Source organism: Paenibacillus barengoltzii G22 (assembly GCF_000403375.2).
GTDB lineage: Bacteria > Bacillota > Bacilli > Paenibacillales > Paenibacillaceae > Fontibacillus > Fontibacillus barengoltzii.
In genome coordinates this window covers 521,586-579,256 of record NZ_KE159654.1, presented here as the reverse complement: position 1 = coordinate 579,256, position 57,671 = coordinate 521,586, and the positions used below count along the sequence as shown (strand labels likewise).

General features: G+C 44.8%; 48 protein-coding genes, 2 other RNA genes and 1 pseudogene (2 of these 51 cut by a window edge). 39 read left to right on the top strand and 12 right to left on the bottom strand.

Annotated features, from left to right (window positions below):
* On the top strand, positions 1-427 hold the 3' portion of the coding sequence (locus C812_RS17375) for a sugar transferase (protein ID WP_016313973.1). 995 nt of this gene lie to the left of the window's left edge; 427 of the gene's 1,422 nt are visible here — the last part of the coding sequence; the start codon falls outside the window, past its left edge; the stop codon is at positions 425-427.
* On the opposite strand, the gene C812_RS17370 is transcribed toward C812_RS17375, so the two are convergent.
* Together C812_RS17370 and C812_RS17365 are read right to left on the bottom strand one after the other, a co-directional pair.
* A complete protein-coding gene (locus C812_RS17370; protein ID WP_016313972.1) occupies positions 424-1,782 on the bottom strand; it encodes a right-handed parallel beta-helix repeat-containing protein in 1,359 nt (452 codons plus the stop codon). The genes C812_RS17375 and C812_RS17370 overlap by 4 nt on opposite strands.
* Positions 1,779-2,783, bottom strand: a complete 1,005-nt coding sequence (locus C812_RS17365; RefSeq protein WP_028538484.1) for an LCP family protein — start codon at positions 2,781-2,783, stop codon at positions 1,779-1,781. The genes C812_RS17370 and C812_RS17365 overlap by 4 nt, the downstream gene beginning before the upstream one ends.
* 344 nt (positions 2,784-3,127) lie before the next feature.
* Here C812_RS17365 and smpB point away from each other — a divergent pair, with 344 nt between their 5' ends.
* Positions 3,128-3,607: an SsrA-binding protein SmpB gene (smpB, locus tag C812_RS17360; protein ID WP_016313970.1), complete on the top strand. Its 480-nt coding sequence runs from the start codon at positions 3,128-3,130 to the stop codon at positions 3,605-3,607.
* 167 nt (positions 3,608-3,774) lie between these two features.
* Positions 3,775-4,142, top strand: a transfer-messenger RNA (tmRNA) gene (gene ssrA / locus C812_RS21970).
* A 417-nt stretch (positions 4,143-4,559) separates the two neighbouring features.
* On the opposite strand, the gene C812_RS17355 is transcribed toward ssrA (C812_RS21970), so the two are convergent.
* The 5 genes from C812_RS17355 to C812_RS17335 all read right to left on the bottom strand — a co-directional run bounded on the left by C812_RS17355 (position 4,560) and on the right by C812_RS17335 (position 13,945).
* Positions 4,560-10,091, bottom strand: a complete 5,532-nt coding sequence (locus C812_RS17355) for a DUF4011 domain-containing protein (protein ID WP_016313969.1) — start codon at positions 10,089-10,091, stop codon at positions 4,560-4,562.
* Positions 10,092-10,218: 127 nt separating this feature from the next.
* Positions 10,219-10,860: a UvrD-helicase domain-containing protein gene (locus C812_RS17350; protein ID WP_244268350.1), complete on the bottom strand. Its 642-nt coding sequence runs from the start codon at positions 10,858-10,860 to the stop codon at positions 10,219-10,221.
* Positions 10,861-11,495: 635 nt separating this feature from the next.
* Positions 11,496-12,989 carry an LCP family glycopolymer transferase gene (locus C812_RS17345; RefSeq protein WP_016313967.1) on the bottom strand — a complete coding sequence of 498 codons (1,494 nt, stop codon included), beginning with the start codon at positions 12,987-12,989 and terminating at the stop codon, positions 11,496-11,498.
* 41 nt (positions 12,990-13,030) lie between these two features.
* On the bottom strand, positions 13,031-13,729 hold the full coding sequence (locus C812_RS17340) for an ankyrin repeat domain-containing protein (RefSeq protein ID WP_016313966.1): 699 nt from the start codon (positions 13,727-13,729) through the stop codon (positions 13,031-13,033).
* 21 nt (positions 13,730-13,750) lie between these two features.
* Positions 13,751-13,945: a hypothetical protein gene (locus C812_RS17335; protein ID WP_016313965.1), complete on the bottom strand. Its 195-nt coding sequence runs from the start codon at positions 13,943-13,945 to the stop codon at positions 13,751-13,753.
* Positions 13,946-14,240: 295 nt separating this feature from the next.
* Here C812_RS17335 and C812_RS17330 point away from each other — a divergent pair, with 295 nt between their 5' ends.
* The 15 genes from C812_RS17330 (at position 14,241) to ssrA (C812_RS21965) (ending at position 25,962) form a co-directional block, all read left to right on the top strand.
* A complete protein-coding gene (locus tag C812_RS17330) occupies positions 14,241-14,600 on the top strand; it encodes a helix-turn-helix domain-containing protein (protein ID WP_016313964.1) in 360 nt (119 codons plus the stop codon).
* A 742-nt stretch (positions 14,601-15,342) separates the two neighbouring features.
* Complete coding sequence (locus C812_RS22605) at positions 15,343-15,519, top strand: hypothetical protein (protein ID WP_016313962.1); 177 nt, start codon at positions 15,343-15,345, stop codon at positions 15,517-15,519.
* A gap of 59 nt (positions 15,520-15,578) precedes the next feature.
* The gene (locus C812_RS22395) at positions 15,579-15,749 is read left to right on the top strand and encodes a hypothetical protein (RefSeq protein ID WP_016313961.1); all 171 of its coding nucleotides are present in this window, start codon (positions 15,579-15,581) and stop codon (positions 15,747-15,749) included.
* A gap of 113 nt (positions 15,750-15,862) precedes the next feature.
* A complete protein-coding gene (gene radC / locus C812_RS17320) occupies positions 15,863-16,465 on the top strand; it encodes a RadC family protein (RefSeq protein ID WP_016313960.1) in 603 nt (200 codons plus the stop codon).
* Between the two features lie 89 nt (positions 16,466-16,554).
* Positions 16,555-16,824, top strand: a complete 270-nt coding sequence (locus C812_RS17315) for a hypothetical protein (protein ID WP_016313959.1) — start codon at positions 16,555-16,557, stop codon at positions 16,822-16,824.
* A 43-nt stretch (positions 16,825-16,867) separates the two neighbouring features.
* Positions 16,868-17,617: a hypothetical protein gene (locus tag C812_RS22390; protein WP_016313958.1), complete on the top strand. Its 750-nt coding sequence runs from the start codon at positions 16,868-16,870 to the stop codon at positions 17,615-17,617.
* Between the two features lie 416 nt (positions 17,618-18,033).
* Positions 18,034-18,939 carry a hypothetical protein gene (locus C812_RS17305; RefSeq protein WP_016313957.1) on the top strand — a complete coding sequence of 302 codons (906 nt, stop codon included), beginning with the start codon at positions 18,034-18,036 and terminating at the stop codon, positions 18,937-18,939.
* The gene (locus tag C812_RS17300; protein ID WP_016313956.1) at positions 18,936-19,760 is read left to right on the top strand and encodes a hypothetical protein; all 825 of its coding nucleotides are present in this window, start codon (positions 18,936-18,938) and stop codon (positions 19,758-19,760) included. Before C812_RS17305 ends, C812_RS17300 begins: the two co-directional genes overlap by 4 nt.
* Before the next feature lie 223 nt (positions 19,761-19,983).
* Positions 19,984-20,829 (top strand): recombinase family protein, encoded by an 846-nt coding sequence (locus C812_RS17295; RefSeq protein ID WP_016313955.1) that lies wholly within the window; start codon positions 19,984-19,986, stop codon positions 20,827-20,829.
* A gap of 5 nt (positions 20,830-20,834) precedes the next feature.
* Positions 20,835-22,520 carry a recombinase family protein gene (locus tag C812_RS17290; protein ID WP_244268349.1) on the top strand — a complete coding sequence of 562 codons (1,686 nt, stop codon included), beginning with the start codon at positions 20,835-20,837 and terminating at the stop codon, positions 22,518-22,520.
* A gap of 78 nt (positions 22,521-22,598) precedes the next feature.
* A complete protein-coding gene (locus tag C812_RS17285) occupies positions 22,599-23,795 on the top strand; it encodes a DNA cytosine methyltransferase (protein WP_208855767.1) in 1,197 nt (398 codons plus the stop codon).
* Positions 23,782-24,609 (top strand): NotI family restriction endonuclease, encoded by an 828-nt coding sequence (locus tag C812_RS17280; RefSeq protein ID WP_016313952.1) that lies wholly within the window; start codon positions 23,782-23,784, stop codon positions 24,607-24,609. Before C812_RS17285 ends, C812_RS17280 begins: the two co-directional genes overlap by 14 nt.
* A 79-nt stretch (positions 24,610-24,688) precedes the next feature.
* Positions 24,689-24,835 carry a hypothetical protein gene (locus C812_RS22385; RefSeq protein ID WP_016313951.1) on the top strand — a complete coding sequence of 49 codons (147 nt, stop codon included), beginning with the start codon at positions 24,689-24,691 and terminating at the stop codon, positions 24,833-24,835.
* A 149-nt stretch (positions 24,836-24,984) separates the two neighbouring features.
* Positions 24,985-25,623, top strand: coding sequence for a hypothetical protein (locus C812_RS22380; RefSeq protein WP_016313950.1), 639 nt, complete (start codon positions 24,985-24,987; stop codon positions 25,621-25,623).
* Positions 25,624-25,627: 4 nt separating this feature from the next.
* Positions 25,628-25,962, top strand: a transfer-messenger RNA (tmRNA) gene (ssrA, locus tag C812_RS21965).
* Between the two features lie 66 nt (positions 25,963-26,028).
* Here the strand turns inward: ssrA (C812_RS21965) and C812_RS17270 are convergent.
* On the bottom strand, positions 26,029-26,919 hold the full coding sequence (locus tag C812_RS17270; protein WP_036625692.1) for a LysR family transcriptional regulator: 891 nt from the start codon (positions 26,917-26,919) through the stop codon (positions 26,029-26,031).
* A 132-nt stretch (positions 26,920-27,051) separates the two neighbouring features.
* Between C812_RS17270 and C812_RS17265 the strand changes: the two genes are divergently transcribed.
* The 4 genes and pseudogenes from C812_RS17265 to sigJ all read left to right on the top strand — a co-directional run bounded on the left by C812_RS17265 (position 27,052) and on the right by sigJ (position 31,126).
* Positions 27,052-28,254, top strand: coding sequence for an MFS transporter (locus C812_RS17265; protein ID WP_016313948.1), 1,203 nt, complete (start codon positions 27,052-27,054; stop codon positions 28,252-28,254).
* A 294-nt stretch (positions 28,255-28,548) separates the two neighbouring features.
* A pseudogene (locus C812_RS17260) lies at positions 28,549-29,222 on the top strand (FMN-dependent NADH-azoreductase).
* Between the two features lie 91 nt (positions 29,223-29,313).
* On the top strand, positions 29,314-30,138 hold the full coding sequence (locus C812_RS17255; RefSeq protein ID WP_016313946.1) for an NAD(P)H-binding protein: 825 nt from the start codon (positions 29,314-29,316) through the stop codon (positions 30,136-30,138).
* Between the two features lie 133 nt (positions 30,139-30,271).
* Positions 30,272-31,126: an RNA polymerase sigma factor SigJ gene (gene sigJ / locus C812_RS17250; protein ID WP_016313945.1), complete on the top strand. Its 855-nt coding sequence runs from the start codon at positions 30,272-30,274 to the stop codon at positions 31,124-31,126.
* A 226-nt stretch (positions 31,127-31,352) separates the two neighbouring features.
* Here sigJ and C812_RS17245 read toward each other — a convergent pair whose 3' ends face one another.
* Positions 31,353-31,967 carry a CPBP family intramembrane glutamic endopeptidase gene (locus C812_RS17245; protein ID WP_167669332.1) on the bottom strand — a complete coding sequence of 205 codons (615 nt, stop codon included), beginning with the start codon at positions 31,965-31,967 and terminating at the stop codon, positions 31,353-31,355.
* A 477-nt stretch (positions 31,968-32,444) separates the two neighbouring features.
* Here C812_RS17245 and fliD point away from each other — a divergent pair, with 477 nt between their 5' ends.
* The 8 genes from fliD (at position 32,445) to C812_RS17205 (ending at position 45,762) form a co-directional block, all read left to right on the top strand.
* Entirely contained in the window at positions 32,445-33,569 is a 1,125-nt protein-coding gene (fliD, locus tag C812_RS17240) for a flagellar filament capping protein FliD (protein WP_167669331.1), read from the top strand.
* 92 nt (positions 33,570-33,661) lie between these two features.
* A complete protein-coding gene (locus C812_RS17235) occupies positions 33,662-34,573 on the top strand; it encodes an aminoglycoside phosphotransferase family protein (protein WP_016313942.1) in 912 nt (303 codons plus the stop codon).
* Positions 34,574-34,959: 386 nt separating this feature from the next.
* Complete coding sequence (locus C812_RS17230) at positions 34,960-35,604, top strand: 2OG-Fe(II) oxygenase (protein ID WP_016313941.1); 645 nt, start codon at positions 34,960-34,962, stop codon at positions 35,602-35,604.
* A gap of 353 nt (positions 35,605-35,957) precedes the next feature.
* Complete coding sequence (locus C812_RS17225) at positions 35,958-38,573, top strand: DrmE family protein (RefSeq protein WP_016313940.1); 2,616 nt, start codon at positions 35,958-35,960, stop codon at positions 38,571-38,573.
* An 18-nt stretch (positions 38,574-38,591) separates the two neighbouring features.
* Positions 38,592-42,194, top strand: coding sequence for a helicase-related protein (locus tag C812_RS17220; protein ID WP_016313939.1), 3,603 nt, complete (start codon positions 38,592-38,594; stop codon positions 42,192-42,194).
* 6 nt (positions 42,195-42,200) lie between these two features.
* Entirely contained in the window at positions 42,201-44,081 is a 1,881-nt protein-coding gene (gene drmB / locus C812_RS17215) for a DUF1998 domain-containing protein (RefSeq protein WP_016313938.1), read from the top strand.
* A gap of 19 nt (positions 44,082-44,100) precedes the next feature.
* A complete protein-coding gene (locus tag C812_RS17210; protein ID WP_016313937.1) occupies positions 44,101-45,138 on the top strand; it encodes a DNA cytosine methyltransferase in 1,038 nt (345 codons plus the stop codon).
* Positions 45,139-45,306: 168 nt separating this feature from the next.
* Entirely contained in the window at positions 45,307-45,762 is a 456-nt protein-coding gene (locus C812_RS17205) for a hypothetical protein (RefSeq protein WP_244268348.1), read from the top strand.
* A gap of 91 nt (positions 45,763-45,853) precedes the next feature.
* On the opposite strand, the gene C812_RS22970 is transcribed toward C812_RS17205, so the two are convergent.
* On the bottom strand, positions 45,854-45,997 hold the full coding sequence (locus tag C812_RS22970) for a ribbon-helix-helix protein, CopG family (RefSeq protein ID WP_084770855.1): 144 nt from the start codon (positions 45,995-45,997) through the stop codon (positions 45,854-45,856).
* A 271-nt stretch (positions 45,998-46,268) separates the two neighbouring features.
* Here C812_RS22970 and C812_RS17195 point away from each other — a divergent pair, with 271 nt between their 5' ends.
* Positions 46,269-46,715, top strand: coding sequence for a hypothetical protein (locus C812_RS17195; protein ID WP_016313934.1), 447 nt, complete (start codon positions 46,269-46,271; stop codon positions 46,713-46,715).
* A gap of 109 nt (positions 46,716-46,824) precedes the next feature.
* Here the strand turns inward: C812_RS17195 and C812_RS17190 are convergent, their stop codons facing one another.
* Positions 46,825-47,562: a CPBP family intramembrane glutamic endopeptidase gene (locus C812_RS17190; RefSeq protein ID WP_244268347.1), complete on the bottom strand. Its 738-nt coding sequence runs from the start codon at positions 47,560-47,562 to the stop codon at positions 46,825-46,827.
* 14 nt (positions 47,563-47,576) lie between these two features.
* Positions 47,577-49,874 carry an alpha/beta hydrolase family protein gene (locus C812_RS17185; RefSeq protein ID WP_016313932.1) on the bottom strand — a complete coding sequence of 766 codons (2,298 nt, stop codon included), beginning with the start codon at positions 49,872-49,874 and terminating at the stop codon, positions 47,577-47,579.
* A 148-nt stretch (positions 49,875-50,022) separates the two neighbouring features.
* Between C812_RS17185 and C812_RS17180 the strand changes: the two genes are divergently transcribed.
* The 8 genes from C812_RS17180 to C812_RS17150 form a co-directional block, all read left to right on the top strand.
* Complete coding sequence (locus C812_RS17180) at positions 50,023-50,754, top strand: response regulator transcription factor (protein ID WP_016313931.1); 732 nt, start codon at positions 50,023-50,025, stop codon at positions 50,752-50,754.
* On the top strand, positions 50,744-52,174 hold the full coding sequence (locus tag C812_RS17175) for a sensor histidine kinase (RefSeq protein ID WP_016313930.1): 1,431 nt from the start codon (positions 50,744-50,746) through the stop codon (positions 52,172-52,174). The genes C812_RS17180 and C812_RS17175 overlap by 11 nt, the downstream gene beginning before the upstream one ends.
* 266 nt (positions 52,175-52,440) lie before the next feature.
* Positions 52,441-53,487, top strand: coding sequence for a siderophore ABC transporter substrate-binding protein (locus C812_RS17170; RefSeq protein WP_016313929.1), 1,047 nt, complete (start codon positions 52,441-52,443; stop codon positions 53,485-53,487).
* A 14-nt stretch (positions 53,488-53,501) separates the two neighbouring features.
* On the top strand, positions 53,502-54,521 hold the full coding sequence (locus tag C812_RS17165; protein ID WP_410055528.1) for an ABC transporter permease: 1,020 nt from the start codon (positions 53,502-53,504) through the stop codon (positions 54,519-54,521).
* Positions 54,521-55,585, top strand: coding sequence for an iron chelate uptake ABC transporter family permease subunit (locus C812_RS17160; RefSeq protein WP_016313927.1), 1,065 nt, complete (start codon positions 54,521-54,523; stop codon positions 55,583-55,585). Before C812_RS17165 ends, C812_RS17160 begins: the two co-directional genes overlap by 1 nt.
* On the top strand, positions 55,582-56,334 hold the full coding sequence (locus C812_RS17155) for an iron ABC transporter ATP-binding protein (protein WP_016313926.1): 753 nt from the start codon (positions 55,582-55,584) through the stop codon (positions 56,332-56,334). The genes C812_RS17160 and C812_RS17155 overlap by 4 nt, the downstream gene beginning before the upstream one ends.
* 301 nt (positions 56,335-56,635) lie before the next feature.
* The gene (locus tag C812_RS22895; protein ID WP_309599147.1) at positions 56,636-56,806 is read left to right on the top strand and encodes a GyrI-like domain-containing protein; all 171 of its coding nucleotides are present in this window, start codon (positions 56,636-56,638) and stop codon (positions 56,804-56,806) included.
* A 197-nt stretch (positions 56,807-57,003) separates the two neighbouring features.
* On the top strand, positions 57,004-57,671 hold the 5' portion of the coding sequence (locus C812_RS17150; protein ID WP_016313924.1) for a DUF418 domain-containing protein. Its footprint extends 487 nt past the window's final position; only the first 668 of its 1,155 coding nucleotides appear in the window; it begins with the start codon at positions 57,004-57,006; the stop codon falls past the right edge of the window.

Genomic DNA, 57,671 nt, shown 5'->3' with positions numbered 1-57,671 from the left:
AATTACCAAGCTGGGGCATTTCATCCGGGCGACCCGGATCGATGAGCTGCCTCAACTGTTTAACGTGATTCGCGGGGATATGAGTCTGGTGGGGCCGCGGCCAGAGCGCCCTTATTTTGTCGAGCAATTTGAGAAGGAGTTGCCTCACTATTCGTACCGTCTCATGGTGAAGCCCGGACTTACCGGGATGGCTCAGGTGATGGCCAATTATACGACGCTGCCGTCGGATAAACTGCGCTATGACATTATGTATATTAAAAACTACTCGCCGCTGCTGGATTTGAAAATCCTGTTCCAGACCGTACTGGTCGTGCTGCAGCGGGAGCAGTCCAAGGGATTGCAGGCAGAGGCCAAAGACTTTGACAACATCGAGGATTACCTGCGACAAGTGCAGATGGAGGTGGCTCCCGGGAGGGAGACACCTTAATCCAGGTTAGGAAGCGACAGGATCCGGTTCTGGTTCGCGGCGATCTTGTTGTTCTCCACCTTCACTTTGGATACTTGGTAAGCCTGCTTCGGATCGAGAAACAGGATTCCGTATCGAACATTCGAAATCGTATTATTCGAGATGATCCCGCTTTGCTTGCTGTCGATCGGCGAGAAAATACCCGATTTCATATTGATAATGCGATTGTCAGCTACCTTAAAATTAATGATATTCCCCAGTCGAATGCCATTTGAATCGGAGTAATCTGCGGTTGCTCCGTTTGAAATGGTATTTTTTTCGATGATAATATCCGTAAGTACGTCCAAATCGGCTTCGATGGCCGCGTAATAACTTCCGATCCCATCAATCACGTTGCCCGTGACGGTGACATGGCTGGCATAAACCGAAATGCCGGAAAACATGTCCTGCGGGATCGGATCCACGATTGGATAGAAGCGATAGTGATTATCCCCGTTGTATGAGTTCGTAATATGGTTGTTCTTGATCGTCACGCCTGGCGCTGCGATTTTAATCCCGCGTTTCCCGACATGATGAATTTGGTTGTTCTGGATGAGCGAATTGGTTTGGGGTGTGCCGTCCTTCGCTTTGTCGAAATAAATGGCGTCCGCATCTTCACGCGGAGTAATATACGAAAAGGTGTTCCCCGTAATGTTCACGTTTCGAGCATAGAGTTGACCAGGCTCAGCCCAGACGAGAATCCCGCGGGCGATCGGGTTCGGATGAATGGCGGAAATATGTGAAATGTTAGAGTTCTCGATGGTCACTCGGTTTGTGTTCCCGTAAATAAGGATGCCCGACAGCAACGCGTGATAATTCGGATGATCCGGGTTCGAAGGCTGAGTGATTTGCATGATGGTACAATTTTTGATCTGAATGTCTTTGGATCCGGTGTGAACTCCAACCCCACGAATTAAGAGGTTATTCGCATCGATCGTAATTCCTTCCAGGGTAATCTGGTTCCCAGATAACCAGAAGGCTTCATAGCCGAACTCTTCTCCACCCGGGAATCGGGTAAACTTCAGAACCGGGTTTCCGACGCCAATCACCTTGATGTTGCTGGTGACGAGAAAAGGATCGTTCAAATCCATTAAATATGTACCCGGCGGGATGGTGACCACTGCCCCGTTCGGCTGGTCGGCCGCAAGTTCGAGGGCCTTATGGAAAGCGGCGGTATCGTTTGTCGTTCCATTTCCAACGGCTCCGGTGTCCTTCACACTGATTAAATAAGGTTGAGGGTTTTGCTCATCGGCCGCCGCAGCATGGGGAAGCAAACAGATGATGAGCAAGATTGAAGCGCATACCCCCGTTAAGGTTCTCCTATTTCGCCTCTTCATGGTTCATTCTCTCCTAACAAAGACTTCGCTAATGCTTCCCATTCTTCAAGATCGGGAATCCAATAATATAATTCGCTCTTGACTACAGGGTCGTACAGCTTGTCGCTTCTGCCGGGAAGTTGGGTGTAAGTGAATTGATCGCCGTCGATGTCTTTCGCCAACCAGGCCAGGCTGATCATATCGCTGTCGGTGAGGTTCGTATCCAGAATGTCTTGTTTTACTTGATTGATCAGAGAGGGAAGTTTCTTTAAATTTTGCGGTTTGGCCATGGTTAATGCAATTTCCTTGAGGACCATGGCTTGATGAGCCTGCCGTCCCGAATCTCCCCCTGGGAGCGATTTGCGTTCCCGAACCAAATCCAGAACATCGGCGCCGTAGAGATGATTGTCTCCTGCAGGAATGGTCTTGTGCGCGTAGGTGAATTTGACGGGCTCATCCAGGTGGATGTCCAGGCCACCCAACGTATCGATGAAATGCTCGAAGCCTTCAAAATTCGTTTTCAAGTAATAGTTAATGCTACAGGAACAGAGATTGCTTACGGCTTGCATGGCAGCCATGGTTCCGTCGTGGCCATCTCCCTTTAGTTCGGCCAGGACGTGCGCGTGGTTGATCTTGGTGTAACCGATTCCCGGAAGGTTGACTCTGGAATCGCGAGGAATGGAGATTAAGTTGACGATCTTCTTTCCAGGGTTCACATGGGCTAGAATAATCACATCTGTCCGGGATGCTTCCTGATCCCGAGCGTCCGTCCCCAAAATAAGCACATTGAAACTTACTTGATCTTTACTCTTGTCATTCGTATCGGATGAATTCGACTCAGATGATTGGGATGACGAGGTGGTAGGTGAAGAGGATTCTTCTGGTTGAGGTGCAGCCAAAACAGGAATTTCTGTATTGTTGAAGTGAGTCGCCGGACTCAGCTTCCAATAGGTAAACAGCCCCGCTCCGACTAGAAGCAGGATCAATATGCCTGCATACCCCATTCGTTTTTTCCATTTCATACTTAAATTATTGCTCCCCTCCAAAGCAGACAATCCGTTGGGGTAATTTCCCCTTCATTCTGAATTGTAACTTAAGTCGCATAAGCTGGCAAACCTTATCAGGATTCGTCATTTCGCGGAATCATCAGATCTGAAAGTCCTGGGCATCGCAGATTTTATGTGTTCCATAAAGAAGGCTGCGCTTAACGTAATTGATGCGGGTCAATTCTTGCTTTTGGCCGCTGGAGTTGGTACAATAAATGTCTGATAAACTGCCCGGTGGGGCCTCCGATTTGGCTTCTGTTGCGCATTTTGTTGAGCTGAAAGTCGGAAGAGGAACTCACCTACTTTGAGGAGGATGGAGCATGGGTAAGAAAAGTGACGGTAAAGTGCTGGCGCAAAATAAAAAAGCTTCCCATGACTATTTCATCGAAGATACCTACGAAGCGGGCATGGTGCTCACCGGCACCGAGATCAAGTCGATTCGGAATGCTCGGGTGAACATCAGCGATGCGTTCGCGACGATCCGGAACGGCGAAATTCATATTCACAACATGCATATCAGCCCGTTCGAGCAAGGCAATCGGTTTAATCCAACCGATCCGACGCGGACACGCAAGCTGCTGATGCACAAGGCACAGATCAATAAGCTGTTGGGTTTATCCAAGCAGGAAGGGTATACGATCGTACCGCTCAAGATCTATATCCGCAACGGATATGCGAAGCTGCTGCTGGGTCTGGGCAAAGGGAAGAAGCAATACGACAAGCGTGATTCCGCCGCGAAGCGGGATGCTCAACGCGATATTCAACGGGCGTTGCGCGAGAAGCAGAAGATCGCGAGATAACAGGCTCGCGACGGTAGTTCCCAGCGTTTCCATCAAGTCCATAAACATGATGGGATGTAATCGTGGTATAATAATGGATGTAAGAACGAATATCACTTGTTCGTGATGCGAGCAAGTAGCAGGCCCTTGCAGGCTGCACCTTGATCCTCGAACACCCTTTTGATTAAGGGGGCGTTTTTGGATTCGACGGGGGTAGATCGAGCATGGGTAGCGGGTAGTGGGGAGCGTCCGCTTTATCAACGCTAACGCCAAATTTAAACGGCAAAGCTAAACAACCAACTCTGGCTCTGGCCGCCTAATAACGGCCTCCAGGCTCCTACCTTCCATCGCCCATGTGGCAGGATAGGGGCTCAACCTTTAGTGGGATACGCTGTCTAGTCTCCGCCTGCGGCTAGCTGAAGAAGACAATCAGGCTGACCCGAAGAGAATCCGGTGACGGGGAGTCTCTAGGGTGACATCAATACTGTCACTACACCCGTAGAAGCCTATGTGGCGTTGCCTTCGGACAGGGGTTCGACTCCCCTCGCCTCCACCAATACCATCAGAAAAGCGACCTCAAGCGGTCGCTTTTCTGCTTGTTCGGATTTGAAGGGGATGGGTGACCCGCGTGGTTACTGGGTTTCTGGCTTCTCTGATTCTGAATAAGAAATATTTCTGATGCTGTACGGGGCGGTACCGCACTGTATACCAGTTTTTAATGTCATCCAATAGACGGGCTCGATCCTTCAACCGTTCCGGTAGAACGCGGCTTGGTCAACTGGTTATTATTCTTAAAGGTTCGGCATTCATTGTTTTGACGGGCGGAAGATTGTTCGACTATACTAACCTATATCCCTCTCAGTTCAGGCGATTTTTGTAAAAACGGTTGTTGAACTAATTGATGATAAGGATCCCCGTATCTATCGATGGGTAAACTAAAAACAAAGGAGAGGCAATATAAACCTCTCCTTCTCTACACTAACATAATTTTGCCGCCTGAATTCTTAACAACCCCTGATTCAACGAGATAATCGCAAGCTTGTTGCATTGCATTGCTAATATTGCCGCCGGTTCTGCTGAATCCGAATACCCGAGCTGTAACTGAATAAAGGTCGTTTGTAGTGATTCCAAAACTTTTACTAACTATTTGTAGCATCGCCTCAGCGATCTCTTCTTTGGAAATATGATTGATTGATCTTACTCCAACGTCATTTGAAAGCGGAACCCTGGCTTTTATGTTTTCAGCTCCCTTAATCCAAAGGAAATCACCCTTTCTCATCAACTTATCGGTAAGGTATTTACTGATTACATAGTTAACTGAATCTCTCACTTTTACTGTTACCTTTTGATTGCCAAACAGCCCGGCAACTCTTTTGCACAGCAATTCAAAATGGATTGGGTATTCCTTTTCGACAACATACTTAATCACGTTCTTAAGATAAGTCGTATCATCGGAATAACGTTTAACCTCATAGACATTAGCTTCTTCATAGTAGTCAAAGGAATAAGGGTTATCGTAAGTATGTTCGCCAAGATCCGTGGGGTTCTCTATAATCTCGATACCAATCGTTTGCTGTAAGAGCTCGCTTTGAAACTTATGCATTGATCCAGAATTAACATTGCTTTCCTTGTACTCGCTTATGGCCTTGTTGACAGCATCCAGTAATTTACGACCTTCTGTAATAGGATCTTTAATCCAGTCAGTTGACCATATACGATAGATTTTCCAACCAATGTCCTCCAAGATGGTCTGACGCAACCTGTCACGTTCTCTAGCCGTTCTAGCAGAGTGGTATGTAGCTCCATCACATTCTATTCCAAGGACGAACCTGCCACTTAACGTAGGATGTTTAACGGCAAGATCGATTCGATATCCGGAGCAACCAACTTGAGTAGCAACCATAAATCCATTCTTTACTAAGAAGTCATACACAGACTCTTCAAATGGAGAGTCAACGTTAACCGAATCGGAATATGTCAGCTCATTAAGAATTGCATCGGGCCCATTCATTGCAAATTCTATATAAGATCGTAACATCTTTACACCTTCAGCATTTGTGCTCTCCAATTTAATGTCTGTTGGCCGGATCGATCCAACAAGTTTAACATTATATTTAGCTCGAGTTATTGCAACATTCAACCGACGATAGCCGCCGGATCTGCTTAAAGGCCCGAAGTTCATATACATAATGCCATTTGAATCTTTTGCATAACCAATGCTGAAGATAATGGTATCGCGTTCATCCCCCTGCACGTTCTCAAGGTTTTTTATGAAAAACGCTTCTTCTTTATCTTCATTGAAGAATTTTTCAAATTCCTGATTTTGAAGACGCAATTGACGGATTGCTGTTTCAACGGCCTGTTGTTGGGCTTCACTAAAAGTGACAACTCCTAGGGATCTTTCAGGGTAGTTGCGGAAATGCTCATAAACCAATTCAGCCACACGTGTTGCCTCTTTTACGTTACATTTCTTACCGCCACGATCATAAACTCCATTCTCAACATAAATATACTCGACTCCGTGGTCAGGAACTTTATCAATGTGAGAAGGAAATGTGATTAAATTATGATTGTAAATTTTGGCGTTTGAGAAAGCAATCAGGTGTTCATGGCGACTCCTATAATGCCATCTTAGTGTTCGCTCCGACAGAACAGTAAGGGATTCATCAAGAATAGACTCAAATGCGTCGGTATCGTCAAATTCTTCATCGTCTGCTCCATCGCCATCAAAGTCTCCATCTGAAGTATTCGCGGCAAAGAAGTTGGTTGGTGGCAGCTGTTTATTGTCTCCGGCAATAATGACTTGCTTCCCCCTCATAATTGCTCCTATTGCATCTTCAGTACAAACCTGTGATGCCTCGTCGAAGATTACCACATCAAAGTTATAGTTCTCTGCATCGAGAAATAAGCTTACGGAAAGGGGAGACATCATCAAACATGGTTTTAGAGTAAGTAATAAATTGGGTATCGCCTTGAATAGTTTCCGTAATGGAAGTATTTTGCGTTGTTTGCCTAGTTCACGCTTTAATATTCCAATTTCATCCATAGCCATTGTCGCCATGTTCAGATCTGGCAACCTTGAGACAAGACGTTCTTTTATCCTTGTTCTTGCCAAGGAAAGTTGAGTTATATCGAGGCGATTAAATTCCCGTATGATCTCATCGTGGCTACGGCTACGGAAAGAATTAACTGCAGGAAACTTTGAGATTACAGAGTCTACCCACAGTCGATAGAAACGCTTAAGGAATGTACCGACTATCAGATCTTTGTCGATCTTGAGTACTTCTACTTTCTGGACATACTCCGACAATCCTTCTTTCTTACACTCATCCCTGATGCTACGGAAATCAATCCATTCTTCCAGAGATGATATGTTGTTCAGACATTTGCTGATCTTTAATAAGATGGAGGTTAAGTCTGTTCGTTGTAACTCCTCTACATTGTCAAAGAGGTTTGCAAACCATCGCCATTCTTTCTGTATATGATTCAAGCTATCCTTAAGAATCTTCTTGTAAGAAGAGACCTCTGCAACATATGAGGAATCTGAACAAATGCGAGCAATAAAGTTCTGTGGCAATAAATACTTCTCATGTAACTTCTTAAAATCTCCGGCCCAAGATAATGATCCTAAGATGGAGCCCCAATCAGTTTGGATACTACCGTTGAAGAAACTCTGGAAGTTTTCTTTTAGGTTATCGCTCTCCTTATTGATTGTGCGATCAATAATCTGAATAATTTCCAACTTGGAGAGATCATCTATAACTTCGTCATATGAAAGTTCTTTATGACTATGCTTAGTCACTTCTGTAAACAATCCATCCAGTACTTGAAGTGAATTCATTACACCGGTAACCATTTCAAGAAGTACTGATACATCCAAATTCTTATAATCGGATGTAGATGGCAGTATCCTTTGAAGAGTAAGAACCAGATCAGGGTCTTTTATGATACCAAGCTTCTCATGTCGTGTTTTAATGTCCTGATAATTCGCTTCTCCATCAACGAGAAAGTTTTTAACGCTAACAGGAATAGGCTCACCTGAGAAACAGTTGAGAATGCTTGAGAATTGTTTGAACGATTGATCCAAGAGCCCCCAATCAGTCATTTTCCCAAGATAATGGCTTCCCAATAATTGAGTAAGTATCTTTTCATTTTCATTTAGCCAAGAATGAATATCAGCGATTTCTTTTAATTCGTTTAAGACAGAGATAATGGTTTGATCATCGAACTTCTGAGAATTATCTTTCATCAAAACACGAATTTGTTTTTTATCTGTTCTGTAGCTCCTTTTAAAAACCTTGAACCAAGTAGTGTATTCAATCTTGAATCGTTTCAGCATAGATGAATAATCAATGTCAAAGATCTCTTTATCGAAGCGGCTGCTTATGGATGTTGTGAGATTGTTGATCTGATCGTACTTATTCTTTGCTTCTTCTGACAACTTCTTAATAGCATTATATTTACCAGGGTCAAACCATGCCTCAGTAGGTCTTGGATTTAGAAGAATGAAGCTCAATAATGTATGAAGTGCTTCTAAACCCATGATCGATCTTTTATAAGGAATTTTTAATGTTTCAAAAATACTTTCTGCCGCGGCTGAAGCAGCTTCTATTTTTCCGCAAATGGAAGTCAGTTCATTAATGATCGATTTTGCGAACCTCAAAATATCATTGTCACTTGGAAAACTATCCTCATTTAATATAGGCTTAACTGTTGTAACCCTTGATAAGAGTAGTGATTTTGTATTTTCAGCTTGCAGATTGAAGTAATCGTTATCATAAATTTTGCCTAACTCGGACTGGTAATCTTCATATTCCTTTTTCATTGCAAGATATTTCTCCGCTTGCTGAATAAGCGGAGTAATATCTTCAGTAGTTATCCAATGAATCGGAATTCCTGGTGATTTCTCCGAGATATCGAAAATCTCAAGGATATCCTCTGTTGCAGCCAGGGTCAAATCCCTGTTCAGTTCGAAGTTATTATTAACTTTATTAAAATTCTCTACAAGTACGTGGAAAGCGGGGGCCAACTTCCTTAAGTTTGTTTCAATGTCATGCCGAAGTTCGTGCGAAACATTGGGGACTATGCAGTTTCTCCATGGGTTGAGTGCGTAGTCCTCCGTCATTTTTCCGATGGTTTTGGAGAGTTCATTCAAAAGGTAAATATATCTATTCAACTTCTCCGGTGTTGTTTCGCCCACATTGTCAATGGAGAAAATGACATCTGGAGTTTCGTATAACTTAGCTAATTTCCCATTAACACTGTATAGTGTTAGATTGAGAGGCTGGATGGGAGTGTGAAGTTCAGTAATATAACGGTTCAATTTTTCCCTTTGCTTTTCAAGTAATTCTAGTTGGGAGACTGCCTCATCATGAACTTTAAATCTACTAAGAGCCAATGTATTTCCAAGATCGTTTAGGACTTCCTTCTTATTAGCTCTATGGCTATGTAGGGTGAGACAAAAATCAGATAAGCCTGCTTGCGTCAATCGTTTGTGTACAACCTCAAGTGCTGCCATCTTCTCCGAAACGAATAGCACTCGTTTTCCCTCAGCAAGACTCTCAGCGATTATGTTTGTAATGGTCTGGCTTTTTCCAGTACCTGGGGGCCCTTGCAGCACAAAACTGACACCTTTCTTGGAGTAAAGAATGGCGTCTTGCTGGCTAGAATCTGCATCAACGACTTGAAATGTATCAATAGCCCGAGTCTTCCTGTCGTGATCATACTGATTGAATTCTGCAGGCAGTGTTTTGATTTGGCTTCTGTCTCCAGCCAATCCGAGAAGTACCGGGTGTGCCTTTATCTTATCCTGGTTCTTATCCAGGTCTTCGTACATATTTATTTTCAAAAAAGAGAGCAGGCTTAATCCAGTCTCAAAAGCAACTTCCCATTTGTTTTTATTAACAGATTTATTGAGGTTGTTGAGATACTCGGTAATGCTATCTTCGTGTGCATCGAATTCAGGTAATGTAATTCCGAATTCATGTTCCATTTTATATTTTAATGTTGGGTTAACCACGACCTCGTCTTCATGTAGACGTAGGACGAAGGGCGAGGTAATGGACTCTAGTGTAAGTGATACCGGAACAAGTACGATGGGGGAGGTGATGATCTGATCAGAGTCTTGGTTCTCCTTCCACCTCAAGAAACCAAATGAAAGATATAGGATGTTGACACCTTGCTCTTCAAGTGCTGTCTTTGCTTTGTTTCTAAGATTTCTTAATGTTTTCTGTTGCTCTTTGATGGTTTGATTGGTTTGTAAATCGCCAGTTGAAGTATATGGTTCACTAACTTCGTCTTCATCGTCATCAAAATCTTCAAATGGGAATGGGAATTCTAAAGCTGTTTCATTAACGACGAGCAGTCTAAACAATTCAGCGAGATCAGGGGCTACTATCTTGATGTTGGAACGTTTGGTTTCTCGATAGTTGATGAGTCTGTTTTTCTTGCCCAAATCAAGAAGACGCTTCTTCCATTTATCTATGCGGACATCAATTGCAGCCATAATAACACCTCAGCCATTAGGACTAAATCATATGTATGTAAAAAGCTAACTAATTATTATTAAGTTCAACAATTGACAAAGATCTCCTTCTTTCGACCAGTCGCAAATTGCCAAATCTCAACAAACTCTATGAAAAAGCTAAACAACAACAAGATAAGGGACAGTAACGATTCTGGTTGATAAGCGTCCTCCAAGTCCTTTTCATACGCTTCAGCAGGATATGCTGGTAACGGGTTTCGCTCAAGATGACTTGTGTTACACCATGTTTTCGAATGATTTTAAGCAAAAAAGAGTGAAACGTGCGGGCTTGAATGGTTGCCGCAATATTTTCATCCATCCCAGGTAAATGTGCGATTCGGTCACGCATTTCCTCTGCCGCTTTTTTGGAAAACATGACCAGCAATATGTTTTTCGGATTGATGTTACGAACTGCGATCAGATAGCCTGTCCGGCATACCAGAACTGAAGTCTTGCCCGAACCCGCTCCTGCAAGTGCAAGCAATGGCCCTTTGAAATGACGTACAGCATGTATTTGCGGTTCATTCAGATAGATTCCCTGCTTCTCCAATGATCGAAAGAAAAAGGCATCTTTATCAGTATTGGGTATCAGGTCTTTGCTTGTTTCAGTCTTTGCGGTCTGGACAATAGGAATCGTATGGCTTCCCGCTCCGAGCGGTGTTTTGTAAAAAGTCCTACTACTCAAACCATCACCTTCATTAACTCGTGAAGCTCGTGCATTGCGTTCTTTTCTCCACCAAGTGATCAACATGGACAGTCAGTTCGTTGATAAGTGGGATTGGCAACGATTCTGAATAATACGTTCTTGCCATCTCCTAAACGACAGATTCTTCTTAATTCTATCACAAGGAATTGGGCCTTTCTTCCTGATCTTGATCAATATGTTGAACTCAATTAAGTTTTGTTACCCCTATTGGGAGTAGAAACGCCAAAATCGCAATTTTTTGGCTCATTACCACTTGGCACAAGCTGAAATCCTTATGGATATTAATCCTACGCCGACATTTCAATCGGTGAATGCTTACAGTAGGGTAATCAATATTCTATATATCGTCAATAGTGACAAATTGTAACGAACATCTACATAAAAAATCCGAATTCGATTTGAATCGGGACGTAGAGTTAGACCACTAATAGCAAGATCGAAGTAATTTTGTTCTGGCATACCACACATTCCTTATGAAACCCACAATAGCAAACGGCCCTTAAACAATAAAGCACGAAGCAAAGAAGGTAATATGCAATCCATAAACCGAAAAATCCTGCCTTTCGGCCATCATTAATAAAGCGGAGAGATTCGCCCCCTCCGCCGCATACCGATTCTGTTGACATAGATAGTTTTGGTGCCGATACCCAACGCATTGCAACAATATTGCTCTACTGTTTTTAATCGCTCTGAGTCCTGGAATCATCGCTCAGTATACTTTTTACGTATGACTTTATCTGTTCAGGTTCAACATACAGCACGTCCTTCCCGTTCACTGATTTTATCTGAATGAGCTCCATCGGCGGCAATTGGATGCTGTCGATGCTGTCTGTGTCGATTTCAAAGCCAAGTTTGCTCAGCTTTATCATATCATCAACATTGAGGTTCGTTTCGACGTAGGGTCCGATAGCTTCTATCAGTTTCGGAATCTCCGTAATCGTCGTTTTTGATATCAACTGTACGGCGACGGCCTTCAAAAGATTTCGTTGCCGTTCCGTGCGGGCGAAGTCGCCATAGGCATCATGGCGGAATCGAACGTACTGCAATGCCTTTATTCCATCCAGATGCTGATAGCCTTTTTTCAAATGGATTTGATATATCGACGTCGGATCGTCGTTGGAATCGACATAGTTCATATCTTTCTCTACTTCGATGTCAACGCCGCCGATTACGTCAATCAAATTGATAAAGCCCGGCAGATTCATGTACACATAATATTGGATCGGGATACCCGTCCATTCTTCGACGGTTCGCATGGCGAGACTGGAACCGCCCATTGTAATTGCCTTGCTGATACGTTCTTCCCCATAACCCGGAATTTTTACATAAGTGTCACGGAGAATGGAAAGCAATTTCATTTTTTTCGTTGCAGGGTTGATCGAAACGATCATGATGCTGTCCGATGACTGAATATCGTTATTCCGGGAATCGCCGCCTAACAACAAAATGTTAATCCGATCTGAGTTCTCAATCACTTCTGAAGCGATTGTCGGAACTGTCGATGCTTCGTTTTCATTTGTCGCCGTCTGGTTGGTCGTTACAGTCGCCTTTTCAAGTGCATCATTGTACATTAAAAAGGTTCTGGAAAAGAAGAACAGCCCTGCAAGTAAAGCCAGCAAATAAGGCAGCGTCAGCACGGTGAGAGGCAATACCATATTCGTTCCGCCAGATGATTTGATCTCTGCTTCCCGTGACTCATGCTTATTGGGGCCTTGGACAATGGCGGTTATTTTCCTTTTTGCTTGATGCAGGTACAACTTGTTTGCAAAAATGCCCAGCACCGGTTTAGGAATGCAACAGATTGCCAGCACCACTGGAATCAGGCCGGGACTCTCGACCGGGTTCCATTTACTGAACACCGAAGCAACAATGACGTTGCTCCAACCAAACCAGATCAGGAGATATAAGACGCAATAAAGGTACATTTTTCGGTACATCAGCCAGTAAGCATCAAACAGAAAGGCAGACCAGTTCCAATGGCTGTTGAGGCTCCATTTTTGCAAGTATATATCGGCATTCTTGCCAACAAACAAAGACAATTCCTCTTCGGATATGTTTATATCGGCAGTGGTCTGCGGCTGATGGTTTTCATTTTCTACATCGGTTGGCTTTCCGCATTGGTCGCAAATACTTTGATTGTCTTGCAAAGTCTGTCCACACTTTGTGCAGTTCATGTCTAACTCCTTGATCCTATTCTTCGAAACTACTTTTCCCGTTAATGAAGCCGAATTTTAACCCCGTTCACGGTTGTATAGTCTTCTGGATGTGTCTGTTCTCGCGGCGGAGTGATTACGGTTGCTCCGGCTTCTTCAAGCATGAGCAATGCCTCTTGGTTATACGTCATTTTAGCCAGCATAACCCCTTGGTTTGGGTCTGCACCGTTGTCTAACATCAATTTGATCATCTCGGGTTTGTCATACATAATGGCAAACTGAAGACCTTCATTGACATCGGCACCATGGCGAATCAATAACTCGACTGCTGTTAATTGTCCCCTCTCGATTGCATCTTTCAGTGCATATGGGTCATCGGCAACACGTATGCCCGCTTCAATCAATAATTGAATAACCGGCACCGGATCATCGACGTAATTTATGGCAAGAGACAGATTCCCAACAAGAATCTGTTCCCCGCTTCCGTAGTTCGCATGCTCATTCGGATTGGCACCATTATCCAAAAGTTTTCTTATCATGTTTATGTCGCCGTTTTTTACAGCAAGATTCAATGGCGTGTACACAGAATCGGTATGTACATTCGAATCAGCCCCGAGTTTCAACATCAAATCTACCATGTTCATGTTTTGTTCGTTGACTGCGGATAACAATAATAGTTCCTTTGGCATAAGTTTCAGGATCATTACGACAGCAATGCAACACACAAACAAGGACAACACGATCTTTGTAAACAGCTTCACTGGTTGACTCCCTTTCGATACTTAGTAGTAACCGGCTCGCATTTTGTCTTCGATACTGGTCGCAATCACAAGCAAAATGACGCCGACAACCAAAATAATGAATCCGACCCCGATTTGTGTTCTCTTCTTCTTTCTGATCGAAGCAATGATATGTACAATGCCGGAAATTTCCGAAACAGCACCGATGATTTTTAACAGTAAAGCCAATGTTGCCATAACATTCACCTTCTTTAGATTGATGTATAGTCACAATATAAATAGAGGGAGCACGGCGGCTCCCACGGATTGATGATCAGAACGTATAAATGCTATCTGACCAATGACTTGCGAGAAAGATGGCGTGGGAAGAGAGCCTGTTCAACTTTGCATTAATAAAAAATGTAGAATCTTGGCAGGTTGAGTCCAAGGCCATTATACAACAAATTACCCTTATAGGTGTAGTCTGATTGTCACTATGATAGGATAAGCGTCGCAATCACTCTCTACTAAGCTGAAGTAGAGGTGATACACAATGGATTTCAAGCAAATGGTAGGTGAACAAATCCGCAAGATTCGAAAGTTAAGAGGGATGACGCAGGAGCGTTTGGCGGAGCAATCTGGCCTCAGCTTCAGCTATATAAGTGATGTTGAACGTGGAACTCGCAATATATCGCTGGAATCGTTGGGCAAGATTATTCAGGCTTTAGGTGTAAAGCCCGCTCAACTGTTCGAGGATATAGATGAAATAATGGAGCATTCGGATAATGGCGAAATACAAAACAAGCTCGAAGACTTGATCACTTTACTGGGTGAGCGACAAATCGAAGAAGTGGATTTTGTTTTAACGGTGGCTCGTGAATTTCTAAACACCATTGATCGAAAGAACCGTTAAAGCCCTCGTTTGCACGCCCTGTATTGGCCCAATTGGCCCGATATAGGAAAAAAACTACATACATTTTCCGGCGGTACCCCCATCCATATTAGAAGACGGGGGGCCTGCCGTTTCATGCCCCACCCGGTTGCATAGGACTGTTGTCTGCTAATTTGGCAGATAGCAGTCCTTTTTTTGTTTTCTGGCTACAAAAGCCGTTTTGACAGTGAGGACACAGGCAAGGTGAGAGGCTTGTCAAATCACAAAGAAAGGAGGTGCTACCATGCCTCAAAAGCAGTCTCCATCCATTAATTGGAGTGCAGCATAACAATTGATACTTGAGTCATTAGATGCGGATTGACGTGAGGTTACAATCCTGTTAACAGAGAATAATTCCCATCGCTGATTTGCCTGCTTGAATCAAAGCGGGTTATTTGTCGTGGGCATTTAACAGTGAAAATCTCCGGTTGTGAGAGTGCCGGGACATGAAAGGAAGGTGAATGCAAATGGTTGTACGCAGGGGATTGCCGGAAGAATTGCAGACATTGCTGAAGCGATTGGTTGCTCAGGGACAAATTCGAATCGCCGGCACTTTACTGTACGCATGGTTCAGACGCTGTTGGGAGTTGGACGATGAGACAGCGGCTTATTACATGCGACGATACTTTGAAAAGTATTTCAGCCGTCAACTCCAATCTCACCGGAAACACGCAGATGCAAGGTAATTGCCGGTTCCAGATTAAGACAAGGAGGTGAAACGAAAATGGATTATCAGGCGTTCAAACGCAACAGTCAGAAGGAGTATCTCGGCTATTGCGAACTCAAGGGCTTCATTTACAGTGTACAGATCGATAGTGACAAATACGCTGTAGTTGCCCTGAAGAACGGGCAAGTTGAAGTCTTGATCACGTACCGCGTGATGCACGAAGTATCCGTCTAATGTTGCTTTGATGGGCAACGATGGACGGATTTTTATTCCTGAGAAGGAGGTGAGGACAAATGAATCGTCTGCAAACGCTTCGGAAGCAGAAGCAATTCTGGCTGTCGGTGATACGCACAATGGACAAGAATGCTCCGATGTACACCGAGGAAGGTATGCAGTATGCTCGTGTGCTTACCAAACTGGTGCTCATTGAACTGGAGATCCAAAAAGAAAAAGCCGCCCGCTAATCGGAGCGACTAAAGAGAAAATATCTTGCTTTCATCTTATCTCAATTTAATCGAATCTCGCAAGCGGGAGGCCTTCGCGGCTTCCCTTTTTGCATGTTCAGGAGGTTATTGCATTGAATCATTACGATACCATCAAGAACCTGTTTGCTCAAACATTGGCCGAGCGTCCGGGTTCCTACATTGTTGAGGAGCTTTTCTCCCGCTATCCCTCGATTGCTGACCTGATGTCTGTCACAGAACAAGAGTTGATGCAAATCAAAGGCATCGGCAAAGTCCGGGCAAAACAAATCCTGGCCGCACTCGAATTGGCAAGAAAGCTGAATGTGCCTGTCGAGTCTCAGTACATTATTCGGAGTCCCCGTGACGCGGCCAACCTTCTCATCCCCGAGATGCGGTATTTGCAATGCGAGCATTTTGTCGTTCTGTTCCTGAATACCAAGAATGGCGTGATCGCAAGAGAAACAATATCTATCGGCAGTTTGAATGCTTCTATTGTACATCCGCGTGAAGTGTTCAAAGCTGCCATCAAACGGAGCAGTGCTTCTATTATTGCGGCTCACAACCATCCGAGTGGTTCTCCACTTCCTTCTTCAGAGGACATTCAGATTACAAAACGTCTTGTGGAGAGCGGGAACATCATCGGAATTGACTTGCTTGATCACATCATAATCGGCGGCGATCAGTTCTACAGTTTGAAAGAACATGGATTGATTTAGCTATTAAGTAACGTGGTGTTTTCGGTCAATGCAGATCGGCGGCACCGCGTTTTCTTTTATCCAATCACGTTTGAGAGCGAGTGAAAAACATGCACCGCAGACAATGGCTTGCCGCATACGAGAAACTTGTTCTTCTTTCCGATGAATACAGCCGTCGAATAGCAACATGCAAAGAAATCATTGAGGTTGTGATTGGCGGCGTTTACCGCAGTCAAGTCAATTGGCATCAGGAGACACTTTCAGAGATCATTGCGGCCATTTTGGACATTCAATACAGCCTTGAACTGAAATTGCGGTTAATCGAAGCGGAAAAGGCGTTTCTGGCCCGGCTGATTGACCGAAATAGTGACAATCATTAATTCGATCATCATTTAATCCATGATGCACAGGAGGATAACGCAGATGAGCATACATGCACAAAAATATTCGTTGATGGCCGAATCCATTTCAAAAACACAGAAAGTCATTCCAACAATGCTGGCGGTTCGCACGTTAAAGTCCGATGTTCTGGTGGATCACCTGAGCCCAGCAGACTCACTGGCAGATTCGGTCCAGTGCATTTCATCCATAACCGGCGACTGTTTTGAAATTCGAATAATACGGAGATTTGCTCGGGAACAGCTGATTCGGCTGGCTTATTTTTCTCAATCATTGGAGATGAATTGCAGTTGGAAAACAGCGGCCTTTGCCAAAGAAAAAACATCCCCGCCGTGCAGTTTTCTTATTGACCACCATCGGCGTATGCTGTATGTGGGTGTTGAAGTGCTTTATCAAAGCCATGAAGTAGTACTCAATCTTGCCAAACACATGATTGAGTATGTATCCATTGCCTCTGACGGCCAGAATCGGCCCTCAGAAGGCTCTTTTCATTTGGTAAAAAGAGATAGACTGCTGATCGGCCAGACGGCCTCTGTCACCCTCATTCTTGACCGTGAAAAAGGATTGAGTTCCCGTCAATGGTTGCCCTGTCCGCTAAGGAAAGGACAATCCATATTGCTACGGTTGGAGATGAGATCTACATCCGTTCAATTGTGTGGCGGCTGTTTCATCAGACTTATGAGCCATTGCCGTGTTATTCCTACAGCGTTGAAATTGATCAGGACGCAGAATCGTATTTCATTCCTCTGCCGCTTAATGTGTTGTATGTGCTGAAATGCGTACCGAAGATGACATTTAGCGTATGTGCAATCTGATCCTTATGCCTGAAGGGTATGCATAACCCGATGACAGGAAGATGGGCCGCTCGCTTACGCTCGCGGCCCGCAGTCCAAAACCACCCCACCGCCCCATGAGGGGCCCGCAAGGACTACCCGCCCTTGCAACCCGTCACTCGCCGTTTGGCGTCCCTTAGCTGACCGCTAAGGGCATACAAAAGTGTCGGATGTCGGAATCGCTCGTCAAGACTGAAACAAGCTCGGCTTCGCCTCGGCCTTGACGGCTTACTGTTGCTGAAATAGCACAACTCGCGGTGGTCTGGAATTTGAAATTGGGATTTATAAATGAGGAGCTTTAATACATTAACAGAAACAAATACAATTGGAGAAGAGAGGTAGCAACGGAGGATGGTTATGGCTATTCAAATTCAAAATTTGAGCACTTTGCTCGTAAAAAGTACGGCAGGCCCACAATTTGATATACAACCGCAATGGTTCATGGTGCAACGAAAAATCATTTCGGAAGTGTACCCTGATTTTCCGAACCCTGATATTTTTCGGATTTACCTGTACCTGTGCAAGCACTTTGATCAAAAGGACAGGAAGTTTAAGAGATCGAAGGAAGCAATCTGCATTGATTTGAATTACGCAAACATGAACCCTGGGGCTACACGATTGATGAATTATCCGCCGGAAGTTTCTGCAGCACTTACTTGGCTTGAGGATAATGAATTTATCGTTAGAACGAACACCAGCAAACACCAGCCTTTTCAATGTGAAATTCTGCCCGTTCCTGATTTTCTGCAAAGCAGCAACAGATTTATCGGAATGAAAAATATGGCGTATGAATGGTTTTCGCTCAAAAACAATAACCTTGGATACATCATGGCTCCAAGGCAAGCGTTTGACGACGGTATACTTAAAAGCTCTCCTTCAGTACGGAAGACATGGTCAGACCGGAAGTTGAAGACCTTGTTGTTGCTATACGCACATACTTGGCTGGAGTATTTCGGCGGGATTGACCCTGAAATGGTTTCAATAGAATCTAACGGTATGTTAAGGCTGTCTAAATGGTTCTGTTGCAGTCTGAAAAGCTCGGAGAAAGAAATAGGTAGTGTCATCAACTGGTTTATCGCAAACGGACTCCTAAAACCGGTAGAGTGTTATTTCGTCAAGGGCGTTTACTACGGAGATACAGGCCGTTGCCAGTCTCCTGCACAGCAATATGATGTCAAGATCGTTTTGCGTCCGTACTATCTGATTCAGCACAAAATCGAAAGCGAACTTATGAAGCGGAAGAAAGGCAGGATGATTCTATGACGGAAAGCATGAAGAACCTCTCCGTTACTATTGGCAATCAACAGGTTCAGATTCAACATGACGGCGTTTCTCAAATCACAATAATGGACGAGCCGCTGGGTGAACCTTATGAGCATAAGAAACGCAGGGTAATGAACGACGAAGTACACTTGCTTCAAAACATACCGATGATGGATTTTCAGGCAAAGATCGCAATGCTGTTTCGCGGGCCTCTTACCTATCAAGGGTTTCGGCTTCCCGTTTCTGGCGTTTTTGAAGTGGAGATTAAATTGGCATCTTGCCGCGGGCTGGATGAGCTTCCGTTGTTGTCAGTGATGAAGTCTGTAATAGACGGCTTGAACATGGAGATCGTCGCAAACGATCAATTGATTTTTGCGAGTACGATAGAGTATAAGAATCTTAAAGTCAAACCGTCACCCACAAAACCGCCTGATTTGCTCTCCGTAGCATTATTCGAACGTATCAGCAATAAGAGAAGATTGGTTCATGCGGTGGATGACGTGCCGATCTATGTCATACCTAAACAGGAACCGTTGTTTTTTGACTACGACAACGATGCACAATGGTCTTTTGATGTAGACGATCGGCGTGACAGCATAGTAGATGCTCTCCATGCGGACGGCATGAGGGTTGCGGCTCGCGGCCCAATCAAGCTGAACATGAACTTTGAGGGAAGAGTTAAAGACAAAGACCTCGACAACATGGCAAAGGTGTATTTCAAACTGCTGGAGAAGCTGGGACTTCAAGCTCAGGATGTTCACAGCATTCATTTGACCAAGGAGGAAGCAACCAAGAGCTGCATACGAATATCACTGAACTGAGGAAACGCACAGAATTCGTGTAAACCCTTGAAACTACTAGGTAGAAGCAAGATATTCTACGTACAAACCCACCAACATATCACAGAGGCTTCTGCCGAAGTAATGTAAAAATCGATATATGTATAGCTTGCTCGATCCTTTTGTGGGATCGGGCTTTTTCTTTTACAGGGACTATACAACGGTGAGATGCGTTGTAAATTACGATGAAAGGAGATCGATTCAAATGAAGGTAGTAACTTATCTTCGAGTCTCGTCAGAACAGCAAGCAGAGCGTGAACTGTCCATCCCCGCTCAAAGGGAAGCATTGCAACGGTATGCGAAAGAACATGGATGGAACATTGTCGGTGAATTTGTGGATGAGGCGAAATCGGCAAAAACTGCAGACAGACCGAACTTCCAACGGATGATTGCCGCCGCACAACTGCCGGATAAGCAATTTGAAGCGATTCTCGTTCACAAGTTTGACCGCTTTAGCCGCAACCGGGCGGATCACGTTGTCTACAAAGCCCTGCTAAAGAAGCAGGGTATTATTGTTTTATCGGCAACAGAACCTACAGAGCCAGACACGCCCCACGGCGTTCTGCTTGAAGGTATGTTGGAAGTCATTAGTGAATTCTATAACGTCAATCTGAAGCATGAGACACTAAAGGGAATGCGTGAGAACGCGGCACAGGGATTCCATTGCGGCGGAAGAGTGCCGTTTGGCTATCGCCGTGTCCAGAGGGGAAGTAAGGTGACGTATGAACTTGGCCCGGATGAAGAAGTAAGATTAGTCCGGCAAATGTTCCGGATGGCGGCAGAGGGAATGGGAGGCAAACGTATTGCCCGTGAATTAAATTTGCAAGGAGTGCCGGAAGGACACCGTTGGAGACCATCAACGATACTCGCTATACTTGGCAATCAGGTGTATTTGGGTCATCGCGTATGGAACAAGAAATCCGCAGTCAATGGAACCGTAAATCCGGCGGATGAGTGGATAGTAACGAAAAACGCACATCCCGCAATTATCGATGAAAAACTATGGAGTGCCGCCCAAGCATCACTGATGTCGCGGAAACAAAATAAATAGTTCATATGCAGTTTGATCGCAGGTATGCCGGTTCACATCGGTGTACCTGCTTTTTTATTCTCAAAACCATTATACGAAGGAGATGTTTATTCATGAAAGTTGCCATTTACGCCCGTGTATCGTCGGAACGTCAGGCTGAAAAGGAGTTGTCTATTCCGGCACAGATTAAAGCCATTCAGCAGTATTGTCAGAACAAAGGTTGGGTTATCGTCAACGAATTCATCGAGAAAGGCAAATCAGCCAAGACCGATGATCGCCCTGAATTTCAAAAGATGATTGCACTGGCAAAGCGGCCCAATCGTCCCTTTGATGCGGTTGTCGTCCACAAGTTTGATCGGTTTTCGCGGAAACGCGACGATCATGTGATCTACAAAGCGTTGTTGAATCAATTCGGAGTAAAGGTAATCTCCGTTACCGAGCAAACGGAGGCGGAAACACCGCAGGATTTGTTACTTGAAGGAATGCTTGAAGTCATCTCCGAATTTTTCAATGCAAACCTGGCTACAGAAGTTCGGAAGGGCATGACACAGAACGCAAAGCAAGGATACAGTAACGGCGGCACGCCGCCTTACGGATACCGGACTGAACATATTGCTCTCGGGAATCAGAAAACGAAAGCAGTATGGGTTCCGGGGCCGCGTGAAGAAGTAGATATTGTGAGGTGGATATTCAATCAGTACGCCTACGAGAATAAGGGATACCACAAGATTGCATCCGAACTGAATGAGCGGAAGATTCCGTCGCAGAAAGGCGGTACATGGTCGGCAAGTACAATCCGTGCAATCATTTACAACGAATCGTATATTGGCCGCAAGGTGTGGAACAAGCAGGACTATCAGACCAAGGGCAAAAAATGGAGAGACCGTTCGGAGTGGATTATCACTGAGAATGCTCATCCAGCCTTGATTTCCAAGGAATTGTTTGATTTATGCCAAGAGATCGCCAAGAAGCGGCACAATGGCGGTGGAGAAACTCATAAGCCATTCGACGCCAAGCCGGTTTCGCCGTTCTGGCTTCGAGGGGTAATGGTCTGCGACAAGTGCGGAACCCGAATGGTCGGTAATTCGGCTTCTACGCGAACCAAGAGCGGCGGGCAAAAGTATTACACTTGCGGCGGTTATTTAAGAAAGGGTAAAGAGTATTGTTTATACGTCGGATGGCGGAAAGAACGGGTTGAAGAATTGGTTGCAAATAAATTGCGTACCACGTTGTTGAGGTTGTCGATGGACAACAATCTAATTGAGGAAATCCGGTTGTATCATAACGATAAAAACAAGCATTTGATCGTCCAGCAATCCAATCTGGAGGCAGAGATTGCCTTTCTGAAGAAAAAGGTTCAGGCTATTGAAGCGGACATACAATCGGGAAAAGGAAAGCCATACCATCAGGAGATGCTTGACGAGATGAATCGGGAGTTGCAGATGAAGGTGGCGGAGTATGAAGCAATTGCTCAGGGTATTCCAGCGGTCGATGTACCCGAAGAATATATTGCATCTGTGAAGTACGACATTCAGACTTTTATCAGTTTGTTGGACAATGAGGTAGCCAATCCGCAAATGTTGCACCAACTCGCTGGAAAAATCATTTCAAATCTGTTTATTCAACGGGAGACGAAAAAGTTGTATTTGACAATACGATTGAACTTCGATGGTATTGCAGTATATGAGAAAACGATAGTCACTGAATGGTAAGATTGCGGGGGAGCAATCCCCCTTTTTAATACCTTTTAATACGAACAAGCGTTTGGTATAATGTTTTTATTATAATCGTTGAAGGATTTGGCATTTTCTTGTCGAATAATAACACGGATTAGAGAGGTGCTGGATATGATCTATACATGCGTTGATTTATTTGCCGGTGCAGGAGGTCTTTCAGAAGGTTTAAAGCAAGCGGGTTTTACAATTCTTGCGGCAAATGATTTTGATGATCACGCGGCTGCTACATACAAACATAACCACCCTGAGACTATCTTTTTCGACGGGCCGATTCAAGATATTCAAGCAGAAGATATTTTGAAACGGACTGGATTGAAGAGAGGGGAGCTTTTCTGTCTTGCGGGCGGCCCTCCGTGCCAGGCATTCAGTGTGTATAATCATCAACGGGGCATGCATGACGAACGTTCCGGGCTCTTTAGAGAGTACATCAGAATCGTCGAAGGTTTGTATCCAAAGTGGATTGTTATGGAGAATGTCACCGGAATGAGTTCGGTTGAAGGCGGATTGGCGATTAAGGAAATTATTCGCTCTTTAACTGAATTGGGGTACGAAGTTGAATGCAAGACTTTGAAAGCGGAGGAGTACGGCGTCCCTCAGGAAAGAAGACGTATTATTTTTATAGGGAACAGGCTTGGCTTGCCCATCCGGTTTCCTGAGCCATCACATGATGGAGTGAACCGTCCCTTTGTAAATGTAGAGCAAGCAATTATGGATTTGCCGGAAATCGGAGTGAATGGCGGAGCAGACGAAATGGATTACACTCAAGAAGGAGTATGCGAATACCAGCGTTACGTAAGAGACGGATCGCTGAAGGTGTTTAATCATACTTCTCCGAACCTTAGTGATATTAACATCAAGCGGTTATCGTACATCAAACAGGGTGGGAGCTGGAGAGACATTCCTGTTGATTTACTGCCTGCCGGAATGAAAAAGGCAAAACGTTCTGATCACACCAAGCGGTATGGCAGACTGTCGCTCCAAGGGCTCAGTAGTACGATTTTAACCAAGTGTGACCCTCACTGGGGAGCGTATTTCCATCCAACGCAAGATCGGGTCATATCGGTAAGGGAAGCGGCGAGGTTTCAATCTTTCCCGGATAAATTCAGATTTCTTGGGCCTAAAGCCGAACAATATAAACAAGTAGGCAATGCTGTTCCTCCATTGCTTGCAAGAGCCGTTGCAATGGAAATCATCAATGTGATGAACGAACATGAGGCCGCTTCGGAGGAGAAATTGATTGAAGTCCACTGATGTTTTTGTAGAGATACTTGGATGTCCTGCAGATGAAATGCATGAGCCGGTAAACGCTGATTACATTTGCCCTTTCATTAGTGATCGGTGTGTAAAAAGGGGCCATAATACGAGAGACCCATTTCCAGTCTGTACTTTATGGAAGCAGAGCGGTTCGGGTGTTAATCGTGTTCCAAGCAGACCAGTAATTGTATGTCCGAAAAGGTTTTTTACAGCAGACATCGTTGGAGATATACTTGAACATGTTTGGGTTGGTCCGTATGATCGTGAGAAGATTGAGGCTGTCCGAGAGATAAAAATGGGCAAGATCGGGAACGTAGATATGGTTGTATGCGACACTTCAACTCTCCCGGTTCTTGATAAGTTTGTATCTGTCGAATTGCAAGCTATTGACATTACAGGCAGTGTATCGGACGCATATACCGATCACATTAGCCAAGTAGTCATGGAAAGACCGCCGAAATACAATTTTAATACAGCTAACGTCCATAAGAGGTATCTTACACAACTTATTAAGAAGGGTTACTTTCATTCAACTTGGAGAAAGAAAATTGTTGCAGTTGTACAGGACTTCCTTCTGGAAAGCATAAGGGAAAGGGTTAGATTTGCGGCAACTAATCCGAAAGACGAGAATACAAGTATTGTCTTTATGTCATACTCGCTAGATACTTCTGAAAAGGATGAGGAAGGTTACTATCGATTGAAATTGAAAGAAGTTGTCGGAACTGAACACAGTGTCTTGATGAACGCAGTTGTTTATGAAACGCCGCCTAACCGCGACCAGTTTGTTGAAGCAATTAAGCGTCAACTTTAGTGAAATGCGAGATGTTGGGGAGGTCTTTGGCCTCCTCTTTCTGCTGTACGAAAGCATAATTTGATAAGGGGGCTAAGTCATGGTTACAATCCAATCTGCCAATGGCAATATCATTGCTAATACGGATGATTGGCTTCGCTACTCTCCGCCAGACAAAAAGGAGCTTCAATGGCGGAATGGAAGAAGTGCCAAAGAACTAGCCAAATCATGGTTCAGAACAGGTTAAGCACAAATGCCTGCCGAGTTGACAGCGATTCTCCAATCACATCCCGCTACGAATTGTAGAATTGCTGGAATTGATGATATGCTGGATGATGAAAAAGTGGATGGAACTAGCTATTTAATCATATTTTATACTGCATAGGAGAATTAAAGGTGATAGATAAATACTTAATATCAACTTGTTTGTTTATAATTGATGAGTTTAATGAAAGGTTTGAATCAAAAACTTTGGATGAGTTAAAGTTGTTTGCAGATATTAATTTTTGTGAAGCTGATTTAGTCGTAAGATTGGGATACCCTTTTAGACAGATGGCTAGTTTTAATATGCAGGGTACTGCACGTGATATTGTAGTACCGAAAAAGGACTTCATTATTGAAGTTAAATATCTTCGGAATTTTTTAAGTAACTCAAATATTAAGAAAAGGGCAAACAAAATTGTATGGGAGGAAGCATTCCAAAAAGATTACGATTGGTTAATAAATGAAATAATAAGTGGACATAAGGGTAAGAGGGCTTTTGTCATTGGTTGGTTTAATGCTGTTGAGCGATTCAGTCAATTAATGCAACTTGGAGAAGGGCAGGGCCAATATCCCAAAATTAATCAAGAGAGATTGCGGTTATTTCCATTTCTAACACACAAGGCAGATAGCGATAGAACTAAAGATATATTTTACAAATACGAACAAGCTTTTATAGAAAAGCCAATATCAATTAGAGGTTATCAAGAAGAAGTTACATGCATTTTTTTAGGCAAACCTGATGATAAGTTTCATTTTGCTTTATATTATTAAAAATGTTTCTGGGTAAATTGATTTATAGTAGTCCCGCTTCAACAACGCGGAAGCCAAATTTAAACGGCAAACAACAACAACCTTCTCTGGCTCTGGCCGCCTAATAACGGCCTCCAGGCTCTTACCCTCCATCGCCCATGTGGCGGGATAAGGGCTCAACATTAGTGGGATACGCCGTCTAGTCTCCGCCTGGGGCTAGCGGAAGAAGACAATCAGGCTGACCCGAAGAGCAGCCGGTGACGGGGCGGCTTTAGGGTGACATCAAAACTGTCACTACACCCGTAGAAACCTGTGTGGCGTTATCTTCGGACAGGGGTTCGACTCCCCTCGCCTCCATTTTGGAACTTAAAAAACCACAACCTTATGGTTGTGGTTTTTGATTTATTGCTCGGCGATCCTGTCTGATCACTCGAAACCTTCGCCCGACTCCTGGCCCGTTTGGAGCAGGACGGTAACCAATTGTTTGGCTGCCGGCGATATCTCCCCGAAGGAATGCGCGATGATGCCGATATCACGAGTGACGCCCGGTCGAATCTCCTTGACGACCAAATCGTGCGACACGGAAGATAGCGTAAAATTGGAGATCAGCCCGATGCCTAGCCCGTTACGGACCATACGGATCAAGGTTTCGGCCGATTGCACCGTCAAACCTTCCCCCAACTCGATCCGGTATTCTCTCAGGATGGAATTCATGGCGATCTCATGCCCGCCTTTACAGAAAATAACCTCGTCTCGGTAGCAATTCAGATCGATAATCGGTTCTTTCGCCAGCGGATGATCCACAGGAACGATCGCAACCATGTAGTCGGACTGCAATTTCTCGAATTCTAATGAATCGAACGGAGACGCCACAATCCCTAGTTCTACTGTTCGGTCTTCTACCCATTGCTTGATTTGATCGGAGACGCCTTCCAGCAACTCGATTTTCACCAACGGATAATTTGTACGGAAAACGGCGATGGCCTTGGATAGCAAGTTTGTTGTTGCTGCGGGGAAGGAACCGACTTTGATCTTGCCGCCGAGCAGGCGGTTCTCCCGGCCGGCAATTTGATAAATGCTGTTCTCAATCGCCTTCATCTGCCTGGCTAATACGAGAATCTCCCGCCCTGCTTCCGTCAGCAGCAACCCTTTATGCTTGTCACGGATGAACAGTTGGATGCCAAGCGACGTCTCCAAATTTTTGATCGCTTTGCTCACGGCTGGCTGTGAGATGAACAACGCTTTGGATGCCTCCGTAATGTTCGATGTCTCTGCAACCTGCACAAAGATTCGGAGAAGGTTCAAGTTCATTTGCATGCACTCCACCATAACTAATTGGTTATGTATTATATTCATTTTATGTATTTCAGTTATATTTGATTATACCCTATGATGAGATTCGAGGGCCAATAGTGCTTTGAGAATTCTTCATCTTAGGAGGTCTTGTGGATGGCAATTGCTTCTGATCAAGCCCAATATACCGCCCCTGTCCCTAGCGCTTGGCGAATATGGACGACCGCTTGGCTCGTAACGGCGGTCTTCATCCTGTCCAATTCGGCCACCCCACTCTATGTTCGCTGGCAGCAGGAAATGGGCTTCTCCAATGGTACGCTGACATTAATCTTCGCCGCATATATCGCCGGTTTGCTCGCGACCTTGCTCGTCGCCGGTCAGTTGTCTGATCGGTACGGTCGTAAGCCGGTGTTGTTCCCGGGCCTTGCGGCTGCCGTGCTTGCCTGTCTTCTTTTTGGCACGGCCTCCACGGTCGCATCACTCCTGCTCGCGCGATTACTATCGGGCATTGCCGTCGGCGTCATCGTCTCGGCTGGCATGGCTTCGGTCGTGGATGTCGGAGGCCCTGCTCGGAGAAAGACGGCTGCGCTCGCCGCTTCGGTCGCCATGGTGCTGGGTGCAGGACTCGGTCCGCTGTTATCAGGCATCTTTTCCGAGTTACTCTCCCAACCGGTCGTTCCCCTGTTTGGCACCCAACTTTTGATATTGGCCAGCGCCTTCGCCGTTGCCGGGTCGCTTCCACGAATGCGCTTCCCAGCACGCCAAAGCGAATGGCGGCTTCGGCTGCCCAGCGTGCCCAAGGACAACCGGCTGCACCTTGCTCTTGGCATCGCGGTCTTCGCTCCGGGCATCACGTCAACATCATTTATGCTGTCGCTCGGCCCATCACTGCTGAAGAAGCTGCTGGGCGCCTCGGATCCGCTTATCGCCGGCGGAATGACATGCCTCATGTTTTTGATGGCGACGGGGGTTCAATTTCTCCTGAAGAAGGTTACCATCCGAGGCCAGCTTCTGATGGGCGCAGCGTCCGTCTTTCTCGCCATGCTCTGCATGGTGATCGCTTCCTATGCTTCCGCCGTCACCCCGCTAGTGCTGGCAGCCTTGCTGGCCGGTGCGGGTCAAGGTCTCGGCCAACTCGGTGGCCTGACACTGATCGGCTTGCATGTTCCTGAGCATCGCAGAGCCGAAGCGAACGCGGTTCTTAACATCGGCGGCTATATCCCTGCCGCTATCCTCCCTGTGTGCACGGGCTACCTGATCGACTATACCGGATTGGCCACGGGAGCAACCGCCTTTGCCGCGATCTTAACTGTGGCAGCCTTGGCTGCAGCAGGGTTCGTACGTGTTAAGCTGCCGTAATCAGTGGGGTGTCTGCCTTTTATATCTACGGAGCTTACTCGGTCGTGGATAACGGACCTGATACGTTTTATTGGAAATTTAAAGCTTGCCCTTCGTCGGCAAGTTTTTTTGTTTTCATACAGGTCACACACCTGTTTCACCCCGCCAATCCGCGTTCGAGGTGGTTTCTTGTGTCCATAGGTTACCAGACAAGTCATTGGCCATGTCATGGAGTTTCCATGTTACAAATCAGAGCCGTACGTCGTCATATGTGCAAAACGCAAAGGGGAGATGAGGATCGACGCAAGCAATACCATGAATATTTTCAGAGACAAAACTTCTATTACATTTCTGGAGGAATGATGAACATGGCAAATGTATTATTCGTTAAAGCTAACAATCGGGAGCAATCTATCAGCTTAAAGCTATACGACGCTTTCTTAAGCGATTACCGGGAGAAAAACCCGAATGACAATATCACGGAATTAGACCTTTTCGAAGTGGAGCTGCCTTACTACGACGGCGAAATGTATTCGGGCATTATCAAGCTTTCCAAGGGTGAAGAACTTACAACCCGGGAACAAAACGCCATCGCGATCGCGAACAGCTACGCAGATCAATTCCTGGCAGCAGATAAAGTCGTATTCGCGTTCCCACTTTGGAATTTTACGATTCCCGCTCCATTGCTGACCTACCTGTCCTATCTAAGCCAACCTCGCAAAACCTTCACTTATACGGCACAAGGTCCGGTAGGGCTGCAAGGCGACAAGAAAGTCGTGCTGCTTAACGCACGAGGCAGTGTTTACTCCGAAGGCCCGCTGGCTCAAAAAGAGATGTCTGTGAACTACGTGAAAAGCATGCTGGCATTCTGGGGAATAACGAATATTGAAACGGTTGTCATCGAAGGTCATTTGCAATTCCAAGATCGGTCTCAGCAAATCATCGAAAACGGCTTGGCCCAAGCGGTTAAAGTAGCACCCAACTTCTAGTTCACAATAAGCGCGTAACCTTATACCGCTGTCCTCAGCTGCATCATGTTCAAACGGTATAAAAATAGAAATAGCAAAGGATGTGAAAAACATGATTCTGGTTACAGGTGCCACTGGATCGGTAGGCCGTGAAGTAGTTCGGCTGCTGCATAAGGACGGTTTAAAGGTACGGGCGCTCGTCCGCAATCCGGAGAAGGCGAATCTTCCTGCAGGAGTTGAGCGGGTAGCTGGAGATTTATTGAAGTCGGAGACGTTTCTAGCGGCTTTGGAAGGCGTAGAGAAGGTGTTTTGGATGTTGCCCCTAGCCGCCGACTTTGATTTTCCGCGGATCGCAAGGCTTTCCGGAGTGCGGCATATCGTATTGCTCTCAGCGGCAACCGTTGAAATTGGAGCAGGAAACGCTATTGCGCGGCTTCACTTAAAAGCTGAGCAGGCAGTGCGGGAATCGGGTGTATCCTGGACATTCCTGCGGCCCAGCGGTTTCATGACCGATGCGTTCCGATGGAAAGATTCGATCAGAACCGAGGGGGTTGTCCGGGTGCCATTCGGCGACCTCAGCATACCAATCATCGATTCGCGAGACACAGCTGCCGTCGCAGCGAAAGCTTTAAGCTCAGACGGACATGAAGGGAAGATCTATACGTTAACCGGACCTGAACGACTTACTCGTAGAGAACAAGTACGCATACTTGGCGAAGTATTGGGTCGGGATATCGGTTTTGAAACGATCCCGGACGATATCGCTTATGAGCAACTGCTTCGGTATATGCCTGGGGAAATGGTTGACGCACTCTTTGAACTATCCAAGCAAGGTCAAAGATTCTCTACTGTGCTTCCTACCGTGATAGAAGTAACCGGTCGGGCGCCTCGCACCTTCAAACAGTGGGCGATCGATCATGCTGAGGAATTCGGTTAACGATTGAAATTATGGAACTCTCGCCGCAGCCAAATATGCCGATAACGGTTGCGATCAGTCACGCCAGTATGCTTCGATAGATAAAGAGCACCCCGGTGTGCAATTTTTACAACAGGAAAAGGTGAGATGGCGTATGGAGGAACTGTACGATAAATATAAAGCGCTGTTGTTCACGCTGGCTTATCAGTTGACAGGTTCTGCGGCAGATGAGGAGGATGTGGTGCAGGACGTGTTCTTTAAGGCCTGCGACGTAGATCCCGAACGTTTGAGGGAACCGAAGGCCTATTTGTGCAAAATGGTAACCAATCGCTGTCTCGATCTGCAGAAGTCTGCGCGGAGGAGGAGAGAAGTGTACGTCGGTCCTTGGCTCCCCGAGCCGATTCCGACACCGGAAGCGGATACGCTCGAAACGGTCGTCCGCCGTGACCTGCTGTCTTATGGTATGCTTGTACTGCTCGAAAGGTTATCGCCGACAGAGCGTGCGGTTTTCGTTCTTCGTGAAGCGCTTGGATTCGATTACCCCGATATCGCCGAACTGCTTGGCAAACGAGAGACAAATTGCCGCATGTTGATGAGCCGAGCGAGAAGCAAGATGGGCATATCCGAGGAAGAAACGGTTGCGGCCGACGCGATCGAATTGGAATGGGTGAGCCGCTTCCTCACCTCCCTCGAGCAAGGTAACGTTGATCTTGTGTTATCCTTGCTGAGCGAAGACGTCATGCTCGTCACTGACGGGGGTGGAAAAGTCATCGCGGCTACACATCCGATACAAACGCGCGAACAAGTGGCCCTTATCCTTGCCGGCGCGCTCCATGGCTTGAAGTCTCAGGGAAGTCTTCACTCCGAGTTTGCAGCTCTGAACGGAGAGACTGGAATTGTGCTTCGATCCGGGGACGAAGCCGTGGCCGCTATCTATTTACAACATCGAGATGAAAAGATTCATAGAATCTACGTTGTAAGAAACCCGGATAAGCTTACTCGGGTATAGGGAGTCAACTGCATACCACGGTTCGCCTCCATTTTGGAAAACCACAACCTCATGGTTGTGGTTTTTTGCTATATGACATCAATTGTGAGACGTTCTTCCCCGTCTCCACATATAGAATGTCAGTCCAGCGTAGAACAGAATAACGAAGAGGCTCATGTCCCCGCTGATATATTTTGCGGCTTCTTGATGCTCGACCGTCACTGCGGCAAAAATGAGCCACACTAAATTATGCGTGGTGTGGATCATCGAGGAGGTTTACACTGCCGGTCCGCATGCGAATTTCGCCAATCACGGGGCCAAGAAAGATCGTGCTGAGCACGGTCATGGGCAGCAGAAGCCAGAGATTCTCATCGGAGTGGTACGCTTCCGTGTTGAGAATTAACGGGAAGTGCCATACCCCATGGACGGCTCCGTGAAGTAACATCGCTTTTTTTCGGCCCATGCATCCAAGCATGGTCGGCAGCAGATACCCGCGCCAGCCAAGTTCTTCGCCCATGGATTGGGTTAACACCGACTTGATGTATAAGAAGACAATAAGCAGCGGAAATACCGTCCAACTGAAGCCTTCAAAGTCACTTCCAGGCTCGAAGGAGGATAGGTTGGCCGCATAGGCAACGACAAATCCCACAGCCAACGGGATGATTGGAACGACCAGCGCAAATCCCCAACTTTTGAAACCGAGTTTATGCAAACCAAGCTTTTTCCAGCCTGATATACGGTAACCGTCACGCGTCACGATCAACATCATGATGAGCACTGCAATCGTTGGCGTCATCATATAAGCAAAGGTATTCACATGAGGGATGAAGCTGAAACCAACCGCCAGAAGCAAGACGAGCACGATAAATACAATGGATTTAGTTGAATCTTTCAGGGAGGAAAATATGTTAATCACACCTTCTCTTAAGAATACAACCGCATGAGTGGCTGCATTCCAAGAGTATCAAAGTCATGTCATATGGACATAGTGACCGTTGTCATAATAAAAGTCATATCTGTCATGCCGTGGACTTGCCAAGGCTTGGAGAAGATGCAATAATTCTAATCACATGCGAAGTTAAAGTTTTCTTTAAACTTCAACTATCGGCGATAATTCGGAGATAAAATAAGAGGAAAAGTGTCGAATCATCGTGCGAAGCGGGACCATGCATCCAGAATAAACTTTACAGTTCCATGATAAAGGGAGTGATGGATGATGTTATCGAACGACTCGTATAGCTTGATCGATTCGACGAGCGGAACGGCAGCCATGAATGTTGAATCCTCCAATAGAATGAGTGAAAGTTCATCTTTATTGTCCAGGCTCATCTCACCAAGTATGCATTATGTGCAATATTTCAAGACAGCGGCAACCGGAATTGTTAACTTCTTGAAATCTACATACAGAGTGCAAGAAGCGGCAAAAAAATTGATGCTGCGGAATAATCCATTATTCGAAGCAAGAACGGTGGAAACCTCGGACAGCAGTCTGGTTATTGCAATGGCATCGGCTGGAGCTGCAAGGCAAACCTATGATGTGAAGTTGAAAGCGATTGCGACTTCTCAAAGGAACAGCGGAACCCTATTGTCTGGAGCAAGTGCGTCCGTCGTAAGCCAAGGGATAAATGAATTCACCCTTACCCTTGGCGGCAAGACGACCAAGCTATCGGTGGTGATCGCTGAGCACGATACGAATGATCAAGCGTTGAGCAAGCTGCAAGAGGCGATCAATGCAGCAAAGACAGGGATCACTGCAACGATGGTCCCAGATGCGGATACGGGCCACCTGAAGCTAGAGTTATGCAGTGACCACACCGGAACGGATCAGGCTTTCGAAGTTGAAGACGTTATCGGCAATGCGATGTCAGCAACAGGCGTACGGAATGCAACCCAAATTGCGTCCAACGCCTCATACAGCGTGAACGGCGGTGCAATTCAAACGTCTCAGTCGAACACGATTGAGCTGGAGAAGGACAAAGTGACGGCAACACTCCTGGCTCCATCGATGGAAGCGGTGAGGATTCAGGTTAATCCGGATGCCGATAAAATCATCTCACAAGTGAGTGAGTTGATATCGAGTTACAATGCCATGGTGGGTCGTCTGACAGAAGCTGGCGGGATCTTGAACCCCTCTATCCGAAAAAGCTTGGACTTCTTAGTCGATTCCCCGACCTATGAGCAACTCGGTCTCTATCGTGACGGCGACGGCTTACTCCAGTTGGATGAAGAACAGTTTAAGAAGAATTTGAGCTTGAATTTCGATCAAACTACGCGAGCAATTAGCAGTCATGTCGGCCTGGCTTACCGTCTAGCCTTAGCTATGGAAAGATTCAATACCGTGCCGGCCAGCAGCCTGATGAACCAAACGGCTCGTCAGTTACAACAATTCGCGATCTACCAGTCCTCGATTCAAATCACGATGCCAACCTACGGAAGCGGTTTGTTTGTGAATATGCTGTTTTAGCCATGGATTATTCATCGGGTCAACCAGAATTGGTTGGCCTTTTTTGGCATCAGGTATAATGGTTCTAGGCGGATTGGGGGAGGGAGCATTCTGTGTTCGCGGATATCCAAGGTTACGAAACGTTCAAAAAAATCGATCTGATCACCAAAGGCTGGTCGAGCGACCAAAAATACTATATCGAAACCGTCACCAACGAGAGATGGCTGCTGCGCATCGCAGATATTTCCCAGTACGACCACAAGAAACATGAATTTGAAATGATGAAAAGATTAGCCGAAAGCGGGGTGCCCATGTCGCGGCCTGTAGATTTTGGGGTATGCAACAACGGCCAGAGTGTCTATTCCCTCTCGACCTGGTGTGACGGCGAAGATGCGCAAGCGGTATTGCCGAAGCTGACGGACACGATGCAATACCATCTTGGCGTGACAGCCGGGCAAATCTTAAGGCAAATTCACAGTATCCCTGCCCCGGTGGATCAAGAACCGTGGGAATCCTTTTTTAATCGAAAAGTAGACCGGAAAATCAAGCAATATCAAGACTGCGGTGTAACAATGGAAGGCGATGAGCAGCTCATCTCTTATATTGAAGCAAATCGGCACTACCTTAGCGAGCGGCCGCAGTGCTTTCAGCATGGTGATTATCATGTGGGGAATATGATCATCTCGCCCGAGGGGGAGCTGTGGATCATTGATTTTAATCGCTGGGATTATGGGGATCCGTGGGAAGAGTTTAACCGTATTGTTTGGAGCGCTAAGGTGAGCCCGCATTTTGCGACGGGGCAGATTCGCGGTTATTTTCATGGGAATCCTCCGGACGAATTCTTTAAGCTATTGGGTCTCTATATCGGCAACAATGCGTTGTCTTCGATTCCTTGGGCGATCCCTTTTGGTGAAGCGGAAGTCGCCGTGATGCAGCAACAGGCCCGGGATGTCTTAACGTGGTTTGACGGGATGAGGAACCCGGTGCCGGCTTGGTACTTGTCCGATTTTATATCCAGTATATAGATGGGATTCCGTACAAGTTGAAGTGTGGGTGAAGAATTTGCGGCGATTGATTTTTATGATGGCTGTGCCCTATATGACTTTGCTGCTCCTCGCGCTTGTCTCCGGAGGAGTTTACGCTGGGTGCGGTTATCGATGAGGTCTCGTTAAGAGCTGTGAGTGAGGATCGGAGCAAGCGTCAGCAATCCCTTGTGGAGTTGAAACGGGAGTGGGATGCGGCGTGTTTGAAGTGAATAGAACCATTATAAAATCAACAACCCTGCGAGGTTGTTGATTTTTTGTTTGATTGGATGATTCGTGGGAGAACGGTTGAACAAGGGGGATACTCGACGATCTAAGGCTGATGTATAATGATTCCATCAAAAATCTGTATAGTAGAGGTGATAGAGATGAGCGAGGAGATTTCCATCTTGCCGATTCAATGCTTCTACTCGCTCGATGATTGTACCGTTGCGGCGACGGTACTGCACCAAGAGCCTTTGATCATGAAATTCGAACGGCTGCTGACGGACGACGAATGCCAGCAGTTGATTAAGGCAGCCGCTCCCCGACTGCGAGACTCCAAACTCGTGAACAACGTGACCAGCCAAATCCGCACGAGCCGCGGGATGTTTTTCGAAGAAGAAGAGAACCCCTTTATCCATCGCATCGAAAAACGAATCTCCGCCTTGATGAACGTGCCCATCGAACACGCGGAAGGCTTGCAAATCCTCCACTACGGCCCCGGCCAAGAATACCAAGCCCACTATGACTTTTTCGGCCCGAACAGCCCTTCTGCTGAGAACAATCGGATCAGCACCCTGATCATCTACTTAAACGATGTGGAGGCAGGCGGTGAGACCGTCTTTCCCTTGCTGGATCTAGAGGTCAAACCCGAGCGCGGATCCGCCCTGTACTTCGAATACTTCTATCGTCAACAAGAACTCAACAATTTAACCTTGCACAGCAGCGTTCCCGTGGTTCGCGGTGAGAAGTGGGTTGCAACCCAGTGGATGCGGAGGCAGCGTGTGAGGGGTGGGGTTGTTTTGGGGTGATTATTCCTAATGTATGTATATTCGGTTCACCTAATTAACAAAAAGTGACCTTAATAGGTCGCTTTTTTGCGTAATGTAGGATTTCCTCTTACAAATACACTTCAACATTCTTATAATCCATTTTCATCTCATGTATATAAAAATTTGGTTAATTTTATCGGGATTTTTTTAGTTGAGTCTCTTACTTTAGTCTTCAATCGTCCAATGAAATCGACTAAATAATACAGGATATATTTCCTATAAAAGTTATTTTTTCTGTGATAATATTACTATATATGTAGTGTGGAAATTGGACCATAGTGGGTAAAATTTCATAGGAATCGTCTTGATAGAAAGATTGGAGGCTACGAGAAATGACTGATGAAGTTAACTCAATTCTTAGATTTGCTTACGAGAAAACGTCATTCATGTTGGGAAAACACTTTATAAATAAAAGTGAGTTTGTATTAAGCTATATAGATACATTAATTTATTTACTAACAAATTCAAGCAAAGAGAGAGGGATTGTCTTACATCATGGCACATCTATTCCTCTATATTTTGCAATAGCGATAACTGCATTTAAAGCCTATTTATCTGATGATAGTGATAACACTGCTTTCCTAAATGACCTAAATATAGATGATTTGGTAATATATAACGATAAAAGAGGGGTGTATAAAGGGAAAGACCCCAATGGAAATATCATAATTGTGAATAAGGATAAAGGTGGAACCCCAACTACTAATTACGTCCCCGTAACATCAGCAAATAAAATACAACCTTATTATGGTGATGGGAAGACTCTAGATGGCCGTGGTATTAGGAAAAAAAGAAACATAATAGATACAATATCAGGGTTATTTGGAATTAAAAAGCAGGAAGTTAAAAGTGTAATAACTAAAGGTGTTGTAATAGTATGTGATAGATATAAGGCTGATGAAATATTCGGACATATGACTCTGTCTATAAATGGTAAGCGAGTTAGGATGTGTGAATTGTTCGCTGCTGCATACTATACATCTAATGATGTTTATCATTACCCAGGGAATGTAGCAAAAACTGATCCTGTTATTCGATTTGTAAACAAAATATCTTTAGCAAGGGAAATGATACTAGAAGATCCTGAGATCGAGACACTTGTCATTTCCGATTTGAACTATCTTTCAAATAGCTCATCTGAACTTGCTAGTATTTATGAGCGCACCTCGCTAAAGAGTATTATTTTACTTGGAGAGATATGTAAGGGGATTAGCTCACCGCTTTTTAATGAATTAGATAATTTACAACCATTTGTATGGACTAGAGATATATTGATTAATTACGAAAACTATTACATTCAAGAAGAGCATATTCATGATGAATACATACATCCTGAAAGTAAGCAATTACGACAAATGATTAAGAATCATATAAATCTTGAAATAGAAATAGTTGAAATTAAGGAATTTTTTATAAATGAGGATTTTCGCGATTGTAAAAAAATTTTACTTCAACTTTTAAAGCAAAATGATGGATTATTATCAAAGTTAGTACAAAAGGCATATTGGTTAATAAACCTTCTCGAAAAATCTATTTTCCCTATTTCTGTAATGGAAGAAATAATCACTAAAAATCAAATAAATGCACCTTCACCAACTACAGAGTTTGCAGCCTTAGAAATGGCTGCCAATAATTATCTTGGAACAAATATAGAAACCCAATTAAAGTTCATTATTGAGGAGATTAGTGGGAAATTTTTTGAGATGCAATATACAAATCCGAAATTTGAATATTTGCTAAAAAATATTACTAATGGAATTGATCAAGGTGAAGCAGCTGTTATTTGCCCCAAAATATACTATAAAAAGATCTTTACAGAGGCTGTACCAGATCATTTAAGAAAATTAATTGAAAAAGTTGATTTTTTCACTCCTAATAATTACAGTTCTTCAAAAATTTATCAAAATGTATACGTTGTTGGTGCTTTGGATTGGTCGAATTTAAATCCGTTATTATTAAGTAATAGTGGGTCAGTAAAATTAATCTTATATCCAAACGAACTCAACAGATATCAACAAGCTAATATGTATACCCAAAGTAGACTATCTGTGTTGAGTAAAAATAACTCTCTAGTTAAAGAGAGTTCGAGTAGTAACAATAATAGTCCCGTAATACCGTTGAGTTATAAAGCTGTATCTGAAGAAATTTATATTGAGGATCAACTAGAGGCATTGTCTGAAAGCCTTTCTCTATCTTATTTGGGAGAATTGCCTGTGCCCTCTTCAAATACAGTTATTCAGCCCTTAGAGATAAAAAGGATTGCCCTTCTAGATAGTGGAGAAAGGATTTTTCTTACCAGATTTTACTCAGCATATATCTATAATATGGATAAAAAATCAGTGCAAGAAACTGATGTTTATTCACTGAGTGAGGGGGATCTACTAATATTCACTAATTATGATAGTACTACAAGGGATATCGTTGAAAAAATCATGAATATTGTTATTGAAAGTGACAATTGCAGTGAACAATTTAGAGAATCATACCGGAGGTCTCAGAGGTGGAAAAAATCACTTAGAGAGTATGTTCATAGTAGACAAATTAGCTTTAAGCAATTATCAGAGATGATGGAAAGGTTAGGTTCACCTAAACATGAAGTAACTCTTAGAACTTGGCTTGACGAGGAAAGTCATATTGTTGGACCTAGAGATATTGAGTCATACAGAATAATAGCAAAACTATTGCAAGACCCTGAGATGTTAGAAAGTCCTGAAATATATTACCAATCGAGTAGGGAAGTAAGGTCTATGAAGGTAAGGATTTTGAAATATCTTGGTAAAAATATCATAAGAACATTAAATAAAAATGAAGAAATTTATGATGATATTTTAAGCTTATTACCAATTGATTTGTCAAAGATGTCTCGAATTGTTCAAATAGAGAAAATTATTAATATCGAAAATCTGATAGTGCCACCTCATTTAGCTAATAGACCAATACAATTTTAATAATAAGGAGTGTTGAAGATGGAGGATTTGTTAACTGCAAGGACTCAATTAATAAAAGAACTAACTAAAGAGTTATTGGGACCTGGTTCTGAATATTCAATACCTGATGAGGATCATGAAATTATAACTGATTTACCTGAAATAAGATATAGCGTTGGGGTGCTTTTTCCACAAAAAAATTTAATGAATGCAGAAAATAATAATGAGGTAGTTCCTATTATACCCAGCGAAACAAATGAGGATTATGATTCTAATAAAACAGAAGTATCTATTTTAGATAACGATTCTAAGCAAGAACAAAGTTTTTTGGGGAATGTTGCTGACGATTTAGACAGTTCTTTAGATGAGGATATAAGTCTATCGATGCAAAATATGCCTTCTTCTATGGGGATCACTTTTTTTATAAATAATGAAGTGAAAGAAATTAAAGTTAATGTATCTTTTGGAACGTATAGAAAAGCATTGTTAGAGGATTGCAAGATCCCATTCCAACCGGAAGGCGAAGATCAGTATATTCTCCCGGATAAAGTAAGATTTTTAGTTGAATATGATCGTGAAAATAAATTACTCATATTAAAAAACAGATTAACTCCTAGGGAAGTTACCCAATTAAAACAGAGTGAAGAGATTCATGATGAATATTTATTTGATTGTCTTTACAGATTAAGTGACCAGTTCACAAAAGGATTTGTTAGAGTTCCACATAGTTTGCCTGTTAAAATTGATTTTTCCCAAAATGATTATTTTGAAGCAAACAAGTTAGATAATGAAGAAATAAAATGTGTAGCTCTAAGAAAGTTCACTCCTAACGGAATACAAGCAATAACAATTCTATTAGTTAACATGAATACGGGTGGATATAACGGTACAAATTCCTTCTTTCAACCTTTTATTCTCATTGATTCCAAAATGAACAATGGGCTCAAATTCGAATGTTACTCCAACCGTGAGTATTCCATCAACAGTGATTTAGAGGAAAAAGGTCTAGAACTTCTGTATCGCAATAAAAAGGTATATGCAACCGGACACGGCGTTTCTGCTGATTGGGAGGTAACTGACAGCGGGGAAGGGAAAATCTGGTCTGACTTTATGCCTACATATGAAGTGCCTCAAATGGATTTTAATATCAGAGATAAGCGAGTTAATCCTACAACATTCTCCATGAAGTTTCTATCAGATTTAGATGAAACAGATAAGACCAAGAAAATTAGTATGATGAAGGATCTTGTTGATGCCTATTCTTCTTGGATAACAGAAATTGAAGCAACAGGCTTATCTCTTGATAATAGATATAGGGAGGCTGTGAAGCATCATATTCAAGAATGTAAGGAATCTTGTGACCGAATGTACTACGGCTTGGAATTGTTAGAGAAAAACGAAATTGTCTATAATGCGTTCCAATTAGCCAATAGAGCAATGTTTATGCAACGAATTCACTCAATTTTTCAAAAAGATGATCATTACCCTAACGATGAACAACTACAGTCTAAATTGATCGAATTAGATTATTACGATAAAGACGATAAAAATCACAGATGGCGCCCGTTTCAATTGGCATTTCTTTTAATGAGTCTAAGGTCTATCGTCGAGGAAAATTGTCCTGATCGAGATATTATTGATTTGATTTGGTTTCCAACAGGTGGAGGAAAGACAGAAGCTTATTTAGGATTGACTGCATTTACAATCTTTTATCGGCGTCTTGTTCACCTATCTAGTTCTGCCGGGACTACAGTTATAATGAGATATACTCTCAGACTTCTTGCAGCGCAACAATTTCAACGGGCAAGTACTCTTATTTGTGCTTGTGAAGCAATTAGAAAGGACTGCGTGAATAAAAAATCTAAATATCCTAAGTATAAGCTTGGAAATGAAAAAATTACCATTGGTCTTTGGATTGGAGGTACTCATACTCCAAATAAAAATGAGGATGCCAAAAAATTCGTTAATGAATTATTAAAAGCTAATAGTAGTAACCTTCGAGAGATAAAAGATAAATACAATAAGTTCCAATTATTAAAATGTCCTTGGTGCGGAACAAAGCTTGTTAAAGATCACGATAAAAATGGTAAGAATTTAATTGGTAGTTGGGGCTATTTCATGAAGGATAATAAAAGATTCTCCATGTATTGCCCTCAAGAAGGTTGCGAATTTGAAGCACTGTTACCTATTCAAGTTGTGGACGAGGAACTTTACGATAATCCACCTACACTTTTATTTGGTACTGTAGACAAGTTTGCAATGTTACCTTGGAAAAGTAATGCTGGAAGCTTTTTTGCAACAGCAGATAACAACAGAACTCCAGAATTGGTTATTCAGGATGAATTACATTTAATATCTGGCCCTCTGGGAACAATGGTTGGGCTGTATGAAACGGCAATAGATGCTTTGAATAGCGCAAAAGGTGTGAAGCCTAAAATTGTAGCATCAACGGCAACAATCCGAAGAGCTAAAGATCAATGTTCAAATTTATTTAATCGTGATGTGAAACAATTCCCTGCTCCGGGAATTAACTCGGATGATTCTTTTTTTGCTAGAGAGGCTAGTATTAAAGAGAAACCTGGACGAACTTATGTTGGAATAATGCCTTCCGGAAAGACTAAAGCAATGATGGAAGTTAGGGCAATAGCTGCAATATTACAGCGAGTTCATATGATGGACCTTCCTTATGAAATTAAGGATAAATACTGGACTTTAGCGGTTTATTTTAATAGTTTACGTGATTTAAGTAAATGTTCGACACTGGTAGATGATGACGTCAAAGATTTTATAAGAAGGACTGCACAACGTTTTGGAAGTAGAAAGTTAACTAGACCTACTGGTTCAGCGTATGAATTAACTAGCAGAATTTCAACTTCACAATTAAATGAAACGCTTGAAAAGCTAGAGCAGGTAGTTTATAGCGAAGAAAATCAAAGTAACAGAAGATATCCAATAAATGTACTACTTGCAACAAATATGATATCGGTCGGTGTTGACGTTGCTAGATTGAATGTAATGTTACTTGTTGGGCAACCGAAGCTAACAAGTGAGTACATTCAAGCTTCTAGTCGCATTGGAAGAACTTATCCGGGAGTAGCTTTTGTTTTGTATGACGGTGCTAAAAGTAGAGATAGATCGCACTATGAACAATTTAGAAGTTACCATGAATCGTTCTATAAATTTGTTGAACCGACAGGTGCAACTCCCTTTTCAAAACCTGCTCGTGATCGAGCTCTTCATGCTGTTATGGTAACTCTAATGAGACATAAATATAATCTCACTTCTGACAATTCGGCTGCACATTTTCAACGAAACGATAAAGCAACGCATGAAATAGTAGAATTTATTATTTCCCGTGTAAAAGAAATCAGGGACCGTGTGGAAATTGATTTGAGGGATGAGAGCACTGTTATTATTGAGGAAATGGAGGAATTTTGGAGCGATTGGGAGGACCGGATTAGTCGTTCAACAGGGATTAATTTCTATTACGGTGATAGATATTTACTGCAAGCCCCCACTTCTGATTCAAAGCGATTGCTTAAACCATATGGGGATAATAGCTCAGATACAGCTAAGGAGACTCTAACATCAATGCGGAATGTTGATAAAAATGTTACTGCAGGTTTAATAATATGGGAGTGATATTATATGTCTAAACTTGGTAAACAAAAGGATATACAGAGATTAAATGTAGTCACTCATAGTATACGAAGTGCACAAGCAATACTTCAGTACGGTGTTGGGGCTATGGTTGATTTCCCAGACCAAACTTTAATGACAGCGGCTCCTGAATATTGGGAAAAGAAGGTTATCCGGATTCATGATGAAAGGCTGGAGAAAGCGTTAGAAGTGGACTTTTTTGGAATGCCTGGAGGTCAAGGGAAATATGATTGGGGAATTGCATATTCTCGATTCCCTGAGTGGTATTTTTGTCCAAAGTGTCGTATATTCAAACCATTAAAGCTTTGGGTTAACGAATATCTTAAAAAGGCTACTTCTAAACAAAAGGAAAACGACCCTTACATGAGAAAGCCTCGTTGCATGGAGTGCAAACAAGGATTGGTTCCAAGTCGTATTGTTGTAGCTTGTAGTAAAGGACATATTGATGATTTTCCTTGGGTGCTTTGGGCACATGGAAAAAAAGAAAGTGGAATTTGTGATAATCCCGTCCTAACTTTTGAAACAGGAGCAACTGCTTCTGCGGGACTTGAAGGAATAAATATTAAATGTAAAAACTGTAATTCTCGTGCGACTTTAAAAGGGGCATTTGACAAGGATGCACTGGATAAAATAGGTTACATATGTTCAGGACGGATGCCTTGGAAAAATCACTCTGTTGATTGTGTAGAATTTCCTAGAGCTATGCAACGCGGAGCATCATCATTATATTATCCAAAGGTTGTAAGCTCACTTGTGATTCCTCCATATTCAGATAAGATAAACGATCGTATTGTTAATTCTGTTGGTTACAGTGATATTTTGAGGATAATTAGTGATTATGAAGAAGATGAAAAAATAGATAGAATTAAGAAGAGAATAGATAAGTGGGCTGAGGAGATTACGAGGGAACTTTCTGCTGATATCACTGTGGTCAAAAACATATTATCAAGACGTCTTCTAAATAGTGATAACGGAGAGAAGCCTGATGCAAACGGAATGAACTATCGTATAGAAGAATTTGAGGCTCTTTCAGGGATGATATCAATCAATGACCTTAATGGCAACGATTTTGTAAGAGAAGAGACTAATATTGAAATGTATCCTATACCTTATATTAAAAATATATCGTTAATTCATAAAATCAGGGAGGTACGAGCATTGACTGGGTTTACTCGCTTAGACCCTCCCGACCCTTATGCACCAGAGGAAGCAATCCATGGTTTTGTCTCCTCCAAAGAGCCTCAGACAAGGTGGTACCCTGGTTATGAAGTTCGTGGGGAAGGAATATTTATCGAATTCGACAATTCGGAGATAGCGAAATGGATTGAAGGAAATAAAGAAAAAATTAGGCAGCGTGTGCGGATTATTAATAGTCATTATCAGTCTTCATATCAAGGAGAAGTTACTAGTAGAGAAATTACTCCGAAATTTATTTTATTACACACAATAGCTCACTTACTTATTAGACAGTTGAGTTTTGAATGCGGGTATACTGCTGCATCTTTAAGGGAGAGGATTTATTGTAGTGAACAGGACGATAAAATCGAAATGTCAGGTATTCTCATTTATACTGCCAGCGGTGATTCTGAAGGTACACTTGGTGGATTAGTTAGGCAAGGTTATTGGGATTGCTTTCCTAGGATATTTAGAAAAGCAATTGAATTTGGCGAATTATGTTCTAACGATCCGGTGTGTATCACTAGCAAAGGTCAAGGAAGGGATGCACTAAATCTTGCTGCCTGCCATTCTTGTGGTCTATTGCCAGAGACAAGTTGTGAAGAATTTAATGTTTTTTTAGACCGGGGTCTTGTTGTAGGAACTTTTGAAGAAAAACACTTGGGGTTTTACAGTAATTGGTTGAAAAGTTGAGATGGGTGAGTCGATGAACATGGGAGAAAACTTTACTGCGATTGATTTATTTGCAGGATGCGGAGGGTTATCTGAAGGGCTTCGTCAGGCTGGGTTTCATGTAATTGCAGCAGTTGAAGTTAATAAACAAGCGGCAGAGACATATGCTGCTAATCATAAAGAAACTTTGATATTTAATGAGGATATACGTAAGCTTGATACTAAAAAAATAAATGAATTGCTAAAAGGAGAGAGGCTATATTTATTAGCGGGGTGCCCCCCCTGTCAAGGTTTTTCCTCGATGAGAAGACTTAATCGAAGAGAACCGGTGGACGACCCTAGAAATGATTTGATTTTGGAGTATCTAAGATTTGTGAAAGAACTTAATCCACTTACCTTAATGATGGAAAATGTTCCTTCCATAATAAACTATGATCTATTTAAGTACGTTGTAAATGAGCTTGAGTTTATGGGGTATTATATTGATTATAAAGTTGTAGACGTTTCAAAATATGGCGTTCCTCAAAGAAGGAAAAGATTTGTTATGGTCGGTTCACGCATTAGTGAAATAAAAGTTTTACTAGGAAATAATGAAAGGAGAACAGTAAGAGACGTAATTGGTGGATTAGAAAGTGCTTATAATTCTTCTGATCCAGTTCACAAAATTTTTCCTAAACATATCGCAAGAATAGAAAAAATGATTAGTCAAATACCTAAGAATGGTGGAAGTAGGACGGATCTTCCTGAAGAATATACCCTGGAATGCCATAAAAAGAAGAATGTTGGATTTAAGGATGTCTACGGTAGACTGAGATGGGACGATGTTTCATCGACTATTACTGGGGGATGTTTGAATCCCTCAAAAGGGAGATTCCTTCATCCTGAGGAAAATAGATGTATATCCGCGAGAGAGGCGGCACTACTACAAACCTTTCCTTCGGACTATATATTTCCATTAAATATTCCTAAGACATCTTTGGCCCTAATGATTGGGAATGCATTACCACCGTTGTTTAGCAAGATTCAAAGCTCCAACATTTTCACTCATATTGAGGAATGTTATCTATCTAGAGTGTAGATCTTTACGTACTCTATTACTTCTTAATTCCTATACAAATGCAAAAGAACATTGTTGCTTTAATTTTAACGATGATGTGCTTTTGTTTAAGGACTTGTTAACGTCCTGGTGGGTTCACTCAGAGAGCCTTCCCAGCTGGAAATGGCGCTGAAGCTCCGTTTTTACCATATGCCACTGAAAAATATCGTCGACCACAAGTTACTGACTCAAATCGAATACATTGCAATGTGCCAGTCTCGCAAGAAGTTCCTGGGCCCAGGGAACACGGGGATCCATTGGTTTGGTCGTGTTCTGGATTGGAAGGTGGTCCGGAGAAGGGAAATCACGGAACGGCCCGCTCGGCCCGGGACGGAGGAGGAGCTGTATGTTAAGTTTACGATCGAACGGTGGGAGCGGCGGGACAAGCCTATTGCGCTGGGTGGACAAGGGATATATACCTGTCTGTACACGAGCAAGTACATGTTTGATCGAGCCAGTGAAATTGCGGAATTGAAGCTGGAGAATGAGGAAGACCTACGGGAATGGCGTGAAGCACGTCGACTTGGTAAGGTGAAGGTGCAACTGGATCACAGCGATGTGGATTTGGCAGAGAATGTGGTAGGGATTCGGGTGGAGGAATCCTAGGAACACTTCTGAAATAAATATCTTGAAGCAATGAAGCCCGCTCGTTGAGCGGGTTTTTGCTTTCAAGGTTATATGATTGAATTTACATGAATTAATCGTTTGTGGAATCGATAAACTTAACATTCTTAAGGGCATATTCCAACGCCATGTTAATGATTTCGTTCCGAGAACGATTGCTCTTCCGGGCAAGTTCATCTAATTGTTCTTGAAGGATTTTTTCAATGCGAATGGACATTGTCACAGTCTTGTCTTCCCTTGGAGTTATGATGAACTCATCATTGCTCACACGAATCACCTCACATATCAGTATAGATAGAAAGTGAGGAATTATAACATAACACAAAATGTATTTAGTAATGAATACAAATTGCAATGTAGTAATATTACATATATAATTACAAACATGATGAAACGACTGAAATGACCCTCTTGCTGCACTCATAGTATGCAGAAGCATTCGTTATTTTTGACCCTGGGGCTGTAATTCATGTTAGGAGGCATCATTTATGGAAATTATTTTAGAATCAATTCCAGGTGGAGCCTTATTCTTTGATGAATACATAACCGACTTGTTTAAAGTGAGATTTTATCTGGAAGACCAAAAAATCGTTAGTCCTATTTATGCTTATGGTCCAAACTCAGAAGGTAAGGAATTCAAAACTGAACTCTGTTTGAGCAGTTTACTACCCTATGTAGATGAAGTTAGAATTAAAAGAATTTTATTAGAGATCTTGATATCGGATACAAGATTGGAATTGAACTCCTATGAACAGGAACTAAACACAGCAAGTTCCGAAGAACTCACGAAAATATGGGAACCCCGTGATAAAAGCAAATGGTGGACACTGTTATATCTGTCAAAAAGGGAAGTTCTGCATTACAGTAAATACGATGCACAAAGGAAACTTCATAAATACGAGAAAATGCTAAGTGAATTGTCGGATGAGTTTTAGTTTCTTCACGTATTGAATGGCTTCTTAAATATATAGGGCAGGGATACGACGCCCCTCGCACCCATGAAGAGAAACCACAACCTTATGCGGTTGTGGTTTCTCACTATGCTTAGTTCATCCCATTGAACAACAGAGGAAGCAAAATCAACTGGTTAATCACATGCGTAGCGATATGTCCGAGCATGGCGTAGGCTATTCCGTGTTTCCAATACAGATAGCCAAATCCGATGCCTGGCAAGAAGTTAAGCAATAGCGTCCGGGCTACAGTAACGTTGCTTAACCCCAGCATTTGTGCAGTGGCAGGAAGATGCCCTGCGGCAAAGATCAAGGCGGCCAAGACTATTCCCACGATATAGATGCTATTGCGATCCGAGGTGTTTGTCAGTTTGCTGGCCAGCCAGATGAGGATCGACATCAGTCCGAATCGGATTAGAAGCTCCTCAATGATCCCCCCGTACAATACGCTTCCCGCAAAATAAAGCCAGGAAAATTCAAACTTCTCCGATAGTCCCAAACTTCCGGCAAACACCAGCTTCTCTGCAATGGCAATAAAACTGGCGGACAACAGTCCGATGCTCAGCGCTGCTACCATGCTGGTTCTGCTCCACACCAATGGCTTGTTCAGATTCACTTTGGGAGCCGCCCAGATCCCTGCGATTGTAGCCAGTCCGGCTAACACTGCCGTTTGAAGCATGGTGATCAGAATAAGGACTTGCTTCGACCCGAGTTGCGCCACGATTTGATCTTCCAGTTCAGGGGATAAGACAATCGTTTGTTGGGCTCCTAGCAAAGCCCCGGAGATCAAGCCTAGTACGATCGCGGCAATCACTTTTTTTGCAGATAACATTCTCTTTGTTGTGGTCATCGCTCGTTTTCCTTCCCAATACTAGATTTCAAGGCATTGATGACAGCAGCATCGTCACGAATGCCGACATCACGTAAATAGATCGAGCCGCTGGCGGATTGATCAAATACGAATCGGATTTGGCGGATCCGCTCCGGCTGGAACGACGAATTGACGTGGCTGAAGTCGGATAGCTGGAAAGCGAAGTTTTGAAAAACCGGCTCTTTGGTCGGCATCAGCGACGTCAACGGCCATTTGACGATACCGCCTTCGAACATCGGCAGCAGACCGCCCGCTGCACTTAGCGGCAGGGAGGCCGTGTTGCCGCTGATATCCTCGACTTCGATGGTCAGATCGACCAGCTCTTCCTGTGTACCCGACCGATCCGCCATGGAGAAGACGAGGGTGCCATTCGGCGGGATAGCAACCCCATTATCGGGTAAGGCGATCGTATAAGAAGGAGTGCCATCGACCTTGACGCGGTCCCATCCGAGACGAACGGCGCTGAACGGGCCGGGGGCGAACTTCATCTCGACCTTCTCTTCCTTCCATTCCGTGAGCCGCTCTCCTATCAGTTGCCCGCCGGGCATTGTGGTGGTGGAAAGATCAATATCCTCGTCGAAGGTGCTGATCAGCGTCGTTCGAGCATCCGAATAATCGTTGATATACATCGTATCCGGCAGCCATTCTCGTGCATAACTCAGATTTTGAAAAATGGCGCGGTACTCTGTTCTCCCATACAAGGTTGCATCAAGGAAGGACGAGATGAGCACCTTCGCCGCTTGCAGCTGCTCCTCCTGCGGGATCAGCTGGGCCCGGTTGTACAGCAGGTTGCCAAGCCCCGGCGCATCGCTCCGGCCCCATACCGTATTGAACTGCCCGTGATTGGCCCCGTAGATATAGACGGACGCTTTAAAGTCATCACTGCCCGAGGTAAACCGGATCCGGTTGTACTGGCTTGCTCCGGCAAAGGAACTGACGTCCATGTCGTGAGCGCCTTGCAGGGCGAGGTAGTTCACATCAGTCAACTCGGTCGGCCGACCAGCCGGTTCGTATTGCCCGTCCGTACCCGCCAGCGAGATGACGGAACGGATGCCAAAGCCGTAATTGAACTTGATGTTGCCGTCCTCCGGCGACGACTTCAGCCGGTTGTACGCGGCCGCCACGGTGACTGCCTCGCCGCCACGGGAGTGGCCGATGAGCGCGATCCGGTTCATGTCCACTTTCCCGTAGAACGGGTTGCCCGCCGTGCTGTTCCATTCCTTCCATACGCTCAGGTGCTCCAGCATGAGCCAGCCGCGTGCGGGGTTTTCCTTCTCCAGCACGTTCAACATGAACAAGTCGTTGAAGGGCGACGTGTTAAGGAAATTTTCATCGATGGACACGACGATATAGCCGCGGCTTGCCAGCAGTTCCCCTAAATAGGCATAGCCCGGGTCTGAATAATCGGTGGCGAGATGGTTGCCATGCACGATCATCACCAGCGGAAAGGGCCCGTCTCCGTCTGGATACCAGACCAGTCCGTTTAACGGCATCGCATCTGGCCCAAAACCAAACGTCTTCGTCCGGAGCGAGGACCAGTTCGCTACAAAAGCAGACCCGTCCACCGGCTCTGTGATCAGCGAATCCTCTGCGTTAAAAACCTTACGGTAGCTGTCTGCGCTCCCGTAGGTTAGGGTTTGAACCGGATACGTTCCTGGCTCCGCAGGATTCGCTAGGGTTCCCGAGGAATGCCCCGCTGCCTTCATGGCCGACAGCCGGTAAGGCTTCACCAGTTCGGCGCGCCCGCCATCGACCAACCAAACTCCCGTACAGAGGGTAAAAGCTACGGTCACTGCCGTCGCCACTCCGGCCATCACCTTGGTGCGTGTTGTCGCTTCGCGATAGGAACCCCGGATCCAGCGGGAGATCAACGCCCCCGATAAGGAACAGCCGGTCAGCACGGACAAGGTGACGATCAGCATGACCGTCATCGGACCGATGAAGCTGATGAACATTAGGAGGAAGGAGGCAAGTGCCAGACCTATGTACCTCGAAGGCACACGCTTGGCAAGATGCAGTACCCCAGCAAGGATCATGGCAATGAAAGTAATGGCAATCAGGAACACGCCGGTTCCGATCACATAATCCCACAGGCCCCGCGACCCAATCAGGTGATAGCTTTGGATGAGAAAAATGACGCCCGCGATACCATAGAGCGCGATGGATGCTCCTTTCCAACCGGGAGACAACGGGGGCCTACGCTTGAACCCCTCGACAAGCCGATTCCGCCACGTTCGGATGGAACCTCTTCTGGACAACTCTGTTTCTGCCATAATATGACCTCTTTCTCAGATAAAAGTTACAACATCCAATATAGAAACTTTGCCTTTCTACCGCCTGTCGCTTTCCTTACAATAACCTTACATAGCAGGAAAACGGCTGTACGGTGCGAACATTACGAAGGAGTGAGGTGGTGGAATCATGCGCAAAACGATACTGTTAGTCGACGACGAGCAGGATATCTTGGATATGCTGAAGCTTTTTTTGGAGCCGGACTATCACGTTCTTGAAGCCAACGACGGACAATCCGCGATGGAGATGTTCGCTCGCGAGTCCATTGACCTGGCGGTGATTGATATCATGATGCCTTATGTGGACGGCTTCAAGCTCCTTCAATGGATACGCAGCCATTCCAAGATTCCGGTGATTGTGCTGTCGGCCAAAAACCAGGAGGCGGACAAAATCGCCGGGCTTGGCCTCGGTGCAGACGATTTTATTACAAAGCCGTTTAGTCCCTTGGAGGTAGTGGCCCGAATTCAAGCGCATTTGCGAAGAACATACGAATTCAACGACGCCGGCGCGGCTAAGGGAGCTGGTGCGGGCAAGGGCATCGCGGAGACCCGACTTGGAGAGTTGATCCTGGATCATGAAGCGTGTCTGTTGTACAAGCGTGGAGAACCGATCGAGCTGAGCGCAATCGAATACAAGCTGCTGAAGTTGTTTATGAGCAAACCGGGGCGTATTTTTACGAAAAAGCAAATCTTCGAGCAGGTGTGGTCCGAGCCCTATATCGCAGATGACAATACGATTATGGTGCAAATCAGCCGACTACGGGACAAAATCGAGGATTCGCCGCGGGAACCTTTTTATATTCGGACGGTCCGCGGACTCGGTTACCGGTTCGCCAAAAAGGATGAGTTAGATGCGACGTAGACCCCAAAAGCTGTTTGGGATGTTGCTGCGGAATTACGTGATTTTTTCTCTCACGCTGGGGATAAGCTTCGTCTTGCTGCTGCTTTTTTTCGTAGAAAGAACCAACATGCGCATGCCGAAGGATATGTCATTGCTGCAAGCCCATGCGATTGTTCGGCCAAATCCGGCCGATATCCAGACCGATGTGGTTGAAGAAGTGGGCGGTTGGGTGGAAGTTCTCGATGAGCAGCTGCGGATCCAGGAGGTTAGGGGAGAGAAGCAGGACGGTGACAGGACAGCCTATACGGAGCGGGAAGTGAACGCTCTTTTTTACGATACGGACGACAATCCGTACTATACGTCAATAGCTCCATTTCATACGGAGGACGGAGAGCGTCGTTACGTCTTGGTCCGGCTGCCAAAACAACAGATCCGAGCGGAATTCATGCTCAACGAGATGACGGAGGACTATCAGAGAATCTTCTGGATCGCACTAGCCGAGACGGGAGCGTTGTTCGTCTTGCTATTTGGAATAAATGTATATGTATACAGCCGCTTGGCCGCAGTCAGATTAACTAACCCGCTTAGCGCGATTGCCGCAGGTATCCGGAGTGTATCGGATGGGCGTTACCATGAGCGGCTTCACATCGAAGCGAATTACGAGCTGGCGCAAATTCAGGAGAGCTTCAACAAGATGGCGGAGAAGCTGGAGCAAGCCGAAGCCAACAATCGACAGCTGGCGGAGAGCAAGCAGCAGATGCTTGTCCATATTTCGCACGATCTGAGAACGCCGATCACGACGATTCAAGGTTACGTAGAAGCGCTGCAGCATGGGGTCATCAAGGAGGAGTCCGGACGTCAACGGACACTTGGTCTCATCCACGGCAAGACGAAGCTGGTCGCGGAACTGATTGACGATGTGTTTGAGTTGGCGAAGCTGGAGGTTCCAGATTATCCTGTTGTCAAAAAGGGATGTGATCTTGCAGAGTTCACGCGCGAGATGGCCGCCGACTATTACGATATGTTCGAGGAGAAAGGGATGACGTTCGAGTTCGACATTCCTTCAGACGAGGTGTCTGTGCCGATCCATACGAAGCTGCTGTATCGAGCCGTCTCCAATCTGCTGGCGAACGCGCTGAAATACAATCCACCGGGGACGCATGTACGGCTGTCGCTTATTGATGGGCCGGACGTAGTGCGGATTGAGGTCGCAGACAACGGCGTTGGCATCCCCGCTGAACTGCGTGCCCGTGTCTTCGAGGCGTTCGTCCGCGGAGACGCCGCGCGCAAGAGCGACGGCGGCTCAGGGCTTGGCCTAACGATCGCCAAGCATATCGCAGAGAAGCATGAAGGCAGCCTTGTGCTTGATAGCGACACAGGCTGGACGCGCTTTGTGCTGACCTTGCCAAAGACGGGAGAGATGAGCTCGGTCAAAGCCTAGTCTATATAAGACTGGGCTTTTTTTCTTATCTCTGGTTCGTAGACTTCAAAATTCTCTAATTTTAAAATGCAAAAAAATTTGAATTTCTGTATTGATATTAATTTAACATGATGTTAGAATTACACTCGATGATAATGATAATTATTATCAATTGGTGATCACTTGCGATGTAAGGGAGTGGATTCATGAAGGATGGAACAAGGTACATACGGATTTAGTTCATCATTCGGTTTATATAAATTTGAATTAAAGGAGAGGTCATACAAATGAAAAGATTCACAATGAGTATCATGATGATAATCTTGGTGTTGGCGTTAGCTGCATGTTCTTCTAACACCAACACAGCTGGGGAAAGTAGTGCGAACGCTAGCAACAGCAACGCTTCGGCTGCAACTGACACTGAATCGACGGATGCCGCAAAACCAACGACCGTGGAGTTTACGGACAGCCATGGTACGGTAACGGTTCCGGTGAACCCGCAGAATGTCGTTGCTTTGGATAACAGAACGTTTGAAACTCTCGCGGATTGGGGGGTTAAGCTTGCGGCTGTACCAAAAGGCGTAATGCCAAAGGATTCCCCTTATGTTGCCGATGAATCGGTGCAAGACATCGGGAACCACAGAGAGCCGAACCTGGAAATCATCGCTGCGGTGAATCCGGATCTGGTTATTGTAGGTCAACGGTTCTCCAGCTTCTACGAAGATATTAAGAAGCTTGTTCCGAACGCCGCCGTGATTGATGTGAACGTGGACGTATCCGGTGAGAACGGTACGCCAGGTGACAATCTGGTTAACGGCTTCAAAGAGATTACCACGAAGTTTGGTGAAATCTTCGATAAGAATGAAGAAGCGGCTCAACTGGTCGCCGAATTCGATCAGGCGCTGGCTGACGCGAAAGCCGCTTACAATGGAACAGACAAAGTCATGAGCGTTATTGTCTCGGGGGGGAACATCGGTTTCGCTGCTCCATCGACTGGCCGCGTATGGGGGCCGCTGTATGATATCTTTGGTTGGGTTCCAGCTCTGGAAGTTGCGAACGCAACGACGGACCACCAAGGAGATGAAGTTTCTGTAGAAGCGATTGCCCAAAGCAATCCGGATTGGATGTTCGTCCTGGATCGCGACGCCGCAACATCCAGCGGTGAAGAGAGTGTTCCTGCCCAAGACGTCATTAACAACGCTCCCGCACTTCAAAATACGACCGCCGTATCTAAAGGACAAATTGTATACGCTCCTACGGACACCTATACCAATGAATCGATCCAAACGTTCATTGAAATTTTCAAAGACATTGCTACAGCTCTGAAGAAGTAAAATCAAAGGAGTACATGATTGTGCCCGAGAATGTTATCGCTGAGGTTGAGACGATCTCTCAACCTCAGCTTTCCAAGCCTAAAAAGATATGGACGTTTCCATTCCTACTTGCCATCCTCGGCGTGATTACTTTAGGTATCATCTCTCTGTTTACAGGGGTGTATGATATCTTCGGTCGAGAAGACGGCTGGGATATGTTCTTCATCACGCGGATTCCAAGAACGGTAGCTTTAATGCTGACCGGGGCGGCGATGGCCATGACCGGGCTGATCATGCAGCTGATGACCCAGAACAAAATGGTCGAGCCAACCACCATCGGAACCACCGAGTGGGCGGGTTTAGGTCTGCTTACAGTCTACTTGCTCATCCCTAGCCCATCCTTAGTTGTACGGATGACGGGGGCCATTATTTTCTCATTCGTTGGAACGATGGTGTTCTTCTTCTTCCTGAGAAGCGTTCGACTTCGCTCTTCTCTGATCGTTCCGATCATTGGATTAATGCTGGGGGCGGTCATCTCAGCATTGTCTACCTTTATGTCGCTCTTCTTTAACATGTCTCAGGTGATTGAAGGCTGGTTCATCGGATCCTTCGCTCCGGTTCAAGCCGGTCGTTATGAATATTTGTGGATTATCCTCCTTGTCACGTTCTTCATTTTTCTATATGCCAATCGTCTAACGTTAGCTGGATTGGGAGAAGACGTAGCCACTGCTTTAGGTGTGAATTACAAGCGACTGATTCTATTGGCGAATTTACTCATTGCGGTTGCTGTGGGGATTGTCGCCTCGGTCATTGGCAATCTTCCTTTCCTAGGATTGATTGTCCCGAACATCATATCTATGATTCGCGGCGATGATCTTCGCAGCAATCTCCCTTGGGTATGTGTCATGGGGATGGGGACGATCATGCTGTGCGATATCGTATCGAGGGTGATCATCATGCCATTCGAAGTGCCGGTCTCCTTAATTCTAGGGACCGTAGGCGCGGTCGTTTTCATCCTCATTTTGCTCAGACAACGAAGAAGCAGGAGGCTGTGATGAAGACCTTAACTGTGGATTCTCAACTCAGTACAAACCGCGATTCTAATGTCAGCCCTCGTGCTAGATCTGCCAGCGCATTTCGAACCAAGAAGGAAGCGAAACGCTACTGGATTTTACTCGTGTCGTTCCTTGGTGTGGGTCTGCTTGCGGCATTGGGGTTGTTGCTTTATAACAATCCCGTCCCGGTGGATTCGCCGTCCTTCGTTCCGGTGGTCAAGAGACGGCTTGTAGCCATTGTCGCCATGTTCATTGCTGCATTGTGCCATAGCTTCTCCACCGTTGCGTTTCAGTCGGTAACGAATAACCGGATGATTACCCCGTCTCTACTCGGTTATGAATCCCTGTATTCAGCGATCCAGACCGGTACGTTATTCTTCTTCGGAGCGGGGGCGCTTGTGAGCTTCACGGGCCAAGGCGCGTTCTTCCTTCAGGTTTCGCTGATGGTTCTGTTGAGCTTAATCTTGTATGGATGGCTGCTGTCCGGGAAGTATGGCAATCTGCAGCTGATGCTTCTCATTGGCATCATTATTGGGGCAGGTCTCAATTCCGTTTCAGGCTTTATGAGACGGATGCTGGCCCCATCGGAGTTTGACCTGCTGCAGTCCAGGCTGATCGGCTCGGTCAATAATGCGGATTCGGAATATTTTCCGATCGTCATTCCGCTGGTGCTCCTTACGGCCTTAGGTTTGTTCTTCTTCTCTAGAAAATTAAATGTCCTGGCGCTAGGCAAAGATGTGGCCACGACCTTCGGCGTGAACTATCAGAAGGGGATCATCTTTACGCTGGTCTTAGTCGCTGTCTTGATGGCGATATCAACTTCATTGCTTGGTCCGCTGACCTTTTTTGGATTTTTAGTGGCGATGCTGAGTTACCAAGCGGCACCCACGTATGATCACAGATATGTTTTTCCTATGGCTTTTGCTATCGGGTTTTGCATTCTCACTTCTGCGTATTTCTTGTTATATCACGTGTTTCATGCGCAAACAGTCGTAGGGGTCATTATTGAGCTGTTTGGTGGACTTACATTTCTTATCGTAATCTTAAGGAAGAGGTCGCTATGATAAGTATTCAGAACGCTAGAAAATGGTACGGGGAAGAGGTTAAAATCGGGCCCTTAAACATCGATATTCCGAAAGCCGGGGTCACTTCCTTAATTGGTCCGAACGGGGCGGGGAAGTCGACGACGCTTCTGATGATCGGCAGGTTGCTGAACATGGATGAAGGGCAAATTACCGTCGCCAATATGAATGTGACAACCTCGAAATCCGATGATCTGGCAAAGATCCTCACGATCTTGCGCCAAGAGAATCATTTCGTTACTAGACTTACCGTCAGACAGCTCGTGGGGTTCGGTAGATTTCCCTATTCCAAGGGAAGATTAACCAAGGAAGATGAAGTCATCATTTCGAAGTATATTGATTTTCTTAAACTGACGGACCTCGAGCATCGGTTTTTGGATGAGCTTTCAGGCGGGCAGAGACAAAGAGCCTATGTAGCCATGGTGCTCTGCCAGGAAACCGAGTACGTGCTGTTAGATGAACCGCTCAACAACTTGGACATTGCCCGTTCGGTACAGATGATGGAGCATCTGAAGATCGCCGCGAATGAGTTTGGCCGAACCATTCTTACCGTCATGCATGACATCAACTTCGCCGCCAAGTATTCCGATCGCATCTGCGCGATGAAGAATGGACAAATTGCCGCATTCGGAACGGTTCAAGAGATTATGAAGCCTGAAATTTTGTCGGACATTTTCGAAACGAAAATTGAAATTATCGAAGGACCTTATGGTCCGATCGCAGTTTATTAGGTGAGCGGGAGATCAGTTAAGAGCATAAAGCTGTACGAGGCGAGTTTCAGGTTGTCCTGGGCTCGCCTTTTTGGTGTCTTTTGAACCAAGGAGAGCCCCTTGATTGAGCTAAATTGGCATTGGTTGAATCATTGCAGAAGGCGATTGATTATATGGAAGCTCACGTTCTTGATCCTGACCGATATCACGGTTGGTGATTATATTCGGCGGCGTCGGCTAACGCTGGCGGCACAAGAATTAATCAGCACAGACAGCATGGTGTTACTCCGAGTGAAGCCCGAAAAGGGATCGGAAAACTACAATCCAGGGACCTGTCCCAACCGCATTTGTAAATACCTACAGACAAATTTATTCGGAATGGCTGCCTTCAAATGGGTATGTGCCTGCTGAACTCCCGACTATTGAGGCTTATATCAGTCAAGATCTCTATAGTCCGAATTCCAAGAATGAAATCTGGCCTGCCGTAAAGTGAAATTGTACTATCAGAAGGCTTGATTCAGATTCAACGGAGAATCAAGTACATTGGACGAGGCTGATCTGCAGCCTTGAGCCCTATAAAAGTGATCACATGACACTGTCATCCCAATCTCCTGACAACTGTGAATTCCGCCGCCCCGGTGTTCAAAGGTAGAATGAAGCTACCAAGAGAAACGAAAGGACGGGAAAGGGATGGAGAATCGCGGCGGGAGAATTCGCTTGCTCGATATTCTGAGAGGGTTCGCCGTGTTGGGGACGCTGGGGACGAATATCTGGATATTTGCGCAATTGGGAGACGTCAATTATGTCTTTACTTTTTATGATGCGGCGTGGTGGGCGTCGTTCCCGGACTTCGTGCGCGTCTTTGTGTTGTTCTTGGTCAGCGGCAAGCTGCTGGGCTTGTTGACGATGATGTTTGGCGTTGGGTTGGAGATGAAGTATCGCCAAGCCTTGAAACGGGGGAACGCCTGGCCGGGCATGTACCTTTGGACGTCGTTAATCCTGATGACGGAAGGATTTCTGCATTTTACGCTGGTGATGGAGTATGACATTTTGATGAGCTACGGGTTCGCGGCGATCATCGCCGCATTTATCGTCAAAGGCGGGGATCAGGCGATCCGGCGAGGGATGTGGATTTTCGGCGGGGTCCATGGAGCAATCATGCTGCTGATTCTAGGCTTCGGGATATATCTTGGACTTTCCGGGGTGCATTTCTCGATGGGAGATATGAGTGAGACGAGGGCGTTATATGGCGGCGGCAGTTGGTTCCAGCAGGTTCAGGATCGGCTGGTGAATTTTTGGGCGCTCCGTTTGGAAGCGGTGTTTGTCATTCCTATGAACCTGTTTCTGTTCTTGCTGGG

Bases quoted from the DNA above. Each gene is read 5' to 3' on its own strand.
- C812_RS22395 (WP_016313961.1), top strand. From the start codon at position 15,579: ATGAATCGTCTGCAAACGCTTCGGAAGCAGAAGCAATTCTGGCTGTCG.
- C812_RS17190 (WP_244268347.1), bottom strand. From the start codon at position 47,562: ATGTTATCTGCAAAAAAAGTGATTGCCGCGATCGTACTAGGCTTGATC.
- sigJ (WP_016313945.1), top strand. From the start codon at position 30,272: ATGGAGGAACTGTACGATAAATATAAAGCGCTGTTGTTCACGCTGGCT.
- C812_RS17315 (WP_016313959.1), top strand. From the start codon at position 16,555: ATGCACCGCAGACAATGGCTTGCCGCATACGAGAAACTTGTTCTTCTT.
- C812_RS17155 (WP_016313926.1), top strand. From the start codon at position 55,582: ATGATAAGTATTCAGAACGCTAGAAAATGGTACGGGGAAGAGGTTAAA.
- C812_RS17170 (WP_016313929.1), top strand. From the start codon at position 52,441: ATGAAAAGATTCACAATGAGTATCATGATGATAATCTTGGTGTTGGCG.
- C812_RS17300 (WP_016313956.1), top strand. From the start codon at position 18,936: ATGACGGAAAGCATGAAGAACCTCTCCGTTACTATTGGCAATCAACAG.
- C812_RS22970 (WP_084770855.1), bottom strand. From the start codon at position 45,997: ATGTCCATTCGCATTGAAAAAATCCTTCAAGAACAATTAGATGAACTT.
- C812_RS17255 (WP_016313946.1), top strand. From the start codon at position 29,314: ATGATTCTGGTTACAGGTGCCACTGGATCGGTAGGCCGTGAAGTAGTT.
- C812_RS17205 (WP_244268348.1), top strand. From the start codon at position 45,307: ATGCCACTGAAAAATATCGTCGACCACAAGTTACTGACTCAAATCGAA.
- fliD (WP_167669331.1), top strand. From the start codon at position 32,445: ATGCATTATGTGCAATATTTCAAGACAGCGGCAACCGGAATTGTTAAC.
- C812_RS17175 (WP_016313930.1), top strand. From the start codon at position 50,744: ATGCGACGTAGACCCCAAAAGCTGTTTGGGATGTTGCTGCGGAATTAC.
- C812_RS17230 (WP_016313941.1), top strand. From the start codon at position 34,960: ATGAGCGAGGAGATTTCCATCTTGCCGATTCAATGCTTCTACTCGCTC.
- C812_RS17210 (WP_016313937.1), top strand. From the start codon at position 44,101: ATGGGAGAAAACTTTACTGCGATTGATTTATTTGCAGGATGCGGAGGG.
- C812_RS17355 (WP_016313969.1), bottom strand. From the start codon at position 10,091: ATGGCTGCAATTGATGTCCGCATAGATAAATGGAAGAAGCGTCTTCTT.
- C812_RS17345 (WP_016313967.1), bottom strand. From the start codon at position 12,989: ATGAACTGCACAAAGTGTGGACAGACTTTGCAAGACAATCAAAGTATT.
- C812_RS17330 (WP_016313964.1), top strand. From the start codon at position 14,241: ATGGATTTCAAGCAAATGGTAGGTGAACAAATCCGCAAGATTCGAAAG.
- C812_RS17185 (WP_016313932.1), bottom strand. From the start codon at position 49,874: ATGGCAGAAACAGAGTTGTCCAGAAGAGGTTCCATCCGAACGTGGCGG.
- C812_RS17270 (WP_036625692.1), bottom strand. From the start codon at position 26,919: ATGCAAATGAACTTGAACCTTCTCCGAATCTTTGTGCAGGTTGCAGAG.
- drmB (WP_016313938.1), top strand. From the start codon at position 42,201: ATGTCTAAACTTGGTAAACAAAAGGATATACAGAGATTAAATGTAGTC.
- C812_RS17265 (WP_016313948.1), top strand. From the start codon at position 27,052: ATGGCAATTGCTTCTGATCAAGCCCAATATACCGCCCCTGTCCCTAGC.
- C812_RS17295 (WP_016313955.1), top strand. From the start codon at position 19,984: ATGAAGGTAGTAACTTATCTTCGAGTCTCGTCAGAACAGCAAGCAGAG.
- C812_RS17160 (WP_016313927.1), top strand. From the start codon at position 54,521: ATGAAGACCTTAACTGTGGATTCTCAACTCAGTACAAACCGCGATTCT.
- C812_RS17225 (WP_016313940.1), top strand. From the start codon at position 35,958: ATGACTGATGAAGTTAACTCAATTCTTAGATTTGCTTACGAGAAAACG.
- C812_RS17220 (WP_016313939.1), top strand. From the start codon at position 38,592: ATGGAGGATTTGTTAACTGCAAGGACTCAATTAATAAAAGAACTAACT.
- C812_RS17370 (WP_016313972.1), bottom strand. From the start codon at position 1,782: ATGAAGAGGCGAAATAGGAGAACCTTAACGGGGGTATGCGCTTCAATC.
- smpB (WP_016313970.1), top strand. From the start codon at position 3,128: ATGGGTAAGAAAAGTGACGGTAAAGTGCTGGCGCAAAATAAAAAAGCT.
- C812_RS17350 (WP_244268350.1), bottom strand. From the start codon at position 10,860: ATGTTGATCACTTGGTGGAGAAAAGAACGCAATGCACGAGCTTCACGA.
- C812_RS17335 (WP_016313965.1), bottom strand. From the start codon at position 13,945: ATGGCAACATTGGCTTTACTGTTAAAAATCATCGGTGCTGTTTCGGAA.
- C812_RS17290 (WP_244268349.1), top strand. From the start codon at position 20,835: ATGCAGTTTGATCGCAGGTATGCCGGTTCACATCGGTGTACCTGCTTT.
- C812_RS17180 (WP_016313931.1), top strand. From the start codon at position 50,023: ATGCGCAAAACGATACTGTTAGTCGACGACGAGCAGGATATCTTGGAT.
- C812_RS22605 (WP_016313962.1), top strand. From the start codon at position 15,343: ATGGATTATCAGGCGTTCAAACGCAACAGTCAGAAGGAGTATCTCGGC.
- C812_RS17365 (WP_028538484.1), bottom strand. From the start codon at position 2,783: ATGAAATGGAAAAAACGAATGGGGTATGCAGGCATATTGATCCTGCTT.
- C812_RS17305 (WP_016313957.1), top strand. From the start codon at position 18,034: ATGGCTATTCAAATTCAAAATTTGAGCACTTTGCTCGTAAAAAGTACG.
- C812_RS17165 (WP_410055528.1), top strand. From the start codon at position 53,502: ATGATTGTGCCCGAGAATGTTATCGCTGAGGTTGAGACGATCTCTCAA.
- C812_RS22385 (WP_016313951.1), top strand. From the start codon at position 24,689: ATGGTTACAATCCAATCTGCCAATGGCAATATCATTGCTAATACGGAT.
- C812_RS17195 (WP_016313934.1), top strand. From the start codon at position 46,269: ATGGAAATTATTTTAGAATCAATTCCAGGTGGAGCCTTATTCTTTGAT.
- C812_RS22390 (WP_016313958.1), top strand. From the start codon at position 16,868: ATGAGCATACATGCACAAAAATATTCGTTGATGGCCGAATCCATTTCA.